We start from the raw sequence: 55722 nt of genomic DNA, 5'->3' as shown, positions 1-55722 counted from the left end.
CGCGCAGGTCCCGCGCAAGAAGCCCATCTACACGCAGGCCCAGATCGACCAGCTCGCGGCGTACGTCGCCTCGCTGGGCGCCGGTCCCGACGTGCCGACCAAGGAGCAGTACGGCCCCAACGGCGCCGACATGGCGCGGGGCGGCGAGCTGTTCCGCACCAACTGCGCGCAGTGCCACAACTTCACCGGCAAGGGCGGTGCCCTGACCAAGGGCAAGTTCGCGCCGACCCTCGAGGACGTGGCCCCGAAGCACATCTACGAGGCCATGCAGACCGGCCCGCAGAACATGCCGTCCTTCCCCGACACGACGATGCCGCAGAAGGACAAGCAGGACATCATCGCGTACCTGAACGCGGTCAACAGCAGCAACACCGTGAACCCCGGTGGTCTCGAGCTGGGCGGCCTCGGGCCGGTCAGTGAGGGCCTGTTCGGATGGATCTTCGGACTGGGCGCCCTGATCGCGGTCGCCGTCTGGGTCGCCGCTCGGACCGCAAAGGCCAAGAAGTCATGAGTAGCCAAGACATTCCAGAAGAGAACCTGCCGGCCCAGCCGTCCGCGGGTAACAGTGAGCACGAGCATGGCGCCGTAAGCGTCGCGGACGAGAAGAACCCGTTCGCCGACCCGGGTCTGCCGCCGCACGAGCACCGGATCCAGGACATCGACGAGCGGGCCGCCCGGCGGTCCGAGCGCGCGGTCGCCCTGCTGTTCACGGTGTCGATGCTGGCCACCCTCGGCTTCATCACCTCGTATGTGACGATCTCGCCCGACAAGGCGATCTTCGTCTTCCCGATCGGTCACGTCAGCGCGCTCAACTTCGCGCTGGGCCTGACGCTCGGTACGGCGCTGTTCTGCATCGGCGCGGGCGCGGTCCACTGGGCCCGCACCCTGATGTCCGACGTGGAGATCGCCGACGAGCGCCACGAGATCGCGGCGACCCCCGAGGTCCGCGCGAAGGTCTTCGAGGACTTCCGCCAGGGTGCCGCGGAGTCGGGTCTCGGCCGCCGCAAGCTGCTTCGCAACACGATGTTCGGCGCGCTGGCCCTGGTGCCGCTGTCCGGCGTCATGCTGCTGCGCGACCTCGGCCCGCTGCCGGGCACGTCGCTGCGCCACACGCTGTGGTCGAAGGGCAAGCTGCTCGTCAACGTCAACACGAACCTGCCGCTGCGTCCCGAGGACGTCGCCGTCGGTTCGCTGACCTTCGCCAAGCCCGAGGGCCTGGAGGAGACCGACGAGGACTTCCAGACCGAGATCGCCAAGGCGGCCCTGATGATCGTCCGGCTCCAGCCGGAGAACATCAAGGACAAGCAGGAACTCGCTTGGTCCCACGAGGGCATCGTGGCGTACTCGAAGATCTGCACCCACGTCGGTTGCCCGATCTCCCTGTACGAGCAGCAGACGCACCACGTGCTGTGCCCGTGCCACCAGTCCACCTTCGACCTCTCCGACGGTGCCCGAGTGATCTTCGGCCCCGCCGGTCACGCCCTGCCGCAGCTCCGGATCGGCGTGAACGACGAGGGGTACCTCGAGGCGCTCGGCGACTTCGCGGAGCCCGTCGGTCCTGCATTCTGGGAGCGCGGATGAGTACTGCAGCGAACACGAATCCGTCTGCCGCCGGCGCGGCGGGCCGCTCGGGCGGGAAGGCACCGGCCGGCGAGCGCGTCGCCGACTGGGCCGACGGCCGGCTCGGGATCTACTCCCTGGCCAAGTCCAACATGCGCAAGATCTTCCCCGACCACTGGTCGTTCATGCTGGGCGAAGTCTGCATGTACAGCTTCATGATCATCATCCTCACGGGTGTGTATCTGACGCTGTTCTTCCACCCGTCGATGAACGAGGTGGAATACCACGGCTCCTACGTCCCGCTCCAGGGGCAGATGATGTCGGAGGCGTTCAGCTCGACGCTGCACATCTCCTTCGACGTGCGCGGTGGTCTGCTCATCCGGCAGATCCACCACTGGGCCGCGCTGATCTTCCTGGCCGGCATGTTCGTGCACATGATGCGCGTGTTCTTCACCGGCGCGTTCCGCAAGCCGCGTGAGATCAACTGGCTGTTCGGCTTCCTGCTGTTCGTCCTGGGCATGTTCACCGGCTTCACCGGTTACTCGCTCCCGGACGACCTGCTCTCCGGCACCGGTGTCCGCTTCATGGAGGGCGCGATCCTGTCCGTGCCGATCGTCGGCACGTACCTGTCGTTCTTCCTCTTCGGCGGGCAGTTCCCCGGCCACGACTTCGTGGCCCGGTTCTACGCGATCCACATCCTGCTGCTGCCGGGCATCATGCTCGGGCTGATGGTGGCCCACCTGATCCTGGTCTTCTACCACAAGCACACGCAGTTCGCGGGTCCCGGCAAGAAGGAAACGAACGTCGTCGGCATGCCGCTGCTGCCGGTGTACATGGCCAAGGCCGGAGGCTTCTTCTTCCTGGTCTTCGGTGTCATCGCGGCCATCGCGGCGATCGCGCAGATCAACCCGATCTGGGCCATGGGCCCCTACCGTCCGGACCAGGTGTCCACCGGCGCCCAGCCCGACTGGTACATGGGCTTCGCCGAGGGTCTGATCCGCTTCATGCCGGGCTGGGAGATCAACTTCGCGGGCCACACGCTCGTCCTGGGCGTGTTCATCCCGCTGGTGATCTTCCCGCTGGTCCTGGCGGGTCTCGCGGTCTACCCGTTCATCGAGTCGTGGATCACCGGCGACAAGAGCGAGCACCACATCCTGGACCGCCCGCGCAACGCCCCGACGCGTAGCGCGTTCGGTGTCGCGTGGATCGTGGCCTACATGGTCATGCTGGTCGGTGGTGGCAACGACCTGTGGGCCACCCACTTCCACCTGTCGATCAACGCCGTCACCTGGTTCGTCCGGATCTTCTTCTTCGTCGGACCGGTCCTCTCGTTCATCGCCACCAAGCGGATCTGCCTCGGCCTGCAGCGCCGGGACAAGGACAAGGTGCTGCACGGTCGCGAGACCGGCATCATCAAGCGCCTGCCGCACGGTGAGTTCATCGAGGTCCACGAGCCGCTCAGCCAGGAGCAGCTGCACACCCTCACGGCCCACCACCAGTACGAGCCGGCCGCGATCGGCCCGGCGGTCGACGAGAACGGTGTCGAGCGCAAGGTGAAGGGCTCGACGAAGCTGCGGGCCAAGCTGAGCAACGCCTACTACGGCGAGGACTCCCAGATCCCGAAGCCGAGCGTCGAGGAGTACAAGGAGATCACGAGCGGCCACGGCCACCACTGATCGCTGCGCGCGCCACGCGACAGCCGAAGGGCCCCGTCCGGTTCCGGACGGGGCCCTTCGCACACCCGGCGACTGGATAGGGTGGACCTGTCTGAATTCTTCGTCCCGTGATGACCCGGGACACCTGACCCAGGAGCGGCTTATGAGCGCTGTGATCCCCGCCGGAGGCGACACCGCGGCGGCGCGTTCGTGGCCCGCCCTGCTGAACGGCCTGCTGGAGGGCCGGAACCTGAGCGCCGACGACACCGCCTGGGCGATGGACCTGATCATGCGGGGCGAGGCGACCGACGCCCAGATCGCCGGCTTCGCCGTGGCCCTGCGCGCCAAGGGCGAGACGGTCGAGGAGATCAGCGGTCTCGTCCGCACGATGTACGAGCACGCCAACGTGATCGAGGTGCCGGGGGCCGCCGTCGACATCGTCGGCACGGGCGGCGACGGCGCGAAGACGGTGAACATCTCCACGATGTCGTCGATCGTCGTCGCCGGCACGGGCGTCAAGGTCGTCAAGCACGGCAACCGGGCCGCGTCCTCGGCGTCGGGTTCCTCGGACGTCCTGGAGAAGCTCGGCATCAACCTCGATCTGACCCCGAGGCGTACGGCCGAGGTCGCCGAGGAAGCGGGCATCACGATCTGCTTCGCGGTGAAGTTCCACCCGGCGCTGCGCCATGTGGCCGCCGCGCGCGGCCAGTTGGGCATCCGTACGACGTTCAACATACTCGGCCCGCTGACCAACCCGGCGAAGGTCAGGGCCCAGGCGGTCGGCGTCGCCGACCCCCGTATGGCGCCGATCGTCGCCGGTGTCTTCGCCGAGCGCGGCAACTCGTCCCTGGTCTTCCGGGGCGACGACGGCCTCGACGAGCTCACCACCACGTCCACCTCCCGGGTGTGGCTGGTGCGGGACGGCAAGGCCACCGAGGAGGCCTTCGACCCGCGCGACGTCGGCATCGAGCTGGTGCCGGTGGAGGCGCTGCGGGGCGGCGACCCGGCGTACAACGCGGAGGTCGCCCGGCGGGTGCTGGACGGCGAGACGGGCCCGGTGCGGGACGCCGTCCTGCTGAACTCGGCGGCGGCCCTGGTGGCGCTGGAGCCCGGCTCCGGCAGCCTGACCGAGCAGATCCGCGCGGGCATGGACCGCGCGGCGGAGTCGATCGACTCGGGGGCGGCGAAGCGGGCCCTGGAGCGGTGGGTGGCCGCGAGCAACGCCTGAACTCGCTCGTACGACGCGCAAGGCGCGGTCCGGATGCCGGACCGCGCCTTGCGCGTCGAAGAGCGTGTGGCAGGATGACGACCAGGTCATGAGCGACAGCCACAAGGCCCCGGCCGGCTGTCCGGCAACCCTCCGTCCGTGGCGGGGTGCCCCGGGTGAGGACCAGGCCGCAGGCAGCGAGGTCTGCGGCAAGCGCGGACCCCTTGCGACACCAGGGGTCCTGGTCGTTCGAGGGAGCCTCCCCGTGAGCAAGCGAATGCGCTAGGGCCTCTCTTCCGGATCCTGCCGGGGGTCGCGGGCCCTGGCACGCGCATCTGCGGCGTTGTCTCCACTCGCCTTGCAGCTGCACGCACCAGACCCCGCTCGGGTCGGCCAGGAAGCGCAGTCGGCAGGAGCCGGCTTGATCCGGAAGAAAGGCCCTAGGGCCGCCGAGCCCCGCCTCCGCATACCACTCTTACCTTCACCCGCGCCGGCACGCGCCGCTCGCGCAGTGAAGTGCCCCTGCTTTCACGGGAGTTCCGCCATGCCCTGCTCCACCCTTGCCACCGCCCCGCTGCCCGTCCTCGGCCGGGACGTCACCGTGCCGCTCGTCACCGGCGGCGAGGTGCCCTACGCCGCGCTCGACTACGCGGCCAGCGCCCCGGCGCTCCAGCGGGTCTGGGACGACGTGGCCGCGTACGCCCCCTACTACGGCAGCGTCCACCGCGGTGCCGGACACCTCTCCCAGCTCTCGACCGACCTGTTCGAGAAGGCCCGCAGGACCGTCGCCGGCTTCCTCGACTGCCGCGCCGACGACCAGGTGGTGTTCACCCGGTCCACCACCGACTCCCTCAACCTCCTCGCCGGCGCGCTCCCCGAGGGCTGCCAGGTCTTCGTCTTCGAGACCGAGCACCATGCCGCGCTCCTGCCGTGGAAGGGGGCCCGCGTCACCTGGCTCGACGCCCCGCGCAGCCCGCTGCAGGCCGTCCGCGCCCTGGAGCGGGCCCTGGCCGACCGCGACCCGGGCACCCCGGCCCTCGTCTGCGTCACCGGGGCGTCCAACGTCACCGGTGAGCTCTGGCCGGTACGGGAACTGGCCGCCGCCGCCCATGCGCACGGCGCCCGGATCGTCCTGGACGCCGCCCAGCTGGCCCCGCACCACCCGGTGTCGGTGCGGGACCTCGACGTCGACTGGGTCGCCTTCTCCGGCCACAAGCTGTACGCCCCCTTCGGCTCCGGCGTCCTGGCGGGCCGCGCCGACTGGCTGCGCGCGGCCGAGCCGTACCTCGCGGGCGGCGGCGCCAGCCGCACGGTCACCCGGCGCAGGGACGGGGGAGTGGACGTGGAGTGGCACGAGGGCGCGGCCCGGCACGAGGCGGGCTCGCCGAACGTCATCGGCGCCTACGCCATCGCCTCCGCCTGCGCGGCCCTCACCGAGGCCGGTTTCGACACGCTCGTCGCGCGCGAGCGGCACCTCGTCGACGTGGTGCGCGCGGGGCTCGCCGGGATTCCCGAGGTGCGGGTGCTGTCCCTCTTCGGCGACGACGCGCCCCGCGTGGGCGTGCTCTCCTTCGTCGTCGAGGGCTTCAGCAGCTCTCACTTCGCCGCCGCCCTCTCCGCCGAGTACGGCATCGGCGTCCGCGACGGCCTGTTCTGCGCCCACCCGCTCGTGCGCACCCTGCTGGGCGGCGAACCGGGGACCCGGGGCGAGTGCGGCGCCCCCGCGGGGGCGCTCCACGCCGTCCGCGTCAGCTTCGGCGCGGGCACGCCGGACGAGCATGTCGAGCGGTTCGTGAACGCCGTACGGGAGCTGGTCCGGGACGGGGCCAGGTGGCGCTACCGCACGGTGGACGGCCGCTGCGTCCCGGAGGTGTGAGCGGAACGCCCGGGCCCTACGAGTCCAGCCCGATCGCGAAGGCCGCCTCCAGGTCGTGCTGCGAGTACGTACGGAACGCCACGTGCGTGTCCGTTCCCTCCACGCCGGGGATCTTGCTGATCCGGCCGGGGATGACCTCCGCGAGGTCCTCGTGCTCCCTCACCCGGACCATGGCGATCAGGTCGTAGGTACCGGTGACGGAGAAGACCTCGCTGACCGACTCCAGCGAGGCGATCTGTTCCGCGATCTCCGGAATCCGGTCCACGCTGGTCTTGATGAGCACGATCGCGGTGATCACGGCTGGTTCTCTCCCTCGGAGGCCGGAGCTGGGCTGGCCCTCACTTTAGTCCCACGCCCGAACCGCACCCACGCGAAGAGGAACCCCAGCCCGAAGCCCACCACGTGGGCCAGATACGCGACCCCCGGCCCCTGGGAGGCGCGGCCCGCCGCCACCCACTGCAGCGCCGCCCAGAAGGGCAGCACGACCCAGGCGGGGAAGCGCATCGGGAGGAAGAACAGGAAGGGCAGGAGACTGGTGACACGGGCGCTCGGGAACAGGTACAGGAACGCGCCGAGCACCGCCGAGATCGCCCCGGAGGCGCCGACCAGCGACTGCTGGGAGGTCACGTGGGCCGCCGCGTAGCCGAGCAGTGCCAGATAGCCGCAGCCGACGTAGAACAGGGTGAACTGCACGCGGCCCATCCGCTCCTCGGTCATCGCGCCGAAGACGTACAGGAAGAGCATGTTGCCGAGCAGGTGCACCCAGCTGCCGTGCACGAACAGGGCCGTGGCGGGGGTGAGCGCCTGTCCGGCGGGGCCGTCGAACAGGTCCACGGGGACGACGCCCCAGTGCCGGAAGTACGCCCGCTGGGCCGCGTACAGGGTGTCGCCGGAGCCGTACGCCGCGTTGAGACCCGACGCCGGACCGATCACGAAGATCAGGCAACACAGGGCGATCAGGATGTGCGTCATAGGTGCCGACGAGCCTCGAAGGGTTCTGAAGGTCCTGCCGCGCCCCGCAGTCCAGTTGCTGATCATGAATACAGAGCATGACGTAACGGGACGCAAGTGCGCAGACCGCCTCGCCGCCGTGGGCGGACGGGCGGCGGGGTCCCGCCAGGCCGTAGGGTTACGAGCCACAGGCGCCGGGCAGACGGCGCGTCACGGACACTGGAAGCACGAGAAGAGAGCGAGCGGCCACGATGCCGGTTCCCCTGCCGACCGCCACGACGCGGTGGCGTTGCACCCTCTGCGGCAATCTCACCCGCTTCGACGTGACGCGGGAGTCGAAGGTCGTCGAGTACGTGCACCTCGATCTCGCCGGTGAGCCGAGGGTCGAGGAGCGCGAGGTGCTCAGTGAGAGCATCGAGTCGGTGCGCTGCCGCTGGTGCAACGCGCTGGACCAGGTGGAACTCGTGGACAGGCCGGGCGCCGACTCCTGAGGTCAGGAGGCGGCCCCGCACAGGTATTGGGGTGTGACGGATGGAGACCACAGGCGGAGGGCCGGGCGACGGCACCGCCGAGGTGCTTGACCGTCCGCTGCCCGACGGCGTGCGACGCCGCGTCGTGCAGATCGTGTCGGACGGCTTCGGCGGGCTGACGATCGGCGAACTGCCCGCCCAGCTGCGGCAGTATGCCCGTTTCACCCCGACCCGCCGGGCCAAGTTCGCGGGCAACGCCATGGCCGCCGCCCTGGAGACCGACACCCTGTTCCGCCAGCGCATCGGCGAGAAGCTGAGAGAGGCCCAGCCGGAACTCGCCGGCGCCCTCGACTCCGGCTCGCCGCCCCCGGCCGCGGACCCGCTCGACGTGGCGGCCGCGGCCTATGTACTGCGCCCCGCGGGCTGGGTGAAGCTGGTCGCCTCGGCCGGCGAGGAGGTCCAGCGGGCGGACGCCGAGCGCGCCGACGAGGAGAGCCGGGCCGAACTGGAGCGGTTGCGCGAGGAGCTGGAGAGGGCGCGCGAGCAGACCCGCGCCGAGACCGAACGGCTGCGCGGCGAGCTGGAGTCGGTGAAGCGGGACGCGGAATCGCTTCACCGCAAGCTCCGTGCGGCCCTCAGTGACGTCAAACGCGGCGAGGCGGCGTTGCGCAAGGCGCAGGGCGAGATCGAGGCCGCGCGTGCCGAGGGGCAGGCGCAGGTGTCCGCCGCGGAGAGCGAGACCCGGCGGCTCAAGGCCCGCCTGGGCGAGGCAGAGGCGGCCCTGGAGGCCACCCGAAGAGCGGCCCGCGAGGGGCGAAGCGTCGAGGACATGCGGGTACGGCTGCTGCTGGACACCGTGCTGGACGCGGCCCAGGGGCTGCGCAGGGAACTGGCGTTGCCGCCCGTCTCGGTGCGCCCGGCCGAGACCGTCGACGCCGTCGAACCGGGACGGATGACCCCGAAGGACATCGCCGCGCGGGCCCTGTCCGACAGCGACCCGGCGATCCTGGATCAGCTTCTCGCCCTGCCGCAGGCCCACTTGGTGGTCGACGGCTACAACGTGACCAAGACCGGCTATCCGCAGATGCCGCTGGAGAAGCAGCGCCTCAGGCTGCTCGGCCAGCTCTCGCAGCTCGCGGCGCAGACCGGCGCCGAGGTGACGTGCGTCTTCGACGGCGCCGAACTCGCCGCGCCCGTCCTGCTGGCCCCGCCGCGCGGGGTGCGGGTGCTGTTCTCCAAGCCGGGCGTCACGGCCGACGAGCTGATCCGCCAACTGGTGCGCGCCGAACCGCCGGGCCGTCCGGTCATCGTCGCCTCGACCGACCGCGAGGTGGCCGACGGGGTTGCCAAGGCGGGGGCCCGGCCCGTCGCCTCTGCGGTGCTTCTGAAGCGACTGTCGTGAAGGTCGACGTACGGGCCTGATGCCCGAATTGGTGGTTCCCGTGCGCAACGGAGCGTCAAGCGGGCCTCACGGCATGTGAGTTGTGTGCAAAGAATGCATCGTGTGACGCGATTTTTCACCTGAGGATTTGAACTGATCACAGCAAGGTCACTAAGGTCTGGCCTCGAACCTCCGCACGGGTGATCACTCAAAAGAATGGAGCCCGTCTCCGTGGCGTCCCACCGTCGACCGAAGCAGCCGAGTCGCGCGCGCGTGACCGTCCTGACCACCGCAGCCGCCGCTGCCGTCGTGCTGAGCGCGCAGGGCGCCAACGCGGCTCCCAGCGAGAAGCCGAGCAAGGACGAGGTCAAGGCCAAGGTCGACAAGCTCTACGAGCAGGCCGAGCAGGCCACCGAGCACTACAACGGCGCCAAGGAGAAGCAGGAGAAGCTCCAGAAGGAGATCTCCACCATCCAGGACGACGTCGCCCGCGGCCAGGAGGAGCTCAACAAGCTGCGCGACGGCATGGGTTCGATGGCCACGGCCCAGTACCGCTCCGGCGGCATCGACCCGTCCGTCCAGCTCTTCCTCTCCTCCAACCCGGACGACTACCTCGACAAGGCGTCCACGCTCGACCAGCTGAGCAGCCAGCAGGTCGAGGCCCTGAAGAAGATCCAGGACAAGCAGCGCGAACTCGCCCAGGAGCGCGCCGAGGCGGCCGACAAGCTCAAGGACCTCGCCTCCACCCGGACCGAACTGGGCAAGAAGAAGAAGGAAGTCCAGAGCAAGCTCGCCGAGGCGCAGAAGCTGCTCAACTCCATGACCGCCAAGGAGAAGGCGGCGATGGCCGCCCAGCAGGAGCGCGCCAGCCGCGCCTCCGCCGCGCGCGTGTCGCTGGGCCTGCACCTCGGCGGCGGCCGCGCCTCCGCGGCCTTCTCGGCCGCCCAGAGCCAGATAGGCAAGCCCTACGTCTACGGCGCCACCGGCCCCTCCTCCTTCGACTGCTCGGGCCTGACCTCCTGGGCGTACGCCCAGGCCGGCGTCTCCATCCCGCGCACCTCGGAGCAGCAGGCCAACATCGGCACGCGCATCACGTCGGTGAACGACCTCCAGGTCGGCGACCTGGTCTTCTTCTTCAACGACATCCACCACGTCGCCCTCTACGCGGGCAACGGCCAGGTGCTGCACGCCCCGCGCACCGGCACGGTCGTCCGGTACGAGTCCATGAGCACCATCGGCGGCCCGTTCATGTTCGGCGTCCGCGTCTGAGACACCGGCCGCACCCGCCCGAACGGGCGAATTACGGCACCCCCCGCTGACCCCACGCCCCGCCGCTGACCTGCGTTCAGCGGCGGGGCGTCACGGTGTGTGGCCGCGGACGGCTTTGGCCGGTGCGTGTCCGCGCGGCTACTGTCTGGCGAGTTTTCGAGCGGTCACCCGTCTCGGAAGCAGTCAGATGTCCGCCAGTGCAAGGAGTCCCGTGGGGTCCCATCGCCGTTCCGTACCGTCCGGGTTCGACCGGGGCGCCGGCGCCGCACTGTGCGCGCTGACCACCGCGACCGCCGTTCTCGGCGCCGTACCGGCGGGCGCCGCGCCGCACGGCGACACCCGCACCGAGGTGGACCGCCTCTACGAGGAGGCGGAGCAGGCGACCGAGGCCTACAACCAGGCCCACGAGCGCGCCGGAACCCTGCGCAGGCAGGTCGACGACGCCCAGGACCACATCGCGCGGCTGCAGCAGCGCGTCAACACCATGCGGGAGGGGCTCGGTTCCCTGGCCGGAGCCGAGTACCGCTCCGGCGGCATCGCCCCCGTCGTCGCCCTGCTGCTGTCCTCCGATCCGGACGACTACCTCGACAAGGCCACCACGCTCGGCCGGATCGACGCCCGCCAGGCCGCCCGGCTCACCGAACTCCAGCGGACCCTGCGCGCACTCGCACAGGAGCGCGCCGAGACCGTCCGCAAGCTCGCCGACCTGGAGCGGACCCGCAAGGACGTCGCCTCCCACAAGCGCACCGTGGAGAAGAAGCTCGGCCGGGCCCGGACGCTGCTCGACTCCCTGCCGTACGCCGAGCGCCTCGCCTATGGGCGGGCCTCCCGCGACGGTCGCATCGACCTGTCCGGCCTCATCGGCTTCGGCGCACCGAACGCCCGCGCGGCCGCGGCCGTCGCCGCCGCCCGTTCCGCCCTCGGCCGTCCCTACGTCTGGGGCGCGAGCGGTCCCTCCGGCTTCGACTGCTCGGGCCTGATGCAGTGGTCGTACGCCCGCGCCGGGATCCAGCTGCCGCGCACCTCGCAGGAGCAGCGCTACGCCGGCCGGCAGATCCCGCTCGCCGAGGTCCGGCCCGGTGACCTGGTCGTCTACCGCTCCGACGCCGGTCACGTGGGGATGTACGTCGGCAACGGCCAGGTGATCCACGCGCCCCATCCCGGTGCGCCGGTGCGCTACGACCCGGTCGGGATGATGCCGATCGCCTCGGTCACCAGGGTCTGACGTCGCGGTCTTGGGCCGTACGATCGGGAAATGGCCGGTCGTAGGCGGGCGTGGCGCTCGGGAGTCCTGGGGTTGTGTCTGCTGGTCGGTTCCCTGGCGGGGTGCGGCGGGCAGGCCGGGAACGCCTCCGCGAAGGCCGCGGTGCAGCACGTGCTCGACCGGCGGGCGGCGGCGCTGCTCGGCCATGACGAGCGGGCGTACGCCGCCACCGGGACGCGCGCCGGGTACACGAACCTGCGGGCGGTGCCGCTGGCGTCCTGGACGTACCGGCTGACCGGCCTGCACCCCGGCGGCTCCACCACCACGGCCGACGCCGAGGTCCGCTACCGCGTCCGGGGCTTCGACCGGGTCCCCGTCACCGCCGAGCGCACGCTCACCCTCCGGCGCACGGCCGACGGGCACTGGTACGTCGGCGCCGACCGGCCCGCGAAGGACTCCGGACAGCAGCTGTGGGACGAGGGCCCGGTGGCGGCGGTCCGGGGCGAGCACAGCCTGGTGCTGGGCGTCGGGCAGTCCGGCGACCGGCTGCACGCGTACGCGCGGCTCGCCGACCACGCGGTCCCGGCCGTGACCCAGACCTGGGGCACCGCCTGGACCCGGCACGTCCTCGTGCTCGTCCCCCGGTCCCTGGACGGCATGGCGGGACTGCTCGGCTCGCCCGCCTCCTCCTACCGCGGGATCGCCGCGGTCACCACGGGGGAGACGGGCGCGGCGAAGCGCGGGGCCACCCGGCCTAAGACGGCCGGGGCGGGAACGGTCCGAACCCCCGCCGACCGCGTCATCGTCAACCCGGACGCGTACGCGCTGCTCGGCGACGTCGGCAAGCAGGTCGTGCTCACCCACGAGACGACCCATGTCGCCACCCGCGCCGTCACGACCCCGGCGACCCCGCTGTGGCTCTCCGAGGGCTACGCCGACTGGATCGGCTACCTGGGCACGGGCCGCACCTCGACGCAGGTGGCGCCGGAACTGTGGCGCGCCGTGCAGGACGGGCACGCCCCGGCGGCGCTGCCCACCGACAAGGACTTCGCCTTCAGCGGCGACGCCACGAAGCTCGCCATGGCCTACGAGGGTGGCTGGCTCGCCTGCCGGATGATCGCCGACCACTGGGGCGAGGTGCGGCTCGGCGAGTTCTACCGCGCGGTCGGCACGCGCGGGAAACGGGCGGGCGCGGTCGAGGACGCGCTGAGAAAGGTGCTCGGGACGACGCCGGAGGGATTCACCGGGCGGTGGCGGGACTATCTGCGGTCCCAGCTCGGCTGACCCGGGCCGAGAGCCCCCTCACGAGGAGACCGGGGTCTCCTTCGTACGGGTCGCCTGGCCGGGGACGGGGGCCACGGCCGGCGCGGTCGTCGTGGAGCGCCACAGCCGCCGGGCCGCGACGAGCGTGGTGGCGACCAGCAGGCCGTTGCGCAGCAGGAGCAGGCCGATGCCGTACCGGTCGCCGGCCACCACGTGGGCGAAGCCGAGCGGGAACTCCAGGACCGTCGCGAAGGCCGCCCCGAGGAGCAGCACGACCGGCAGCCCCATCCGGCTCGCGCAGAAGCACAGGCAGACGGCGCCCAGGCCGAGCAGCCACACCAGGTACTGGGGGCTGATCACCCGGCTCGTGGTCGTGAACATCAGCACCGCGGTGAAGGCCGCGTCCGCGAGCGTGTGCGGCAGGAAGCGGGTCGCCTTCAGCCGCCACAGCAGCAGCCAGCCGAAGGCGGCGCCCGTGAGCGTCAGAGCGGCCGTGCTGACCGCGCCGACGTACGGGCCGAGGAACTCCACCGAGCCGTAGTTGAGCAGCACCTGCCCCTGCCAGCCGAAGTGGCGCGCCACTTGGAAGACCAGGGCGCCCAGCGACTCCACCTCGGTGCCCCGGTCGCGCTGGAAGGCGAGGAAGGCGAAGGCGCCGGGCATGGCCACCGCGGACACCACCGCCACCGCGGACGCGGTCACCGCCGCCGCGACCCACGGCCGCCGTCGCGCGACACCCACGAGCAGCAGCACCGGCCACACCTTGAGCATCGCCCCGAAGCCCGCCAGCGCCCCCAGCACCCGGGGATGCCGCCCCCCGGCGAGCAGCGCGGCCACCGCCACCGCGGTCACCATCATGTCGTAGCGGGCGTAGGCCGTCGGGCCGAGCAGCGGCAGGCCCGCCACCCACACCCAGGCGCCGCGCGGCGACCTGCCGGCGCGCAGACCCGCGTACAGCAGCAGCGCCAGCACGGCCAGGTCGGCCAGGCAGGCCAGCACGAAGAAGGCGTGCGTGTAGTCGAGGAAGGGCAGGGCGCCGGGGGAGAGGATCGCGAGCGCGGCGGCGGGCGGGTACTGCCAGGTCACGTCGTCCAGCGGGAAGGTGCCGTGGCGCAGCACGTCGTACCAGCCCCGGTAGATCACCGACACGTCGGACGTGACGTCCGAGCCCGGGAAGACGAGCACCCGGAAGACGAAGAGCAGCAGCACCAGCCGGGTGGCACCCCAGACACCGAGCAGCCGCACCAGCGCCCGACGTCCGCCCGTCCCGTTCACCTGAGCCCCTGTCCGTCACTTCGCTTCGTTCGTCCGCCGGGTAGGGTCGGCGGCGATGCACAAGACCCTGATCGTGACCAATGACTTCCCGCCCCGGCCGGGCGGCATCCAGGCCTTCCTGCACAACATGGCGCTGCGACTCGACCCCGGCCGGCTCGTCGTCTACGCCTCCACCTGGAGGCGGGGCCGGGAGGGCGCGCAGGCCACGGCCGCGTTCGACGCCGAGCAGCCCTTCACGGTCGTACGCGATCGTACGACGATGCTGCTGCCGACGCCCGGGGCGACCCGGCGCGCGGCCGGGCTGCTGCGGGAGCACGGGTGCACCTCGGTGTGGTTCGGGGCGGCGGCGCCGCTCGGGCTGATGGCGCCGGCGCTGAGGAACGCGGGCGCCGAGCGGCTGGTGGCCACCGCCCACGGCCACGAAGCGGGGTGGGCCCAACTGCCCGCCGCGCGCGGGCTGCTGCGCCGCATCGGCGAGAGCACGGACACGATCACCTACCTCGGCGAGTACACGCGTTCGCGGATCGCCGGCGCGCTGAGCCCGGCCGCGGCCGCGCGGATGGCGCATCTGCCGCCCGGGGTGGACGAGAAGACCTTCCATCCCGGCTCCGGCGGGGACGAGGTGCGGGCGCGGCTCGGGCTGACCGAGCGGCCGGTCGTCGTGTGCGTCTCGCGGCTGGTGCCGCGCAAGGGCCAGGACACGCTGATCCGGGCGATGCCCCGCATCCTCGCGAAGGAACCCGACGCGGTGCTGCTGATCGTCGGCGGCGGACCGTACGAGAAGGAGCTGCACCGGCTCGCCCGCGAGACCGGGGTCGCCGGTTCCGTCCGCTTCACCGGGGCCGTGCCCTGGTCTCAGTTGCCCGCGCACTACGGCGCCGGGGACGTCTTCGCCATGCCCTGCCGCACCCGGCGGGGCGGCCTCGACGTCGAGGGGCTCGGCATCGTCTACCTGGAGGCCTCGGCCACCGGGCTGCCGGTCGTCGCCGGGGACTCGGGCGGCGCGCCCGACGCGGTGCTCGACGGGGAGACCGGGTGGGTCGTCCGCGGCGGTTCCCCGGAGGAGGCCGCCGACCGGATCGCGACGCTGCTCGGCGACGCCGGCCTGCGCCGCAGGATGGGGGAGCGGGGCCGCGCCTGGGTCGAGGAGAAGTGGCGCTGGGACCTGCTGGCCGAGCGGCTGAAGACGCTGCTCTGAACCGGGCCCTCGACGCGCCGTGGCGCGGTGCCCCTCGCCGGGGTCACCGCGCCACAGCACGTCGTACGTACGGCTACTTCTGGTAGAGCGCCTCGATCTCGTCCGCGAAGTCCTTCGCGACCACGGCCCGCTTGAGCTTCAGCGACGGCGTCAGGTGGCCCGAGTCCTCCGTGAACTGGCCGGGCAGGATACGGAACTTGCGCACCGACTCCGCCTTCGACACCGCGGCGTTGCCGTCGTCGACCGCCGACTGGATCGCGGCCACGAAGTCCGGGTCGTCGCGCAGCGACGCCGCCGTGGAGCCCTCGGGCTTGCCGTGGTCGGCGGCCCAGCGGCCCACGAACTCCTCGTCGATGGTGACCAGCGCGCCCACGAACGGCCGCCCGTCGCCCACCACCATGCACTCCGCGACCAGCGCGTGCGCGCGGATGCGGTCCTCGATCACGGCCGGGGCGACGTTCTTGCCGCCCGCGGTGACGATGATCTCCTTCTTACGGCCGGTGATCTTGAGGTAGCCGTCCTCGTCGAGGGTGCCGATGTCACCGGTGTGGAACCAGCCGTCGGCCAGCGCCTCGGCCGTCGCGCCCTCGTTGTTCCAGTACCCCTTGAACAGGTGCTCGCCGTGCAGCAGCACCTCGCCGTCGTCCGCGATACGGATCACGGAGCCCGGCAGCGGCTGACCGACCGTGCCGATCTTCTGCCGGTCCCACGGGTTGAACGCCGTCGCCGCGCAGGACTCGGTCAGGCCGTAGCCCTCCAGGACCGCGAAGCCGATGCCGCGGAAGAAGTGGCCGAGGCGCTCGCCGAGGGGGGCGCCGCCGGAGATGGCGTACTCGCCCCGGCCGCCGAGCACCGCGCGCAGCTTGCTGTAGACCAGCTTGTCGAACGCCTTGTGCTTGAGGCGCAGGCGCAGCGACGGGCCCGACGGGTCGTCCAGCGCCTTGCTGTAGGCGATCGCGGTGTCCGCGGCCTTGTCGAAGATCTTGCCCTTGCCGTCCGCCTGCGCCTTGGCGCGCGCCGAGTTGTAGACCTTCTCGAAGACGCGCGGGACGCCGAGGACCATCGTCGGGCGGAACGAGGCCAGTTCGTCGGTGAGCTGCTTGATGTCCGGGACCAGGCCGAGCTTGATCGGCGCCATCATCGGCGCGATCTGCACGAGCCGCCCGAAGACGTGCGCGAGCGGCAGGAACAGCAGGACGGAGCACTCGCCCGTGCGGAACAGCGGGCGCAGCCGCTCGACGATGTTGCCGCACTCGGCGAAGAAGCTGCGGTGGGTCAGCACACAGCCCTTGGGGCGGCCGGTCGTGCCGGACGTGTAGACGATGGTCGCCGGGTCGTCGGCCTTGGCGCGCGAGCTGCGCTCGTCCACCGTCTCGTCGGTGATGTCCTTGCCGAGCCGGCCCAGCTCCTCGACGCCCCCGGCCTCTATCTGCCAGACGTGCCGCAGGGCGGGCAGCCGGTCGCGGACCGCGTCGACGGCGGCGGCGTGGTTGTCCAGCTCCACGATGCAGGCGGTCGCGCCCGAGTCGGAGAGGATCCACTGCACCTGCTCCGGCGAGCTGGTCTCGTACACCGGCACGGTGACCGCGCCCACGCTCCAGATCGCGAAGTCGAGGAGCGTCCACTCGTAGCGGGTGCGGGACATCAGGCCGACCCGGTCGCCCGGCTGGATGCCGGAGGCGATGAGTCCCTTGGCGGCGGTGTGCACCTCGGTCAGGAAGTCCCTGGCCGTGACGTCCTGCCAGGTGCCGCCGACCTTGCGGGCGATGACGGCGACGTCGGGGTGCTGCGCGGCGTTTCTGCGGACGATGTCGGTCAGATTGCCGTCCGCAGGGACCTCGTACAAAGCCGGAAGGCTGAACTCGCGCAAGACTGCTGCTCCTCATAGGGCGCCGGCGCCACAACGGTGTGTGATGCGACGGTGCGGTCCAAGGCTCGACCAGGTGCTCCGGGGTCACCAGGAGCCAGGGGCCGGGTGGTTGAAATCCAGAGCACGACTGGACTGCCCGGACGTTACCCGCCGGTATGGCTTCTCCGACAGGGGGTCCCGGCGAGTTGTTCGCTGCGTCACACGGACTGGTGTTTCTTCGCGCACAGTAATGCACGTTTTTCCTGACTGGCCAGTAATCAAGGGCCCGGTCGCCACTGTTCACGCATGCCACACACATTTACGCTTGATCACCATGGCACCCACACCTGCCGGCAACCGCGGCACCCGCGTTCACGTGGTCAGCGACGTGCACGGCAACGCGCGTGACCTGGCCCGCGCCGGAGAGGGCGCCGACGCCCTGATCTGCCTCGGTGACCTCGTGCTCTTCCTCGACTACGCCGACCACTCGCGCGGCATCTTCCCCGACCTGTTCGGCGTGGAGAACGCCCACCGGATCGTGGAGCTGCGCACCGCCCGCCGGTTCGAGGAGGCGCGGGCGTTCGGCGCCCGGCTGTGGGCGGGCATCGGCACCGACCGGCGCACCGCGATCGAGCGGGCGGTGCGGGGGCAGTACGCCGAGATGTTCGCGGCGTTCCCGACGCCGACGTACGCGACGTACGGAAACGTCGACATCCCGCCCCTGTGGCCCGAGTACGCCGGTCCCGGCACGACGGTCCTCGACGGCCAGCGGATGGAGATCGGCGGCCGGGTCTTCGGCTTCGTCGGCGGCGGCCTGCGCACGCCCATGCGGACGCCGTACGAGATCAGCGACGAGGAGTACGCCGCGAAGGTCGAGGCGGTCGGCGAGGTCGACGTGCTGTGCACGCACATCCCGCCGGAGGTCCCCGAGCTCGTGTACGACACGGTGGCGCGCCGCTTCGAGCGCGGCAGCCGCGCCCTGCTGGACGCCATCCGCCGCACCCGGCCCCGCTACCACCTCTTCGGCCACGTCCACCAGCCGCTGGTGCGGCGGATGCGGATCGGGGCGACCGAGTGCGTGAACGTGGGCCACTTCGCCGGGAGCGGCCGGCCGTGGGTGCTGGAATGGTGAGCGGCCGTCCGCAGGGGGCGGAGCCCGGTTGCCGGCGGCGTGTGCGGACGGCGGTGAACCCGGCCCGCGGGCCGCGCGGTAGCCTTCACGCTGCACACGCGTGCGCACGCACGCGTGCCAGCGATCTCACTACCGGCCCGCATCTGGAGGAGCCACCGCGATGGCGGAACACACCAGCTCGAGCATCACGATCGAGGCGGCACCGGCCGACGTCATGGGGGTGATCGCCGACTTCGCCCGCTACCCCGCCTGGACCGGCGAGGTGAAGGAGGCCGAGGTCCTCGAGACCGACGCACAGGGCCGCGCCGAACAGGTCCGCCTCGTGATGGACGCCGGCGCCATCAAGGACGACCAGACCCTGGCCTACACCTGGACCGGCGACCACGAGGTCTCCTGGACCCTGGTCAAGTCCCAGATGCTGCGCTCCCTCGACGGAACGTACCTGCTCAAGCCGGCCGGCGCGGGCGCCACCGAGGTGACGTACCGGCTGACGGTGGACGTCAAGATCCCCATGCTCGGCATGATCAAGCGCAAGGCCGAGAAGGTCATCATCGACCGCGCGCTGGCCGGGCTGAAGAAGCGCGTGGAGTCCGGAGAGCTGTAGAGCGGCATCCGCGGACGGTGCGCGCAGGTAGCGTTCACCCTTATGCGCACCATCCTGATCACGGGCCCGGGCGGCAGCGGCCGGACGACCGTCGCCGCGGCCACCGCCCTGCGCGCCGTCGGCGAGGGCACCAGCACCCTGGTCCTGAGCGCCGACCGCACCGATACCCTCGGCGCCGCACTCGGCACGCGGACCGGACCGGTCCCCGTCGACGTCTCACCCGGCCTCACGGCCTGGCGCCCCGACGCGGCCGAGGGCTTCCGCGAGGACCTCACCGCGTTCCAGACCCGAGCCGCCGGCGTCCTCGACCTCCTCGGCGCCTCCCGCCTGGACGCCGAGGAGGTGACCCCCCTGCCCGGCGCGGAGGAGCTGTCCTTCCTGCGCGCACTCCGGGACGCCGCCCTGTCGGAGCGCTACGACCTCCTCGTCGTCGACCTCCCGCCCACCCCTCAGGCTCTCGCCCTGCTCGCGCTGCCGGAGGAACTGCGTCGCTACCTGCGCCGGCTGCTCCCGCCCGAGCGGCAGGCGGCCCGCGCCCTGCGCCCGGTCCTCGGCCGGCTCGCCGGCGTTCCCATGCCCGCCGAGTGGCTGTACGACACGGCGGCTCGCTGGGACGTCGAACTGGCCGCCGTGGAGGCCGTGTTGGCCGACCGCGCCACCACCGTACGGCTGGTCGCCGAGCCCGGTCCGGCCGGCGCCGACGCCGTACGCGCGGCCACCCTCGGCATCGCCCTGCGCGGACTGCGCACCGAGGCCCTCGTCGCCAACCGGGTCCTGCCCGAGACCGCGTCGGACGCCTGGCTGGCCTCGCTCCTGGCCCAGCAGCGCAAGGCCCTGGCCGACTGGCGGGAGCCGCAGGAGCCGTACCGGGAGCGGCAGCCGGCGTACGACGTCCACGAGGTCGCCCACCTCGGCCGCGACCCGCACGGCGCCGACGACCTCGCCGCGCTCACCGTGCCCGGCGTCAACCCGGCGCCCACCCCGGTCGAGTGGCGCGTCAGCGACCGCATCTCCGACGACGGCGTGCTCGTGTGGCACATCCCGCTGCCCGGCGCGATACGCGATGACCTCGACCTGATCCGGCGCGGCGACGAACTCGTCGTCACCGCGGGCCGGTTCCGCCGGATCGTTCCGCTGCCGTCCGCCCTGCGCCGCTGCACCGTCGCCGGGGCCGCGCTGCGCGAGGGCGAGCTGCGCATCCGGTTCGCGCCGGATCCGGATCTGTGGCCGCGGGGGAAGTGACGGCGGCTCTCGCCCGGCGTCGGAGCGCCGGCCGCACGCGGTGAACCACGTACGCCCATTCGGGTAACGTCGGAGAGACGAACCGTAGTCAGGAGTCCGCCATGAGCGAAGAGCGCCCCGCACCCGACGCCTCGGAGCCGGAGCCGGCGCCGGAGGCGGTCGACGAGGTGCGGGCGACCGACGCCGATGCCTGGGCCACGGCCTGCGCCGAGGACCTCGCGGCGGAGAAGGCCCGCCGCCGGGCCGAGCAGGGCCCGCCCCCGGGCTCGGCCGCCGAGGAACTGCGCAGGCTCGTCGACGCCGTCGCCGACAAGCTGTCCGACATCCAGTCCCCGCTCCTCGGGGCGGTCGCCGGGCCCGCCGCCCAGCAGGCCGTACGACAGGCCGTGCAGCAGGCCAAGGCCGCCGTCGAGCCCGTCATAGAGCGCAACCCGGACGTCTTCGACCACCTGGCCGCGGCCGGTACCGAGCTCCTGGCCGCCTACCGCTCCGCGGTCCAGTCCCAGGAGCGCCGGTGGACGTCCCGCACGAGCGATCCGAAGGGCGACCGGACCGGCCCGGGCGACGAGAGCGACCGGGGCGACGGGCCCGACCGGGGCGAGGGCACCGGCCCCGGGGAACGCATCGACCTGGACTGAGAGCCCTCCGAGGCCCTGCCGTTGCTTCCCGCCCGCCCTCCGGACGGACGTCGGGAAGCCCACGGCAGGGCCTCGGGTACGGTTGGCCCTAGCGGGGCTCGACCGAAACTGAGGGATTCATGGGACTCACCATCGGCGTCGACATCGGCGGCACGAAGATCGCGGCCGGGGTGGTCGATGAGGAAGGCAACATCCTCTCGACCTTCAAGGTGCCGACCCCCACCACGCCCGAGGCCATCGTGGACGCCATCGCCTCGGCGGTGGAGGGTGCGCGCGGCGGACACGACATCGTCGGCGTGGGCATCGGTGCGGCCGGCTACGTGAACCGGCAGCGCTCCACCGTCTACTTCGCGCCCAACATCGACTGGCGCCAGGAGCCGCTGAAGGAGAAGGTCGAGGCCCGTGTGGCGCTGCCGGTCGTCGTGGAGAACGACGCCAACGCGGCCGCGTGGGGCGAGTACAAGTTCGGCGCGGGCAAGGGCCACCGCAACGTCATCTGCATCACGCTCGGCACCGGCCTGGGCGGCGGCATCATCATCGGCAACAAGCTGCGCCGCGGCCACTTCGGCGTGGCCGCCGAGTTCGGCCACATCCGGATGGTCCCGGACGGCCTGATGTGCGGCTGTGGTTCGCAGGGCTGCTGGGAGCAGTACGCCTCCGGCCGCGCCCTGGTCCGCTACGCCAAGCAGCGCGCCAACGCCACCCCCGAGAACGCCGAGGTCCTGCTCGGCCTCGGCGACGGCACCCCCGAGGGCATCGAGGGCAAGCACATCTCCATGGCCGCCCGCCAGGGCGACCCGGTCGCCGTCGACTCCTACCGCGAGCTGGCCCGCTGGGCCGGCGCCGGCCTCGCCGACCTGGCCTCCCTCTTCGACCCGTCCGCCTTCATCGTCGGCGGCGGCCTCTCCGACGAGGGCGAGCTGGTGCTCGACCCGATCCGCAAGTCGTACAAGCGCTGGTTGGTCGGCGGCAACTGGCGCCCGGTCGCCGAGGTGATCGCGGCCCAGCTGGGCAACAAGGCCGGCCTGGTGGGCGCGGCGGACCTGGCCCGGGAGCCCGACCCGATCATGTGACGCGCCTCGTCCATCCGACGCCCGCCGATTCCCGTACGGGGACGGTGGGCGCCGCCGTATCCGGGCCTCGTACAGGACGTGGCCGCGTACATTGACCCACATGCCGTCCACGCTCCCGCCGCTGCCCAACTCCCGCACGGACCCCGACGGTTCCGCCGTCGTCCGCGTCCTCAGCTACAACATCCGCTCGATGCGCGACGACACGGCCGCCCTCGCCCGCGTGATCTCCGCCTGCGCCCCCGACCTGGTCCTCGTCCAGGAGGCCCCCCGCTTCTTCCGCTGGCGCAAGAAGCTGGCCCGGCTCGCGGGGGCGTCCGGTCAGGTGGTCCTCTCCGGGGGCGCCACCGCCGCGGGACCGGCGATCCTCTGCAGCCTCCGGGCGACCGTCGAGCGCACCGAGGACGTGCTTCTCCCCTTCACCCCGGGCCTGCACCGGCGCGGCTTCGCCACGGCCGTCGTACGGTTCGGCGGCACCCGGCTCGGTGTGCTCAGCTGCCACTTGAGCCTGCAGAAGGACGAGCGGTACGAGCAGGGCGGCATGCTGCTGGACCGGCTGGCCGGGATGGGCGTGGAGCACGCGGTCGCGGGCGGCGACCTCAACGAGCGCCCCGGCGGCCGCACCTTCCGGCGGCTGGCCGACGGACTGCGGGACTGCCGGGCCGCCGCACCCTGGGGGGGCGAGTACACCTCGACGCCCACCGACCCCCATCAGCGCATCGACGCGATCTTCGCGACGAAGGGCATCGAGGTGCTGGGCTGCGGGGTACCGGCCGGTCTTCCGGGCGTCACGGACGCAGACCTGAGGGCGGCCACGGACCACCTCCCGGTCCTGGCCGCCCTCAGAATCCCGGTTGCCTAACCGCTCACACCACGGCCCCGCGTCCCGGATCGTCGTCCTCGTCGTCGTCCGTGCGCATCCGCGTCACCAGCGTGACGAAGCCGCCCAGGAAACCGCCGATGCCGAGCGTCGCCAGCCACCAGGTCATGTCCCAGTCGAGCAGCACCGCGAGCAGCAGCAGGACCGGGCCGCCGACCACACCGAGCCAGGCGAACTTGGCCGTCGTGTCGGCCGTGGGCAGCGGCGGCGGCTCGGGCGGCACGAAGTGCCCCTCGTCGTCCTCGTCGAAGTCGTCGTCCGACGACTCGGGCGACGTGTAGTCGCGCGGGCCTATCCCGGGCGCGAAGGACACGGAGCTGCCCGGCGGCCCCGCGGACCGGGGCCGCTCCTTGCCGTTCTCGTCCCTGTCGCCGTCGCTGCTGCCGTCGGCGTTCCCGGCGTCGGTGTTGCCGTCCGTGTCCATGTCCATGTCCGTGTCGGGCAGCGCGAGATCCTGGACCGGCCGGAACGGCTGGGCGCCCGGCGGGTCCGGCGGCTCGTCGCCGTACCCCGCGACGATCGCCGCCCAGGCGGCCTCCTCGTCGAAGGGCACGCCCCTCTCGTCCGGCTCGCGGCCCTCGCGGTCGGAGTCGTGCTCAGCCAACTGCGGCCGTCCCTTCCTTGCCGTGCTTGCCGACACTGGGTGCGAGCCGGCCGATGAAGGCGAGGCTCTCCTCGAAGATCCGGTCCGCGTCGTGGTCCAACGTCGCCACGTGGTAACTCTGTTCCAGCACGACCTCCGTCACGTCCGTCGAGGACACCCGGCCCAGGACGCGGGCCGAGTCGGCCGCCGGCACCACGTGGTCCTGTGCGCTGCGCAGGAGCAGCAGCGGCTGGGTGACCTGCGGAAGCTCCCGGTCCAGCAGGCGGAAGTACGTGCGCAGGGAGTGGGCCGCGTGCAGCGGCACCCGGTCGTAGCCGAGCTCCGCGGCGCCCTCCAGCGCGATGTCGCTGGCGATGCCCTTCGTCGTCCGCACCAGGTGCCGGGCCACCGGAAGGGCGTACGCGGACAGGCCGTGCACCTTGTTCGCCGGGTTGACGACCACGGCTCCGGCGACCGCGTCCCCGTGCCGGGCCGCCAGCCGCAGGGCCAGCGCACCGCCCATCGACAGGCCCGCCACGAACACCCGCGTGCAGCGCTCGCGCAGGGCGTGCAGCGCGCGGTCCACCTCCGCGTACCAGTCCTGCCAGCCCGTGAGCTGCATGTCCTCCCAGCGCGTGCCGTGTCCGGGCAGCAGCGGAAGCGACACGGTCAGGCCGTGCGCGGCGTGGTGCTCCGCCCACGGGCGCAGCGACTGGGGCGAGCCGGTGAAGCCGTGGCAGAGGAGGACCCCGACCTCTGTGCCGCCGTCGCGGCGGTACGGCTCGGCTCCGGGCAGAACCGGCACCTCGGTTCTCCTGTTCGTGAGAAGGACGTGATCGACGGGCACGACGTGAGCGGCGTGCACGATGTGTACGACTCCAGGTGCCCTTCACCGTACGCGACCGCACTGACACCGACCAGGGTCGTCGGGTCCTTTCACGGCGCTCCGGGTTAAGGTCTGAGCGACGGACACGGGAGGCAGTGGGTTGTTGTACGGCGCGATGAAGGTCGCCATCGGGGTGCCGCTGAAGGTCGCTTTCAGACCCTGGGTGGAAGGCGCGGAGAACATTCCTGCCGAGGGCCCCGCCATTCTGGCGAGCAATCACCTGTCCTTCTCGGACTCGTTCTTCCTGCCCGTGATGCTCGACCGCAAGGTCACCTTCATCGCGAAGGCCGAGTACTTCACCACGCCCGGCGTGAAGGGCCGGCTGACGGCGGCGTTCTTCAAGGGCGTCGGCCAGCTCCCGGTGGACCGCTCGGGCGCGCGCGGTGCGGGCGAGGCCGCCATCAGGAGCGGCATCGAGGTGATCGAGCGCGGCGAGCTGTTCGGCATCTACCCGGAGGGCACGCGCTCGCCCGACGGCCGCCTCTACCGGGGCAAGCCCGGCGGTCTCGCACGCGTGGCGCTCGCCACGGGCGCGCCGGTCATCCCGGTCGCGATGATCGACACCGAGAAGATCCAGCCGCCCGGCCAGGTCGTCCCGAAGCTGATGCGGCCGGGTATCCGGATCGGCCGGCCGCTGGACTTCAGCCGCTACCGGGGCATGGAGCACGACCGCTTCGTGCTGCGCGCGGTGACCGACGAGGTCATGTACGAGATCATGAAGCTCTCCGGCCAGGAGTACGTCGACATGTACGCGACCGCCGCCAAGCGGCAGATCGCGGAGGCGGCGAAGGCGCAGAAGGCCGAGAGGGCGGGAAAGAAGAAGTCGGAGGCCTAAAGGCGGAGTTCGGGCCGGGGGCCGGGGGCGGACAAGCAAAAAGGTGGGGGAACATGCCCAAGCGCGAGCGGGTCATGACGATGTCGGTCGAGCAGCCGCTGTGGCGCGCGCTCGCCGCCTACCGCGTCCTCACGGTGCTGTACGCCATCGGCCTGGCCGTCAGCGGGCACGACCACTTCGTCCGCCCCTGGCTGGCCGTCGCCTACTTCTCGTTCCTGCTCCTGTGGACGCTGGCCACCCTGCCCAAGGTGGCGGGCGCCGTGAGCTGCACCAAGCGGTTCCTCGCCGCCGACCTGACGATCGCGCTCGCCGGCATACTCCTCACCCCCTTCGCCGACACCCACGACCACATCCTCGACGGCGGCCCGACCCTGCCGTCGATATGGACCGCCGGCTCCGTGCTGGCCTTCGCCCTCAAGGGCGGCTGGCGCTGGGCGGCGTTCGCCTCGACGGCCGTGGCCTGCGCCAACCTGATCGAGCGGGGCGCCCCGGCCCGCGACACCGTGCACAACGTCATCCTCGTCTGCATCGCCTCCATCGCCCTCGGGTACGTCGTCGAGGTCGCCCGCGCCTCCGAGCGCACCCTCGCCCGCGCCCTGGAGATCGAGGCCGCGACGCGGGAGCGGGAGCGGCTCGCCCGGGACATCCACGACGGCGTGCTCCAGGTGCTGGCGATGGTGCAGCGCCGGGGAGCGGTGATCGGTGGGGAGGCGGCCGAGCTGGGACAGATGGCCGGCGAGCAGGAAGTGGCGCTGCGCACGCTGGTCTCCGGCGGACTGGTGCCGGTCTCCCGGGTCTCACGTGACGCGGCCGAAGGGGCGGTCGTAGAGGCCGTGGAGGAGCCGGCCGACCCCACCGCGCCCGTCGACCTGCGCACGCTGCTCGCCCCGTACGCCGGAGCCCGCGTCGCCCTCGCCGAGCCCGGCGCCCCGGTGCCGCTGCCGCCCCGCGCCGCGAAGGAGCTGGCCGCGGCCGTGGGCGCCGCCCTGGACAACGTCCGCCGGCACGCGGGGGAGGGCGCCCGCGCCTGGATCCTGATCGAGGACGAGCCCGGGAAGGTCGTCGTGACCGTGCGGGACGACGGCCCCGGCATCCCGGAGGGCCGGCTCGCGCAGGCCGAGGGCGAGGGGCGGCTCGGGGTGGCCCTGTCGATCCGGGGGCGGCTGCGCGAACTGGGCGGCAGCGCCGAGCTGTTGTCGGTGCCCGGCCAGGGCACGGAAGTCGAACTGAAGATACCGAAGAACGCCGGCACGGCACGGGGGAAGGCGGAGAGGCGATGACGCGGCAGCAGGGACAGGCCACGATCAGGGTCATGGTGGTCGACGACCACCCCATGTGGCGCGACGCGGTCGCCCGGGATCTGGCCGAGTCCGGCTTGGAGGTGGTCGCCACCGCCGGTGACGGCGAGCAGGCGGTGCGCCGCGCCCTGGCCGCCGCGCCGGACGTCCTGGTGCTCGACCTGAACCTGCCCGCCAAGCCCGGCGTCCAGGTCTGCAAGGAGCTGGTCGGAGCCCTCCCGGCGCTGCGCGTCCTGGTGCTGTCGGCGAGCGGCGAGCACGCCGACGTACTGGAGGCCGTGAAGTCGGGCGCCACGGGCTATCTGCTCAAGTCGGCTTCCACCGAAGAGCTGTTGGACGCGGTGCGCCGTACCGCGGTGGGCGACCCGGTGTTCACGCCCGGCCTCGCCGGTCTGGTCCTCGGCGAGTACCGGCGGCTGGCCGCCGAGCCCGCGGCCGTCCCGGACGCCGACGAACCGAAGGCGCCGCGGCTGACCGACCGCGAGACCGAGGTGCTGCGCCTGGTCGCCAAGGGCCTGAGCTACAAGCAGATAGCCGAACGCCTCGTCATCTCCCACCGGACGGTCCAGAACCACGTCCAGAACACCCTCGGCAAGCTCCAGTTGCACAACCGGGTGGAGCTGGTGCGCTACGCCATAGAGCGCGGGCTCGACGAGGGGTGAGAGGACGTCAACCAACCGCTCGACAATTCACCGGAATTGCCCTCCCCGGTCATCCCTGAGTGACCTGTGTCACCATTAGCGTGGCCGTCGGCAGGCAACCGCGGTGAAGGGACATATCCATGCGGGTCGGAGTACTGACCGGAGGCGGCGACTGCCCCGGGCTCAACGCCGTCATCCGGGGCGTCGTCCGCAAGGGCGTGCAGGAGTACGGCTACGACTTCGTCGGCTACCGGGACGGCTGGCGCGGCCCCCTCGAAGGCGACACCGTCCGCCTCGACATCCCCGCCGTGCGCGGCATCCTCCCCCGCGGCGGCACCATCCTCGGCTCCTCGCGCACCAATCCGCTGAAGCTGGAGGGCGGCATCCGCCGCATCAAGGACAACCTCGCCAAGCAGGAGGTCGACGCGCTCATCGCGATCGGCGGCGAGGACACCCTGGGCGTGGCCGCGCGGCTGTCCGACGAGTACGGCATGCCCGTCGTCGGCGTGCCCAAGACCATCGACAACGACCTCTCGGCCACCGACTACACCTTCGGTTTCGATACCGCGGTCGGCATCGCCACGGAGGCCATCGACCGACTGCACACCACCGCCGAGTCCCACATGCGGGTCCTGGTCGTCGAGGTGATGGGCCGGCACGCCGGCTGGATCGCCCTCCACTCCGGACTCGCCGGCGGCGCCAACGTCATCCTCATCCCCGAGCACCGCTTCGACATCGAGCAGGTGTGCGCCTGGGTGACCTCCCGCTTCAAGGCGTCGTACGCCCCGATCGTGGTCGTCGCCGAGGGCGCCATGCCGAAGGACGGCGACATGGTGCTGAAGGACGCGTCACGGGACTCCTTCGGGCATGTGCGCCTGTCGGGTGTCGGCGACTGGCTGGCCGCGGAGATCGAGCGGCGGACCGGCAAGGAGGCCCGCACCACGGTCCTCGGACATGTCCAGCGCGGCGGCACCCCGAGCGCCTTCGACCGCTGGCTCGCCACCCGCTTCGGCCTGCACGCCATCGACGCGGTCCGCGACGGCGACTTCGGCAAGATGGTCGCCCTGCGCAGCACCGACATCGTCCGCGTCCCGATCTCCGAGGCCACGGCCAGGCTGAAGACGGTGGACCCGAAGCTGTACGACGAGGTCGGCGTCTTCTTCGGCTGATCCTCTCAACCCCCGTACGTCACGGCCGAGTTGCGCGGCACCGCACCGGTGTCGCGCAGCGCGCCCGTCAACTCCCGGACGATCGCGGCCCCGTTCAGCGTCAGGATCGACTCCGGGTGGAACTGGATGCCGGCGAAGCCGGGTCCCTTCAGGGCGTGGACCTCGCCGTTGTCCGCACGGCTCACCTCGACCCCGTGCGCCGCCAGTTCGGCGAGGGCCTCGTCGTCGCACCGGGCCGTGAAGCTGTTGTAGAAGCCGACGGTCTCGGTCCGCCCGAACAGGTCGAGCGTGGTCTGCGCTCCCTGGTACGGCACTTCCTTCCGTACGATCTCCAGCCCCAGCTCGGCCGCGATCAGCTCGTGCCCGAGGCACACGCCGAGCACACCGTGCCGGTGCGTCCCGATCACCTCCGCCGTCAGGTCCCGCAGGAACCGCATCTTGGGGTCGGCCAGGTCGGAGGGGTCACCCGGGCCGGGGCCCAGGACGACCGGTCCCTCATGGGCGAGGACCGCGTCCCGCAGGCCGGGCTCGTCGTAGCGCCGGACGGTGACGTCGAGGCCGCCCGAGCGCAGCATGTGCGCGAGCATCGCCGTGAAGGTGTCCTCCGCGTCCACGACCAGCGCATGGCCGTCGAGGCCGTCCGCGGGCTCCTGCATCCGCAGCCAGAACGGCGCCAGCGAGGCCCGCCGCCCGTCCAGCGCCGCCCGCACCCGCGGGTCGTCGGCGAGCCGGGGCCGCGCCCGCTCCTCGCGCGGCCGGGACGGCCGTACGCCGAGCGCCGCCAGCACGCCCGCCGCCTTGGCGTGGGTCTCCGCCACCTCGCTCGCCGGGTCCGAGCCCCGTACGAGCGTCGCGCCCACGGAGACCCGCAGCCGTCCCGCCGCGTCGATGTCGGCGGTGCGGATGAGGATGGGGGAGTCCAGGGTCTGGGCGCCGCCGGAATCGCGGCCGAGGAGGGCCAGCGCGCCGGCGTAGTAGCCGCGGCCGCCGGCCTCGTGCCGCTCGATCACCCGGCAGGCGTTCTGCACCGGCGAGCCGGTGACGGTGGCGGCGAACATGGTCTCCTTCAGGACCTCCCGCACGTCCAGGGAGGACTTGCCGCGCAGCTCGTACTCGGTGTGCGCGAGGTGCGCCATCTCCTTCAGGCGCGGGCCGACGACCACCCCGCCGCGGTCGCCGACGGTGCACATCATCTTGAGCTCCTCGTCGACGACCATCGACAGCTCCTCGATCTCCTTGCCGTCGGCGAGGAACTCCAGCAGATGCTCGGGCGTCGGGCCGCCGACCGGGTAGCGGTACGTCCCGCTGATCGGGTTCATGACGACCGTCCCGCCCGACATCCGCACATGCACCTCGGGGCTGGCCCCGACCAGGGTCCGGTCCCCGGTGTGCACGACGAAGGTCCAGTACGCCCCACGCTCGCCCTCCAGCAGCCGCCGGAAGAGGCTCAGGGCGTCGGCGCGCCCGAACCCGGGGACCTCGCCCTCGTACGTCCGCCGGATCACGAAGTTCGCGCCCTCGCCCCGCCCGATCTCCTCGCGCAGCACCCGCCCGACGATCCCGGCGTACTCCTCGTCGCCCACGTCGAAGCCCCCGCCGTCGACCCGCACGGCGTGCTCCGGGAGCTGCGCCAGCGCCTCGGCGAGCGGGATCTCATGCGACTCCTCGGGCGTCAGCACCGCCAGCGGGGTCCCGTCGTCGCGGACGTCGAAGCCGCGCTCCCGGATCTGCCGGAACGGGACGAGCGCCAGGCCCTCGTCGGGCAGCTCGGCGAGGCGGTCGTACGTGCTCACCGGCCCGACGAGCACCTCCACCGTGTTCTCGTCGCGCCCGGGCGTGCGGCGGCGCAGCAGGGCGAAGGGGCGGGGGTCGTGCAGCAGGTCCAGGAGGTTCATGGGGGTCCGTGTTCTTTCCTGACGGAGTGGACGGACGGCCCCGGAAACACCGAAGGCCGCCCTCGGGCGGCCTTCGCGAAGTCTTGGGTACGCGCAGTCAGTGGGCCGCGGAAGGAGCGGTCCACCACCAGTTCTGGGTCGAAAGCGCGAACATATGAAGCACCCTATCGCATGTCCGCAGTGCGAATCCGGTGTCTCATTTGCTGGGCGTGGTCGGGAAGCACCGACATCACCCCGTAATCTTGACGTCGTGACCGTGAACGCTAAGACCAGCGCCACCGCTGGCAACACCTGGCGAGACCTGCCCGCGGCGCAGCAGCCCGAGTACCCCGACCCCGAGGCTCTGCGCGCAGTGATCGCGGACCTCGAGTCGTATCCGCCGCTCGTCTTCGCCGGCGAGTGCGACCAGCTGCGTGCTCGTATGGCGGCCGTCGCCAAGGGAGAGGCGTTCCTCCTCCAGGGCGGCGACTGCGCGGAGTCCTTCGATGCCGTCGGCGCCGACCAGATCCGCGCCAAGCTCAAGACCCTCCTCCAGATGGGCGCCGTGCTGACGTACGCCGCGTCCGTGCCCGTCGTGAAGGTGGGGCGGATCGCGGGGCAGTACTCCAAGCCGCGCTCCAAGCCGACCGAGACCCGTGACGGCGTGACGCTCCCGACCTACCGGGGCGACTCCGTCAACGGCTTCGACTTCACCGAAGCGGCCCGCATCCCGGACCCCGAGCGGCTGAAGCGGATGTACCACGCCTCCGCCTCCACGCTGAACCTGGTGCGCGCCTTCACCACCGGCGGCTACGCCGACCTGCGCCAGGTGCACGCCTGGAACCAGGACTTCGTGAAGTCGTCCCCGTCGGGCCAGCGCTACGAGCAGCTCGCCCGCGAGATCGACAACGCGCTGAACTTCATGCGGGCCTGCGGCGCGGAGCCGGAGGAGTTCAAGACGGTCGAGTTCTACGCCTCGCACGAGGCGCTGCTGATGGACTACGAGACCGCCCTGACCCGGGTCGACTCCCGCACCGGCAAGCTGTACGACGTCTCCGGCCACATGGTGTGGATCGGTGAGCGCACCCGGCAGCTGGACGGCGCGCACATCGAGTTCGCGTCGAAGATCAGCAACCCGATCGGCATCAAGCTCGGCCCGACGACCACGGCCGAGGAGGCGCTGCAGTACATCGAGCGCCTCGACCCCGAGCGGCAGCCGGGCCGGCTGACCTTCATCGTCCGCATGGGCGCCGACAAGATCCGCGACAAGCTCCCCGAGCTGGTCGAGAAGGTCACGTCGTCCGGCGCGACGGTGGCCTGGGTGACGGACCCGATGCACGGCAACACCTTCGAGGCGGCCTCCGGCCACAAGACCCGCCGCTTCGACGACGTGCTCGACGAGGTCAAGGGCTTCTTCGAGGTCCACAAGGCGCTGGGTACCCACCCGGGCGGCATCCACGTGGAGCTCACCGGCGACGACGTCACCGAGTGCGTGGGCGGCGGCGACGAGATCTTCGTCGACGACCTGCACCAGCGCTACGAGACGGCCTGCGACCCGCGGCTGAACCGCAGCCAGTCGCTGGACCTGGCGTTCCTCGTCGCGGAGATGTACCGGGACCAGTGACGGTCCTGTGAGGACCCGGACGTGAGGTGGGGCGCGGATCACACGATCCGCGCCCCACCTCGCTTTTACGGGGCCCTGCCCGGCGGGTAAGGTTAGGTTTGCCTCACCGATCAGTCGGGGTGGCGTGACCTTTCCATCCCGGCGGGAGGTGAATCCGCGTGTACGTCTGCAGCTGCTTCGGCATCACCGAGCAGCAGGTCAAGAGGCATGCGGAGGACGGCGCCTGCACCCCTCGGCAGATAGCTTCCGCCTGCAAGGCCGGCACGGACTGCGGTTCGTGCGTACGCCGTATCCAGGCGCTCCTCGGTCGCGGCGCATGCCCCCGCCGTGAGCTCGCCGACCAGGGCGGGCCGGTGCTCTCGGAGCTCTCGCGGGCCCAGGCCCTGGACGAGGCCGCCTAGCTCCCGGTTCCCCGGTTCCCGACTGCCGACGTCAGCTGTCCGGCTGCTCGATGACCTGCGCGATGTAGAGCGCCTCGCCGAGCTTGTCCACCAGTTCCAGCTGGGTGTCCAGGTAGTCGATGTGCTGCTCCTCGTCCGCGAGGATGTCCTCGAAGATGTTCGCGGACGTGAGGTCGCCCTTCTCGCGCATCACCTTGGCGCCGCGCGTGAGCCGGTCGATCGCCTCCACCTCGATCTGCCGGTCCGCCTCGAACATCTCCTTGACGGTCTGCCCCACCCGCACATGGAACAGCCGCTGGTAGTTCGGCAGGCCGTCCAGGAACAGGATCCGGTCGGTGAGCGTCTCGGCGTGCTTCATCTCGTCGAACGACTCGTGCCGCGTGTACTTCGCGAGCTTCGTCCAGCCGAAGTTCTCCTGCATCTTCGCGTGCAGGAAGTACTGGTTGATCGCGGTGAGCTCGCCGGTGAGCTGCTCGTTGAGGAATTCGAGGACCTCGGGGTCGCCCTGCATCGCAGAGGCTCCTTCCGCATGAGGGGATGGGGGAGGTTGCCGCCGCATGATTGCACCGGCGCCGAAGATCGTCCAGTAAGTGCGTACTTAGTAAGTAAGTCCACACTTCACGCGTGTTGTCCGATTAGGGGGATGCCTGGTCAAGTGCACTGCTCCGGGTCTGTCAGGATGGAGTCATGGGGCATCCGGCGGAGCGCGAATCTGGAGAATTCGGAGAGGGCGTACGGTCCGAGCTCCCCCCGGGGCAGCGACTTCAGCGCGGCTGGCCGGTCATGCACTACGGCCCGGTGCCCAAGTTCCGGCCCGAACGCTGGGAGTTCAGGGTCTTCGGTGCCACCGCCGACGGCGACAAGCGCTGCTGGAACCACGACGAGTTCACGACCCTGCCGTACAGCAGCGTCGTGGCCGATCTGCACTGCGTGACGAAGTTCAGCATGCTGGGGGCCGAATGGGGTGGCGTCCCGGCGAGCGAGATCCTGGAAGCCGCGCCGCCCGCCGCCGACGTCACCCATGTGATGGTCTGGGCGGAGTACGGCTTCAGCGCGAACCTCCGGCTGTCGGACTTCTCCTCCGACCGCGCGATCTTCGCGACCCACAAGGACGGTGAACTCCTCACCGCCGAGCACGGCTTCCCGGTCCGCCTGATCGTGCCTCACCTGTACGCCTGGAAGGGCCCCAAGTGGGTCCGCGGCATCGAGTACATGACCGCCGACCGCCGCGGCTTCTGGGAGGAGCGCGGCTACCACAACATCGGCGACCCCTGGAAGCAGCAGCGCTACTCCTACCAGGAGGAGCCCGGGGACGGCCCCGAGCTCTGACGCCTCCCGCCTGGTCCTCTTGCCGGCGGTCAGCGGTGGTACCGGTGCACCACCGCGTGGCCCTTGCCGCGGCCGATCGTCCACTTGTTGACGGGGGTCGTGACGACGAAGGCGGCCGCGAGGGAGATCGCCAGCGTGGCCCAGAAGAGCAGGTCGACCAGTTGCGCCTCCATCGCGCCCGGCCAGAGCGCGATCACGCCGTTGTCGATCAGCTCCATCACGGCGATGGACAGTGTGTCGGCGGCCAGCGCCACGCGGACGGCGGTGCGGAAGTCCACGCCCGCCCGCAGCACCCCGCGCAGGGTGAGCGCGTAACCGAAGAAGAACGCCAGCGCGATCGCCGCGATCGTCGTCGGCAGGTTGCCCCAGCCGAGCGCCGTACCGATGACCATGCCAAGCACCTCACCGATGGCACAGCCGGTGAGGCAGTGCAGGGTGGCCCGGGCCGCCATGGACCAGGTGGCCGCCGGTGCGTGGTCGTGGACGTGTGCCCGGACGTGCGCCTCGTGCGTCATGGATGCCCCCAAAGCCGAGTGACGGTTCCTGTGGGGAGTAGGAGCCGTATACCCCTCAGGGGTATTCCAGGCTCGGCCTGCGGATCATCCGTCCCGCAGCTTCTTCAGCCGCTCCACGTCCGCCGCGTGCCCCTGCTTGCCACCCGGCGTCTCGATGATCAGCGGTACGCCCTCGGTGGCGGGGTGGGTCAGCAGCGCGCGGAACGGGTCCTCGCCGATGTGGCCTGCGCCGATGTTCTCGTGGCGGTCCTTGTGCGCGCCCACCACGTCCTTGGAGTCGTTGGCGTGGATCAGCTTCAGCCGGCCCTCGCCGACCGTCTCCACCAGCAGGTCGAGCGTCCGGTGCATGCCGCTCGGCCCGGTCAGGTCGTGCCCGGCCGCGAAGATGTGGCAGGTGTCCAGGCACACGCCCAGATTGGGGTGGGCGTCGAGCGCCTCGAAGTACGGCCCGAAGTCCCAGGTGCGCGAGCACAGAGAGGCGCCCTGTCCGGCCGTGGACTCCAGCAGCAGATACGGGTCGTCGTCATGGGTGAGCTCGTCCAGCAGCGGCAGCAGGTGCTCCCGTACCTGCTTCAGGGCCACCGCCCGCTCCCGCCCGCCGGTCGCGCTGCCCGTGTGCACGACGACGCCGAGCGCCCCGATCTCCCGCCCGCGCCGCAGCGAGTGCCGCAGCGACTCCACCGACTTCTCCACGGTCGCCTCGGTGTGCGAGCCGAAGTTGATCAGATAGGGGGCGTGCACGTACGCCGGGATCGACTCCCGCGCGCAGGTCTCCCGGAACGCCTCGTCCTGCCGGGGGTTCCCGGCCGGGGTGGCCCAGCCGCGCGGATTGGCGACGAAGACCTGCACGGTCTCGGCCCTCAGCTCACGGGCGTACGACAGCCCCACGCAGTGCAGTCCGCCGGCCACGGGGACGTGACCGCCGACGGGGTTGCGCAAGGGGCGGGGCGGGACGGCGGTGCCGGGCTGCTGAGGTATCACCCGTTCAGGGTGTCATGCCGGGCGGGACCCGAGGAACGCCGTGATCCCGCCGCTCACCGGATGGTGATCGTGATCGTCGCCCCCTTGGGCGCCTTCTCGCCGCCGTCCACCGACTGCCTCTTCACGGTGTCGCCGAACAGGCCCAACAGCCCGCGGCTCTCGCCGACCTTGAAGCCGGCGCGCTCCAGCTTGCTCTTCGCGTCGTCGACGCTCCCCCCGACCACGTCCGGCACGTCGACCATCTCGGGGCCCTTGGACAGCGTCAGCGTCACGGTGTCGCCCTCGGCCGCCTGGCCGTCGCCGACCGGGGTCTGCTCGGCGACCTCGCCCTTGTCGTACTCGGAGGAGACCTCCCGCGGGGCGATCCTCACCCGGAGACCGGCGTCCGCCAGGTCCCCCTTCGCGCTGTCCAGGTCCTCACCGGTGACGTCGGGCACGTCGACCGGGCTGCCCTTGCTGACGGTGAGCGCGATCGCGGAGCCCGCGTGCCGCTCGGTGCCCGCCTCCGGGCCGGTGCCGATCACCATCCCCTTGTCGACGTCGTCGCTGAACTGCCGGGTGACCATGCCCGGCTCCAGCCCGGCGTCCTTGAGCTTCGTCCTCGCCCTGTCCAGCCGGTAGCCCTGCAGGTCGGGCACCCGCACGGTCTCCGGGCCGTCGGAGACGGTCAGCGTCACCGAGGCGTTGCCGCGGACCCGGCTGCCGGCCCGGGGGTCGGTGCTGATGACCGTGCCGCGCCTGACCGTGTCGCTGTAGGCGTGCCGGACCCGCTTGACGCCGAGCCCGTCATCCCGCAGCTCCGCCCGCGCCTGCGCCTCGGTCTTCGCCAGCAGCGGCGGGACCTTGGTGAACTGCCCCGAGTTGACGTACCAGACGCCGGTGCCGACACCGAAGACGAGCAGCACGGCGGCGATGGCCGTGACCAGCCCGCGCCTCGGCCGGGACGGCCCCTGCCGCCGCGCGGGCGGGCCGGGCGGGACCTCGAGCCGGCTGGTCCGGTCGACGGCCGCCGTCGGATCGTCGTCCTCGTTGACGGGCAGGAGCCGCGGGATGGTCAGCGCGCGCGGTAGCACGCTCGTACGGTCCCGGGCGTTGTCGTGCTCCGCGGTGATCGCTTGCGGAGGCACGGCGTCCAGCTGCTCGTCGCTCAGGTCCGCCCGCGCCTGACGCGCATCGGCGAGCAGCGCCACGGCGTCGTGCGGCCGCAGGTCCGCGGTGCGCGCGGTGGCCGCGGCGACCAGCGCGTCCAGGCCGTACGGCATGCCCGGTACGGCGGCCGAGGGCGGTGGGACGTCCTCGTGGAGGTGTTTGTAGAGCACCGCGGCGGCGGAGTCACCGGTGTGCGGCTTGGCGCCGGTCAGCATCTCGTAGAGGACGACACCGCACGCGTACACGTCGACGCGCGCGTCGGCGGTGCCCTGCTCGATCTGCTCGGGCGCGAGGTAGGAGACGGTGCCGAGGACGGCCCCCGTGGTGCTCGTCACCGTGTCCACGGACCGCACGAGCCCGAAGTCGGCGACCTTGACGCGCCCGTCGTCCCCTATGAGGACGTTCTCGGGCTTCATGTCCCGGTGCACGAAACCGGCCCGGTGCGCGGCGCCGAGCGCGGCCAGCACCGGCTCCAGGATGTCCAGGGCGGCGCGGGGCCGCAGCGCTCCCCGCTCGCGCAGCACGTCACGCAGGGTGCACCCGGCGACGTACTCCATGGCGAGATAGACGTACGACCCGTCGGTGCCCTGGTCGAAGACCTGCACGACGTTGGGGTGCGCGAGCCGGGCCACCGACTTCGCCTCGCGGATGAACCGCTCGACGAAGGAGCCGTCGGCGGCCAGCGCCGGATGCATCACCTTGAGCGCGAGTATGCGGTCCAGACGGGTGTCCAGGGCCCGATAGACCGTGGCCATCCCGCCGACGGCGATCCGCGCGTCGACGCGATAGCGGCCGTCGAGCATCTGGCCGACGAGGGGGTCCTGAAGGGTCGTATCCACGCAGCGAGTCTACGAGGGGCGACTGACACGACGCCCGGCCAGACCGGGATCAGGGTGTTCCTGCAGCGCACTTGTGACGCGTCACTCGCACAGGCCCGCAGCCGCCGACGGCGATGAATCCCCACGGGAAAGGTCCCCGTCCCGATCGGCGGTGAACGGGTGGTGCGCAGGTGGGAGGCCGGGGCGGCTTTGCAACCCCGCTCAGAACGCAGGCCGCTCGGGATCGAGCACCGCCAGGCCCTCCGCAGGAGAAGACGCCTCGGCGAAGTGCCTGCGGGGGATGCGCCCCGCACGCCGGGCCAGCCGTCCCGCCTCCACCGCGTGCCTCATCGCCCCGGCCATCAGCTCGGGCTCCTGCGCCCGCGTCACGGCCGAGGCGAGCATCACACCGGCACACCCGAGCTCCATCGCCAGCGCCACGTCCGACGCCGTGCCCGCTCCGGCGTCCAGGATCACGGGCACGCGCGCGTGCTCGACGATCAGCTGGAAGTTGTGCGGGTTGCGGATGCCGAGCCCGGAGCCGATCGGTGACCCGAGCGGCATGACGGCCGCGCAGCCCACGTCCTGAAGTTTCCGCGCCAGCACGGGGTCGTCGTTCGTGTACGGCAGGACCGTGAACCCGTCGTCGACCAGCGTCTCCGCCGCGTCCAGCAGCTCGATCGGGTCGGGCAGCAGGGTCCGCTCGTCGGCGATGACCTCCAGTTTGACCAGGTCGGTCCCCAGCGCCTCCCGGGCCAGCCGGGCCGTCAGCACGGCCTCGCCCGCCGTGAAGCACCCCGCCGTGTTCGGCAGCACGCGGATGCCGAGCCGCTGGAGCACCGACAGCACGGACCCGTGCACCCCGGGATCGACCCGGCGCATCGCCACGGTCGTCAGCTCGGTGCCGGAGGCGACCAGCGCCCGCTCCAGCACATCGAGGCTGGGCGCACCTCCGGTCCCCATGATCAGGCGGGACGTGAAGGACGTACCGCCGAGGACGAAGGGGTCGTCGGCCATGGGTCAGCCTCCTTGGACGGCGGTGAGGACTTCGACGCGGTCTCCCTCGGCGAGGGGAGTGGACGGCCACTGCGCGCGCGGGACCACGGTTTCGTTGAGTGCGGCGGCCACTCCCGAGGGGGCCGTGGTGAGGGTCTGCACCAGGGCGTCGAGCGCCGTGCCGGACTCGACCTCCCGGCGCCGGCCGTTGACGGAGATGTTCATGCGGGCTGCTCCGAGAGTGCGGTGGGTGCGGTGAGTGCGGTGGGTGCGGTCGGTACGGCGCCGAAGCGCAGCGGCGTGAACGGGCGCGCCTCCTCCGGGAGGTCGCCCGTGGCCAGGGCGTGCGCCATGACGTCCCCGGTGACCGGCGTGAGCAGCACGCCGTTGCGGAAGTGCCCGGTGGCCAGCAGCAGCCCGTCGAGGGCGGTCGGGCCGAGCAGCGGCGCGTTGTCGGGGGAGCCGGGGCGCAGGCCCGCGCGGGTCTCGGCCAGGGGCAGCTCGGTGATCCCCGGCACCAGCTCATGGGCGTCCCGCAGCAGCTCGTACACGCCCCCCGCGGTCACCGTCGTGTCCCAGCCGAGCTCCTCGCTCGTCGCGCCGACGACGAGCTCGCCGTTCTCCCGCGGCACCAGGTAGACCTGGCTGCCGCGCACCACGGCCCGCACGGTGCGGCTCAGGAACGGCGCGTACCGCCGCGGCACGGACAGCCGCAGCACCTGCCCCTTCACCGGCCGCACGGGCGGTCGTACGTCCTCCGGCACGCCCGTGAGCCGACCGCTCAGGCTCCCGGCCGCCAGCACCACCCGGCCCGCGCCCAGCCCGGTGCCGTCCGCCGTGGTGACGCCGGCCGCCCGGCCTCCCACGACGTCGAGACGCTCGGCCCACGCGCGGTGGAACACCACCCCGGCCCGCTCGCACGCGGCCACCAGCGCGGCCGCCAGCCGCCGCGGGTCGATCTGGTGGTCGCCGTCGACCCGCAGCCCGCCGCGCACGCCCGGCGCGAGCATCGGCTCCAGGCGCCGGCAGTCCCGGCCGGACAGCCACGTGGAGTCCAGCCCCGACCGCTGCTGCAGCGCGTGCAGTTCGCGCAGGTGGGCGCGGTCGTCGGCGTCCAGCGCGACCGCGAGCGTGCCGCAGCGGCGGTAGCCGAGGTCGTGGCCGGTCAGCTCGGTCAGCTCGGCCGCGAAGTCCGGGTAGCGGCGGGCCGACTCCAGGTTCAGGCCGAGCAAGGTCTGCTCGCCGTGGTGGAGTTCCGTGACCGCGGCCAGCATCCCGGCCGCGACCTGCGCGGCCCCGCCACCGGGCTCGGGGTCCACCACGGCCGTGGCGAACCCGCGCTGCGCGGCCCGCCAGGCCGTGACCAGGCCGATGATTCCGCCCCCGACGACGAGGACGTCCGAGGTACGAGACGGCATGGGCGTCCAGCCCCTCCCTTCGCCGGCATGACCCGGATCAGGTTCGTACGGTCGGAGGCCGCCAGCCTCCCTCTCAGCCCGGTGCGTCCGGGCTCCCGCGAGTGCTTGTACTGGTGGTCACCCTAGCCCGCGGCGTGCCGCGCCCGTAAGCCCGCGAGAGAGCCTCGGCCCGCCGGGACCCCGCCCGCCCAGCACACCCCCTGACCGACGGTATTGCGATTGTCTATGGTGATCGGGTGAGCGAGCAGACGGAGCGACAGGGCATGTCACCGGGGCGGCGCGTGGTCGTCGTCGGCGCCGGGATGGCCGGGGTGCAGACCGCGGTCGCCCTGCGGGAACAGGGCTTCAGCGGCCCCTTGACACTGATCGGCGCGGAGCCGCACCAGCCGTACGACCGGCCGCCGCTGTCCAAGGCGATCCTGCTCGGCAAGGCCGAGGGCTCGGCCCTCGACATCGACTTCGAGACGCTCGGCATCGAACTCCTGCTGGGACGCGAGGCGTTGGGCGTGCGCCCCGACGACCACGAACTGGACACCGAGGCGGGCCCGGTCCCGTACGACGTCCTCGTCCTCGCGACCGGCGCCGAGCCCGTCCGCCTTCCCGGTGCGGAGGGCGTCCCCGGTGTGCATCTGCTGCGCACCCTCGACGACGCCGAACGGCTGCGGCCCGTGCTCGCCCGGCAGCACGCCATCGTGGTCGTCGGCGCGGGCTGGATCGGCGCCGAGTTCGCGACGGCCGCGCGCGAGGCGGGCTGCTCGGTGACGGTCGTCGAGGCCGCCGACCGCCCGCTCGCGGAGGCGCTTCCCGCCGAGGTGACCGCGCCGATGACCGCCTGGTACGCCGACAGTGGCGCCGCCCTGCGCACCCACGCGCGCGTGGAGCGCGTCGAGCCGGGCGCGGTCGTCCTCGACGACGGTGCGCGGCTGCCCGCGGACGCCGTCGTGGTCGGTGTCGGCGCGCGCCCCGCCACGGGCTGGCTCGCCGGCTGCGGCATCGAGCTCGGCGCGCACGGCGAGATCGTGGCCGACGCGCACCTGCGCACCTCCGCCCCGGACGTGTACGCGGTCGGCGACTGCGCCTCGTTCCCCTCGGGGCGCTACGGCGAGCGGCTGCTCGTGCACCACTGGGACAACGCCCTCCAGGGCCCGCGCGCGGTCGCGGCGACCATCCTCGGCGAGGCGGACGTGGTCTACGACCCGGTGCCGTACTTCTGGTCCGAGCAGTTCGGACGCTTCGTCCAGTACGCGGGACACCACGCGTCGGCCGACACGCTGCTGTGGCGCGGCGAGCCCGCCGCCGCGGCCTGGACCGTCTGCTGGCTGCGCGAGGACCGGCTGGTCGCGCTGCTGGCGGTGGGCAGGCCGCGGGACCTGGCCCAGGGGCGACGGCTGATCGAGAGCGGCGCACGGGTGGACCCGGGGGTGCTGGCCGACCCCGCGCGCCCGCTGAAGGAAGCAGTTGTTTGAGCCGAAAAGTCCCAGGTTGGACCGGCCCGACTTCCGACTGTCAGTCCGGGATGGCACGCTGTTTCCGTGACCGAGATTGACGCAAAGACCGATGCTCTCGTCCCCGCCTGGCTCAACCTCCCCGAGATCGCCGAGATGCTCGGTGTCGAGGTGACACGGGTGCGGCAGCTGGTCAAGGAGGGCCAGCTCATCGCCGTACGCCGTGGCGAGAACCGCGCGCTGCACGTCCCCGCCGCCTTCATCGACGGGGACAAGGTGGTCAAGGGCCTCTCCGGGACCCTGACGCTGCTGCGGGACGACGGCTTCAGCGACGAAGAGATGCTGGAGTGGCTCTTCACCCCCGACCCGTCCCTGCCCGGGACGCCCGCCCAGGCGCTGAGTGAGAACCGCGGCACCGAGGTGAAGCGCCGCGCCCAGGCGCTCGCCGTCTGACCCGAACACCATCCGGCGTACGGGCCGTGGCCTCGCGTGTCCCTCGCGGGGCGGCGCGGCCGCGGCCCGTACGTCTGCGGTGCCGGGCCGCCACGCTCACCGTGGCGTCCCCGGCAACCGCCGACCACGCACACCGTGGCCCGCAGGCCACCGATCACTGACACCCCGGGGGATGCACCGCCATGTCCGACACCGCCGCCACCGCCCGTGCCCGGCTCGCCGACGCCCGTCTCTACCTCTGCACGGACGCCCGGAGGCGCCAGGGCGACCTGGCCGAGTTCCTGGACGCGGTGCTGGCCGGCGGTGTCGACATCGTGCAGCTGCGCGACAAGGGCATGGAGGCGGGCGAGGAGCTGGAGCACCTGGAGGTCTTCGCCGACGCCTGCGCCCGCCACGGCAAGCTGCTCGCGGTCAACGACCGCGCGGACGTCGCCCACGCGGCCTCCGCCGACGTACTGCATCTCGGGCAGGGCGACCTGCCGGTCCCCGCGGCCCGCGCCATCCTCGGCCCCGACGTCCTCATAGGCCGCTCCACGCACGCCGAGTCCGAGGCCACCGCGGCCGCCGTCCAGGACGGCGTGGACTACTTCTGCACCGGTCCCTGCTGGCCCACCCCCACCAAGCCCGGCCGCCACGCCCCCGGCCTCGATCTGGTCCGCCACACGGCCTCCCTGGGGACCGACCGCCCCTGGTTCGCGATCGGCGGCATCGACCTCGGCACCCTCGACCAGGTGCTCGACGCGGGCGCCCGCCGGGTGGTCGTCGTCCGCGCGCTCACCGAGGCGGACGATCCGGGAGCCGCCGCGGCCCGGTTGGCGAAGCGACTGCGTCAGGCGTAGGGCCATGTAGGCCCACGGGGCCCATACGGCCACGAAAGGACGCGCTTTCCCGAGGTGTGGCGCCCCGTTGTCCAAAAGGTGGACAGCAGGCGGACAAATCATGCAATTTTGCCGCGTCCGGTTGGGGGACCGCCGCCCCCTGACTAACCTGCGGGTATGGCCCTCGGAACCGCATCCACCAGGACCGACCGCGCACGCACCGTGCGCGACATCCTCGGCTCCGGCAAGACGACGTATTCGTTCGAGTTCTACGCACCGAAGACCCCCAAGGGCGAGAAGAACCTGTGGGCCGCCCTGCGCAGGGTCGAGGCGGTGGCTCCCGACTTCGTCTCGGTGACGTACGGCGCCGGCGGTTCCACGCGCGCGACCACGGTCAAGGAGACCCAGCAGATCGTCGTCGACACGACGCTGACGCCGGTCGCCCACCTCACCGCGGTCAACCACTCCGTGGCCGAACTGCGCAACATCATCGGCCAGTACGCCGACGCCGGGATCCGCAACATGCTCGCCGTGCGCGGCGATCCGCCCGGCGACCCGATGGGCGAGTGGGTGCCGCACCCCCAGGGCCTGACCTATGCCGGCGAACTCGTCCAACTCATCAAGGAGTCGGGCGACTTCTGCGTGGGCGTCGCCGCCTTCCCGGAGATGCACCCGCGCTCCACCGACTGGGAGACAGATGTCGCGCACTTCGTCGACAAGTGCCGTGCGGGGGCCGACTACGCCATCACGCAGATGTTCTTCCAGCCGGAGTCGTATCTTCGGCTGCGCGACCGGGTCGCGGCCGCGGGCTGCGAGACGCCCGTGATCCCCGAGATCCTGCCGGTGACGAGCGTGAAGATGCTGGAGCGGCTGCCTCAGCTCAGCAACGCGGTGTTCCCGGCGGAGTTGAAGGACCGGATCCTCGCGGCGAAGGACGATCCGGCTTCGGTACGCTCGATCGGGATCGAGTTCGCCACGGAGTTCTGTGCGCGGCTGCTGGCCGAGGGAGTGCCCGGACTGCACTTCATCACGCTCAACAACTCCACGGCACCACTGGAAATCTACGAGAACCTGGGCCTGCACCACCCCCCGCAGGCCTAGACCGGCCATACCCGGATACGACACACTGCGTAACGGTCACTGGGAGAGGGGCGTACATGGGCTGGACGGTCCTCTATATCGCGTTCGGCATCGTCGCACTGTGGTTGCTCGGCGAGGTGCTGCTGCAGTACAAGGCGCGCCTGCGCTGGCGGTTGCTGGCCTTCGCCGGCTTCCTCGGTGTCGTGCTCGGCGTGCTGATTCCGTCCGTCGTCGTCATCGCACTGGGCGCGGCCGCCTTCGCGGTCGGCCAGACCTACGTCACGCTGTCGTTCCGCCGCGGCTTCGCCGAGGGCTGGGCGGTCAACCGCCCCGACGGCAAGGGCGGTTTCAGGCGCGGACGCGGCGAGCCGGACGACGAGGACGCCGCGTACGACGACGCCGGACCGGTGGCGGTGCACGACGGCTACGGCGACCAGGACGGCCCCCAGGGCCACGAGAACGCCCCGTACGGCACCGCGGGCGGCCACACCGACGACTACGACCACGAGCACGACGACGTGTTCACGCCGGCCCGCGCGGCCGAGCCCGCTGCCGCGATGACCACTGTCTACGAGCCGCAGCCCATGCCCGACGACACCGGTTCGTACGGGGTCTACGCCGACACCGGGGCGTACGCGGCCACCGGCGACCCGGCCTACGCGACGGCCGCCCACGGCGCCGACCAGACGTACGGCTACGACTACTCCGGCTACGGCCAGCAGCAGTACGGCTACGACACCGGCGGCCAGCAGCAGTACGCCAACTACTCCGACCCGTACATCGGCACCCAGGCCTACGGCGGGGACGGCGGGTACGACGCGTCGTACGGCGGCCAGCAGTACGACCAGCAGGGCTACGCCCAGGACCAGTACGCGGCCGGTGGGACCTGGGTCCCGCAGCAGCGCACCGACGAGGCCTACGGCGGCCAACTCCCGCAGGAGCAGGCGTATCCGTACCAGGGCGACGGCCATCAGCAGCAGCCGGGGCACGGGTACGACGAGCAGTACCGCTACTGAGAGCGGTTCATGAGAGTGCGGTGGCCTTGAGGGGCCGCCGCACTGTCGTACGCCTTACTGGGAGCCCTTGAACTCCGGGCCCTCCACGATCAGCCCCGCGACCAGGGCGCCCGACATGCCCGCGTGCGGGAGACCGCCGCCGGGGTGCGACCAGCCTCCAGCGGTGAACAGCCCGGCGAGAGCCGTGGTGTTGGCCGGATGCAGCAGGCGCCCACCACCGGCCGCGAGCGCCGGAGCCGGAACCGCGCCGCCCACCGCACCCGTCGTCTCCGCGACGTCGGCAGGCGTGCGCACCTCCTGCCACAGGACGCGGTCCCGCAGACCGGGTACGGCACGCTCGGCGACGCCGATCATGTCGTCGACGTGGCGGTCGAGCGCGCCGCCCTCGGCTCGGTCCCCCCGGCCGAGCCGGGCGGGGACCGTCGAGACGAGCGCGATCGCCTCGTGCTCGGAGTCGGGGACCAGCGCAGGGTCGTCGGGGCGCAGCACGGTGACGGTCGGGCGCGCGGCCGGCCCGGCCGGCGTGCCGAACAGCGCGTCCAACTCCGCGTCGCGGTCCGACGCGTGCACCACGGTCCGGTGGGCGGTCCCCTCCGGACGCCCGCCGCGCAGCGCCAGCAGCACCGTCAGCCGGCTCGGGAGCCCGCGCTGCGGTACGACCTCGCCGTCACCCCGGACAGCCGTGTCCGTGACGAACCGGCCGAGCGCCTCGGGGGCGACACCGGCGACCACGAAGTCGGCCTCGGCCTCCCCGCGGTCCGCCAGCCTCACCCCGGCCGCCCGGCCGTCCCGCTCCAGGACCCCGGTGACCTCCGCGCCGAAGACGAACTCGACCTTCCGCTCAAGGCACCGCTCGTACACCGCGCGCGCCAACTCCCGTATGCCACCGCGGACATACCAGGTGCCGAAGGCGTGCTCCATGTACGGCAGCACGGCAGCGCTCGCCGGAGTGGCCCGGGGATCGAGGCCGTACGCCAGCGCGTGGCTCTCCAGGAGCGCGGTGAGACGCGGGTCGCGCAGCTCCCAGGCGCCGACCTCGGCGAGGGTGCCGGCCCGGCGGGTGCGCAGCAGCCGCTTGTGCGGGACGGACGGATAGGGCTCGCGGTCGGCCAGCACCTGCCAGTCGGTCCACAGCGGCTCCTCAAGGAGTGGCCGGCGCGTGCGGTCCCAGGCCTCGCGGGCCCGCACCAGGAAGTCGCCCCAGCGCTGCCCGGCGGCCGACCCGAGGGTCTCGTCCAGGGCCGCGACGACGCCCGCGCGCGAGGCGTTGGGCAGGGACACCTCGGTGCCGTCGGCGAAGACGTGCCGCGACGACGGGTCGACCTGCACGAGCCCGACGCAGTCCTCCAGCGGCTTCTTGCCGGTCTTGACGAACAGGTCGCGGTAGACGGCGGGCAGCGGCAGCAGCCCCGGACCGGTGTCGAAGCGGAACCCGTCGCGCTCGTACCGGCCCACCGCTCCGCCGTACGTCTCCGTCCGTTCGTACACCACCACCCGGTGGCCCGCGACGGCCAGCCGGGCGGCGGCCGCCATCGCGCCCATCCCGGCGCCGATCACCGCAATTCGTGCCATGCCCGCGACTTTATCGACCGCCACTGACAGTCACCGGTCCGGGGGAGTACGGACGCGGACGTGATCGTCACCATGCGGCGGCGCCGCGGCGTGGGCCTGAGTGCGCAGGACTGAGTATCCGTACCTAGGACGCGAGTTGAGTACGCGCGCGGATGGGGGGCGACCTGCGAGAACGAGAGAGTGGAGGCACGGAAAGGGGCGCGACTCCGGCACCGCCGACACGGGGCGGCGGAACGGCGCTCGCGCCCTTGCCCGCTCCTTCCGCCGATTCCATCGGCGGAAGCGAGGCACGGGGGGCACGGGGGAACGGGGAACGACCGAAGGGCTCCACCGGGGGACCGTACGGGGACACCAGACGTACGGGGAGTGGAGCGCGGGGAGGTACGGGGGGACAGGGAAGGCGCCGGTTCGACGGTGGCCCGCGGGGGACGCGGCCACGGCGGGCCGGCGCTTTCCCGCGTCGCGGGCACGCGCGCGTGCCGGCCCGGCCCGTCTCCTGCCGGCGTCAGCCCTTTCCGCCGACCCGGCCCTGAAGCAGCCGGGACAGCGCCGCGTGGACGTCGTCCAGAGGCCGCTCGGGCTGGAACGCCTGCCAGTCCAGCGCGGCCACCAGCACCATGCCGACCAGCGCGGCGGCCGTCAGCGGAACGTCGATCTCCTCGCTCGTCCCGCCGTTCGCCACCCCTTCGAGGAGCACGCCCTCGATGACGGCGACGGTCTCCTGCCGGACCACCGCCAACGTGGACCGCCAGGTGCGGTTGGTGCGCCACAGCTCGGCCACGTACAGCTGGGTGAAGGCCGGGTAGCGGGCGATGAAGACGAGCCCGGCGCGGATCATCGCGTCGAGGGCGTCCACCGTGCTCCCGCCCTCGCGCGCCGTGCGCTCGGCCGCCTCCCGCAGGGAGGCGGTGAGGAGTCCCACCCCGTGCCGCAGCAGCTCCTCGAAGAGGACCGACTTGCTCGCGAAGTTGTAGTAGACCGTGCCCTTCGCGACCCCGGCCCGCTCGGCTATCTCGTCCACCGTGGTCGCGGAGAAGCCCTGTTCGGCGATGAGCGTGACCGCCGCTTCGTAGAGCCTCTGCCGGGTGGCCTCGCGGCGCGTGCTCGCGCCGACCCTGGCGCTGCTGCTTTCCATGGCCCCGATTGTCACAGGAGGGCCATCCGCGAGGAGGGTGAACCGACCGGTCAGTGCACAGCCGGCACGAACCTTCGATCGAAGAGAAAGTCCAGGTCAGAACGGATTGTCAGTGGCATACCTCACGATGGGCACATACGGCACCACCGGACAGGGCGTGCCGTCACCCAGACGACAGGAGGTTCGTCATGGCCAACTCGTCCGCAGCCGCCGCCCGTCGGCGCCGTGCCACCGGCCCTGCCCCCTCACTGAACGGTCCGGCGAGCGACGTACACCCCGTCCAGCGCCGGGCCGCGGCCCCGCCCGCCGCCCTCGACCTGCTGGCCCAGGCCCGCGCCGGACTCGACGAGGCCGCCGTCCTCGAAACCCCGAACGAGCGCTATGCGACGGCCCACTTGGCCGCCCTGCGCACCGCCGCCGCCGTCCTCGCCGCGCGCGGCCGCCCCGAGCCCTCGCCCCGGCGCCGCACACGGATCAGGAGCGCCTGGGAAGTGCTCCCCGAGATCGCGCCCGAACTCACCGAGTGGAGCGCCCTGTTCGCCTCCGGTGCCCGGCGCCGGGCCCGGGCCGAGGCGGGCATCCAGGGGGCGGCAAGCCGCCGCGACGCCGACGACCTCATACGCGACGTGGCGATGTTCGTCCGCCTCGTCGAGCGCATGCTGGTGCTCCAGCCCCTCCTGCCCCAGTCCCGCCAGGACGCGGACTCGCCAGAGCGTCCACCCGCCGACCGGGACATGCCGGACGCGGGCTGAGCCGGAGCCGGCAGCGCGCCCCCACGGTGACCAGGCGCGGCGCCGTAGGCAATAGGGTGGAGAACGCCTGAAGCCTTCCCTTCGCACCGCCGGCAACAGGCGGTGCCGCGCCGAGGAGTCAACTGTCGTGTCGGACCCGAGCCGCCCGCCCGTCTCCCGCCACCACCCTCAAACGGCGTCGCTGCGCTCCGACCCCTCCGGTCCCCGCGCCTCTCTCCGTACCGCCGTGGTCTGGGACGTTCTCCAGGACGCCCTCGACCGCCGGGTCAAGGCCACGGGGCGGGAGTCGCTGGACGTCCTCGACACCGGAGGCGGCAGCGGCAGGTTCGCGGTGCCCCTCGCCCGCCTCGGCCACCGCGTCACCGTCGTCGACCCCAGCCCCAACGCGCTGTTCGCGCTGGAGCGCCGGGCCGCCGAGGCCGGCGTCGCCGACCGCGTGCGGGGCGTGCAGGGCGACGTCCACGGCCTCTTCGACGTGGTCGAGCGCGCGGGTTACGACGTGGTGCTGTGCCACGGCGTCCTGGAGTACGTCGACGATCCGGCCGAGGGCGTCCGCAACGCGGTGGCCGCCCTGCGCTCCGAGGGCGTCCTCAGCCTGCTCGCGGCCGGTCTCGGCGGCGCCGTGCTCGCCCGCGCGCTGGCCGGTCACTTCCGGGAGGCCCGGCAGGCCCTCGACGACCCCCACGGCCGCTGGGGCGCAGGCGACCCCATGCCGCGCCGCTTCACCACCGAGCAGCTCACCGCGCTGGTCGAGGGGGCGGGCCTCGGGGTGGGTGCCGTGCACGGCGTGCGGGTCTTCGCGGACCTGGTGCCCGGCGTCCTCGTCGACACCGAGCCCGCAGCCCTCGAAGCCCTGCTGGAGCTGGAGGCGGCGGCGGCCGAGCTGCCGGCGTTCCACTCGGTCGCCACACAGCTGCACGTGCTCGGCGAGACGCGGGCGGCTGCAGAGGCCTGAGAGGCCTCCCCCGCCACTTGAGTCACGAGGCCCATTACGGCGCTGATCAGGGGATCGGCGGCACATGGAGTAGGCCACACGCCCCCCGAACGAGGGGTTTGCGCCGTATGATCGAGGAAGACCGCCCGGCATGACGGGTCGGCCGCCGGGGAATGGAAGCCTCAGCGAGCCGGTACGGCCATGGTGGGTTCCGGTTGGCCAATTGGCGTAGAGGGGCGGGTTTCACGGGGGCGGTTCCCTGCCTATCCTGAAGGGACCCCCGGGTCGCCCCGGCGACTGCACGATGAGGAGGACTCCGTGCCGCTCTCGGAGCACGAGCAGCGCATGCTCGAGCAGATGGAGCGAGCGCTGTACGCCGAAGATCCCAAGTTCGCGACAGCGCTTGAGGGAAGTGGGCTGCGCACGTTCACCCGGCGACGGGTCTACCAGGCGGTCGCGGGCTTCCTCGTCGGTATCGCGCTCCTCATGGCCGGAATGGTCGTCACGCAGATCTGGCTCAGCGTGATCGGTTTTCTCGTCATGCTGGGATGTGCGGTGCTCGCCGTGACGGGGTGGCGCAAGGCCCCCAAGCCGGGCGAGCAACCCGCAGGCGCCTCGCACACACGCCGTCAGGCACGGCAGCGGCGCTCCATGATGGACCGCATCGAGCAGCGCTGGCAGCGCCGTCGCGACGAGCAGGGCCACTAGCGCCACCGGCCAGGTCACATACCTGTACGTGCTCGAGCCCCCGGCCGTGTGCCGGGGGCTCAGCCGTTTCCGCTTTCTCTCTGGGAGCTTTCCCCTGAGCTCTCCCCCCAAGGGCTCATCATCCTCCCTTGGGAGCTCTTCCCCCGGGCTTTTCCTCCTCAGCCCGAGCCCTGCCGGCCGGACGCCTTGCGCGGGGTCGGGAGGGCCGCCACCGCGCGCGCCCTGAGAGACGCCCGCCAAGCCGACACCGCCCAGAGCACCCGTACGCAGGAGCGCGGGGCGAATCGCGCGCGCAGCCGCGTGCGGCGGCCGACCGAGGCCCTCAGCCCGCCGATCGCCCGGCGCACCTCCTCCGCGAGGCCGGCGGCCGGGCGCGGCCGGGGCGCGTAGAGGACCTGCTCCACGGCATCCGCCACCCGGTGCACGGCGGCACCGGCCGCCGGGTCGAGCCGCCCGAGCCGGACGATCCGCTCGGCGGTCCTCCGCGGGGTCTGCGAGCCGTCGGGCGGGATGCCGAAGTCCCAGGCAGTGTCGTTCAGCTCCTGCCAGGCCGCCAGCGTGTGGGCCGCCGCCCCCGCCTCGGTGCGGGCGTGCGCGCCGAGCCGTGCGGCCCGCAGACGCGTCCGCCACAGCATCGGCGACAGCGGGATGGCCGACGCGGCCAGGCCGCCGAGCGCCCACAGCGCCATCTCCCACCCCGCCGGGCCGTTGCCGCCGGGGTGTGCGACGGCCTGCGCCGACGGACCCCCGCACATGTCCAGCCTCCGCTGCCGCGCCGGGCAGCTCTCGCTCGGCGACACCGGAGCCTCGGGCGCCGCGGACGCGGCCCGCGACGGGCGGGCCTCGTCCGGCACCGAGCTGCCGGGCGTGCCCGACTGGGTGTACGAGGGGGTGGTGCCCCGCGTCGGGGTCGGCTCGAAGCGGGTCCAGCCCACGCCCTCGAAGTACAGCTCGGGCCAGGCGTGCGCGTCCTTCAGGCCGACCGACACCGTGCCGTTCGCCTGCGGGGAGCCGGGCGCGAAGCCGACCGCGACCCGGGCCGGGATGCCCAGCGTGCGGGCCATCGCCGCCATCGTGAAGGAGAAGTGGACGCAGAAGCCATGCTTCTTGCGCAGGAAGGCCGCTATCGCATCGGAGCCGCGTCCGACCTCGACCTGGGTGTCGTACTGGAAGCCGCCGTTCTCGGTGAAGTAGTCCTGGAGCTTGACCGCTTCCTCGTAGTGGTTCGTCGCCCCCTTGGTGACCTGCCGGGCGGTCCTGGCCACCACCGGTGGCAGCGACGCCGGTACCTTGGTGTACTCGCGCTCCAGCTCCGTCGGCGGCTGCGGCGCCGCGGCCAGCTGATCCGCGGTCGGCCGCACCGCGAGGCTGCTGACCTGGTACGTCGTCCCGCGTGTGGTCTGGCGGTGGTCGCCGACGACCGTCATCCCCACGGGCTCGAAGCGCCACCGGCCGCCGATCTTCACGCCGCTCGGCGGGTACGGCATCGGCAGCCAGTTCTGGGCGTACCAGTCCGCCGCCGAGATCACGGTCGTGACCTGGGTGCGCTTGATGTCGGGGCCCAGTCCGGCCGGGAGGGGGAAGGGGTCGGGGACGCCGACGACGTGCCGCTGGGACGGCTTCCAGGTGGTGCCGTCGAAGTCGTCGAGAGAGACGATGCGCAAGTACAGGTCGGAGAGGTCGTTCGTGCTCGTCGTCAGCGACAGGACCTGGCGGTCCTCGTTCACGTTCAGGCTGTCGCGCAGGGACACCAGTGGGTTGACCGCGGAGATCGTGCCGCCGTCCCCGTTGCCCGCGCCCACTCCGGTCCCGGTGCCGGCCAGCAGGCCGCCCTGCAGGGTCGGCAGGGCGAGCGGCACGAACAGGGCGACGCCCAGGGCGACCGCGCCGATGCGCCGCCCGGTGCGCGCCGGGGCCACCGCGCCGGTCGCCGGGTCGCCGGGAGCGCGGGCCGCGCCGGTGAAGACCCGGCCCCACTGCGAGAGCCGGTCCCGGCCCTCGGCGAGCAGGAGCATCAGATAACCGGCCGCCGCCACCACGAACCACAGCCACTCGGCGCCGCCCCCCGACAGGCCCGCCGCGACGGAGTACAGCGCGAGCAGTGGCAGACCGGCGGGCGCCGCGCTGCGGAAGGTCACGGCGAGGGTGTCCACGATCAGCCCGATGACCAGGACGCCACCGATGAGCATCAGCCGGATCCCGTCGGACAGCGGTGCCGGTATCGCGTACCGTCCGACGTCGTTCGCTCCCTGCTGCAGCAGGGCGGCGAAGTGGCCCATGGCGTCCGGCCCGGGAAGCAGCCCGACGACCGCGTACTCCCGGGCGAAGACCAGGGTCAACAGCAGCAGCGTGACCAGGGCCTGCGAGGCCACCGTCAGCGACCGGGCCAGCGGCACCCGGCGGGTCATCGCGCCCACGGCCGTCTGCGCCGTCAGCAGGAAGGCCGCCTGGATGATCCAGGTCGCCGGGGAGACCAGCGGCAACAGGGCGCACGCCGTCATCATCGTGGCCGCCGCGGCACACAGTGCCAGCCGCACCCGCCCGCTCATGTCCGTGCCTCCCCGCCGCTCACCGCGGCCATCCCCGCGCGTTCGCGGTCCGCCTGGCGCCACAGTTCGTTCAGCGAGGCCCCGCGGGGCACGCTCACGGCCGTCCAGCCCGCGTCGCGCAGTATGCGCAGCCGGTCCGCGTGCTCGTCCCCCGGCCCGGGCACGTCGGTCGGCAGCCGTACCCAGGCGTCGCTGTCCAGCAGGAAGGCGACGGCGCCGCCGCTGCGCCGGCGCATGCCGGCGACCACCGCCACCTGTTCCTCGTCGAGTCGGCCGAGGAAGGCCACCAGCAGTCCTTCGTTGCCGCCGCGCAGCACGTCGTACGCCCGGGACAGGCCGATGCCGTCCGAGTGGTCGACCACGGCGAGGGTGTCCATCATCAGCCCGGCCGCGTCCGCCGTCCCCGAGCCTGCTGCCGCGAAACCGTCAGCGCCCTCGCCGGGGACCGAGCTGCCCGTGTCGGTCAACAGCCGTACGGAGAAGCCTCGTTCGAGCATGTGGACCAGGACCGAGGCCGTGCCCGACACCGCCCACTCGAAGGCCGAGTCCGGGCCCGCGCCCTCGAAGGCGATGTCCCGGGTGTCGAGCAGCACGGTGCAGCGGGCACGCTGCGGCTGCTCCTCGCGGCGCACCATCAGCTCGCCGTAGCGCGCGGTGGAGCGCCAGTGCACCCGGCGCAGATCGTCGCCGTAGCGGTACCCGCGCGGGATCACGTCGTCGTCGCCGGCCAGGGCCAGCGAGCGTTGCCGTCCGTCGCCGTACCCCTTCGCCTCCCCGTCGAGCCGCACCGGCGGCAGCGGCTCCACGCGCGGGATCACGGTCAGGGTGTCGTACGCCGAGAAGGAGCGCGTCAGTTCGCACATCCCGAACGGGTCGGCCAGGCGCAGTTGGAGCGGGCCCAGCGGATAGCGGCCGCGCAGGTCCGAACGGACCCGGTAGGACACCTCGCGGCGGCCCCCGGGCTCCACCCGGTCCAGGACGAACCGGGGGCGCGGACCGAGCGCGTAGGGCACCCGGTCCTGGAGCATCAGCAGACCGGTGGGCAGCCGCGAGACGTTGTCCATCCGCAGATGGACGCGGGCCTCGCTGGCCGCGGGCACGCGCGAGGGGGCGAGCCGGCGGCTGCCGGCCACCCGGTAGCGGGTTCGGTAGAGCACGGTCGCGCAGATCAGCGGCAGCGCGGCCAGCAGGAGCCCGACCCGCAGCAGCTCGCTCTGGCCCAGGACGTACGCGCAGATCGAGGCCGCGATCCCGGCCGCGAAGAACGAACGGCCGCGGGTGGTCAGCCCGTTCAGGGCCGTACGGATGCCGCCGTCCTCCCCGCGGTCGGCGTCCGCCCGCCCCATCCCCCCGGTGCTCATCACAGCCTCCGGGGCGGCTGCTGGTCGTAGGCGGTCGCACCCCGGCCGTCCGGTCCGAAGCCGCTCTGCTGCGGCGCGGGCACCGGCGTGCTCTGCAGGATCTCCTGGACGACCTGCTCCGACGTCCGCCGGTTGAGCTGGGCCTGGGCGGTGGGCAGCAGCCGGTGCGCCAGGACCGCGACGGCGAGCGCCTGGACGTCGTCCGGCAGCGCGTACTCCCGGCCGCCGAGGGCCGCGGCCGCCTTCGCCGCGCGCAGCAGGTGCAGCGTCGCGCGCGGGGAGGCGCCGAGTCTCAGGTCCGGGTGGGCGCGCGTGGCGGCGACCAGGTCCACGGCGTACCGACGGACGGGTTCGGCCACGTGCACGCCGCGCACGGCCTCGACCAGCTTCACGATCTCGTGCGCGTGCGCCACGGGTTGGAGGTCGTCCAGCGGGCTCACCCCGCCGTGGACGTCGAGCATCTGCAACTCGGCGTCCACGCTGGGGTAACCGATGGAGACGCGGGCCATGAAGCGGTCGCGCTGCGCCTCGGGCAGCGGGTACGTGCCCTCCATCTCGACCGGGTTCTGCGTGGCCACCACCATGAAGGGGCTGGGCAGTTCATAGGTCTGCCCGTCGATGGTGACCTGGCGCTCCTCCATCGACTCCAGCAGCGCGGACTGGGTCTTGGGCGAGGCGCGGTTGATCTCGTCGCCGATCACGATCTGCGCGAAGATCGCACCCCGTTTGAACTCGAAGTCCCGGCGCTGCTGGTCCCAGATGGACACACCGGTGATGTCCGACGGCAGCAGGTCGGGGGTGAACTGGATGCGCCGCACCGAGCAGTCGATGGACCGCGCCAGCGCCTTGGCCAGCATCGTCTTGCCCACGCCGGGCACATCCTCGATCAGCAGGTGTCCCTCGGCGAGCAGCACGGTCAGCGAAAGCCGTACGACCTCGGGCTTGCCCTCGATCACTCCTTCCACCGAACCGCGAACCCGCTCAGCGGTGGCAGTCAGATCTGTAAGGCTCGCTCGATCGTCATAGGTCGTCACCCGGCCCTCCTCGGCCCGTTTTCACGCCGATCCGTCGCGCTGTGGCGCGGACCGGCCCACCCCGAACACGGACACCACGCGTGAAAGGTTCCGCGTGATGCCACATCCCGCATTCTTGCCGCCGTGACCGATTCGTGTCACTCGCCTGTGGATAACTGCCCGCGACGATGTCGGCCTTACGGCCTTTTCGACCATCTATTCGATGCCGGGAGGCTCGATGTCGAGGCAGGGTGGTTCGTCGCGGGCCCGCGGGACGTCGGAACGTCTGGAGGGGGGTGGGTGCCGACCGGGCCCGTCAGTTCGGGTCGATCTCGCGCAGCAGTCCCGTCCTGACGTCGAACACGAAGCCGCGCACGTCGTCGGTGTGCAGCAGGAACGGCGAGGTGCGCACCCGCTGCATGGACTGCCGTACGTCCTGGTCGGCGTCCCGGAAGGACTCCACGGCCCAGGACGGGCGCTGGCCGACCTCCATCTCCAGTTCGTGCCGGAAGTCCTCGGTGAGCGACTCCAGGCCGCAGTTGGTGTGGTGGATGAGGACGACACTGCGGGTGCCGAGCGCCCGCTGGCTGATGGTCAGGGAGCGGATCACGTCGTCGGTGACCACGCCGCCCGCGTTGCGGATGGTGTGGCAGTCGCCGAGCTTCAGGCCGAGCGCGGCGTGCAGGTCGAGACGGGCGTCCATGCAGGCCACGACGGCCACCTGCAGGACGGGGTGGGCGTCCATTCCGGGATCGGCGAAGGCGGCCGCGTACCGCTGGTTCGCCTCGATGAGGCTGTCCGTCACGGCGCCGCCGACCGTTATGGCGCCTTCGGATCCGGTGGGGGCTGCTGCAGAAGTCGTCATACCCACGACGGTACTGGTCACGTCGTCTCCGGTCCCGTCATGAGCCGCGACAAAGAACATCATTGCGGCTTGTTGTGAGCTAACCCACACGGAGGATAAAACTGCTCTGTATAGGTGTTTCTTTTCGAGCTGCGGCGCCGTCCTGGCGCGGTGCGCGACGCGCAGGCCTGTTGATTGACCGCGAGACAGGGTGGACTAAAGTGACGCGAAGCGGGAGGCGAGGATCTCCCTGCTGGACTGAATTTCCCGGAGACCCCGGCACCTGCGCGGGGCGTCTCCCCGCGTGCGCGGCGCGTACGTACGGCTCGGCCTCCTCCCGCTCCCGGTCGGCTGACGCTTCCGGCGCCGGCAGGCCTCCCCTTCACGAGCGGGTGGGGACCCGGCGGTGCGTACGGCCGCGCCGGACCTGAGAGGCCCCCTTGACCGAGAGTCGACACGTCCCCGTGATGCTCCAGCGGTGCCTGGACCTGCTGGCACCTGCCCTGGAGCAGCCGGGAGCGGTGGTCGTCGACTGCACCCTGGGCCTAGGCGGCCACAGCGAGGCACTGCTGACCCGTTTCCCCGAGGCCCGGCTCGTCGCCCTGGACCGCGACAAGGAGGCCCTGCGCCTGTCCGGGGAGCGGCTCGCCCGTTTCGGTGACCGGGCCACCCTCGTGCACGCCGTCTACGACGAGCTCCCGGACGTGCTGGAGCGGCTCGGCATCGCGCGCGTTCAGGGCGTCCTGTTCGACCTCGGGGTGTCGTCCATGCAGCTCGACGAGGCCGACCGGGGCTTCGCCT

General features: G+C 72.1%; 54 protein-coding genes and 2 riboswitches (2 of these 56 cut by a window edge). Of the genes, 33 read left to right on the top strand and 21 right to left on the bottom strand.

What is annotated here, in order from left to right:
• The 5 genes from ABZ910_RS04335 to ABZ910_RS04315 all read left to right on the top strand — a co-directional run.
• Positions 1-511, top strand: the 3' portion of a protein-coding gene (locus ABZ910_RS04335) for a c-type cytochrome (protein WP_361358965.1). 302 nt of this gene lie to the left of the window's left edge; the window shows 511 of its 813 coding nt (coding positions 303-813); its start codon lies beyond the left edge, outside the window; it ends in the stop codon at positions 509-511.
• Complete coding sequence (locus ABZ910_RS04330) at positions 508-1581, top strand: Rieske 2Fe-2S domain-containing protein (RefSeq protein ID WP_361358962.1); 1074 nt, start codon at positions 508-510, stop codon at positions 1579-1581. Before ABZ910_RS04335 ends, ABZ910_RS04330 begins: the two co-directional genes overlap by 4 nt.
• On the top strand, positions 1578-3236 hold the full coding sequence (locus ABZ910_RS04325) for a cytochrome bc complex cytochrome b subunit (protein ID WP_361358959.1): 1659 nt from the start codon (positions 1578-1580) through the stop codon (positions 3234-3236). The genes ABZ910_RS04330 and ABZ910_RS04325 overlap by 4 nt, the downstream gene beginning before the upstream one ends.
• Before the next feature lie 142 nt (positions 3237-3378).
• The gene (trpD, locus tag ABZ910_RS04320) at positions 3379-4443 is read left to right on the top strand and encodes an anthranilate phosphoribosyltransferase (protein WP_361358957.1); all 1065 of its coding nucleotides are present in this window, start codon (positions 3379-3381) and stop codon (positions 4441-4443) included.
• Between the two features lie 84 nt (positions 4444-4527).
• Positions 4528-4644, top strand: a riboswitch (SAM riboswitch).
• A gap of 322 nt (positions 4645-4966) precedes the next feature.
• Positions 4967-6298: an aminotransferase class V-fold PLP-dependent enzyme gene (locus ABZ910_RS04315; RefSeq protein ID WP_361358954.1), complete on the top strand. Its 1332-nt coding sequence runs from the start codon at positions 4967-4969 to the stop codon at positions 6296-6298.
• Positions 6299-6314: 16 nt separating this feature from the next.
• On the opposite strand, the gene ABZ910_RS04310 is transcribed toward ABZ910_RS04315, so the two are convergent.
• Positions 6315-6596 (bottom strand): Lrp/AsnC ligand binding domain-containing protein, encoded by a 282-nt coding sequence (locus ABZ910_RS04310; protein ID WP_360223763.1) that lies wholly within the window; start codon positions 6594-6596, stop codon positions 6315-6317.
• Positions 6593-7336 (bottom strand): rhomboid family intramembrane serine protease, encoded by a 744-nt coding sequence (locus ABZ910_RS04305; RefSeq protein WP_361358951.1) that lies wholly within the window; start codon positions 7334-7336, stop codon positions 6593-6595. Before ABZ910_RS04305 ends, ABZ910_RS04310 begins: the two co-directional genes overlap by 4 nt.
• Positions 7337-7500: 164 nt before the next feature.
• Between ABZ910_RS04305 and ABZ910_RS04300 the strand changes: the two genes are divergently transcribed.
• From ABZ910_RS04300 to ABZ910_RS04280, 5 genes are all read left to right on the top strand, one after another.
• On the top strand, positions 7501-7740 hold the full coding sequence (locus ABZ910_RS04300; RefSeq protein WP_361358948.1) for a hypothetical protein: 240 nt from the start codon (positions 7501-7503) through the stop codon (positions 7738-7740).
• A 40-nt stretch (positions 7741-7780) separates the two neighbouring features.
• Positions 7781-9121: an NYN domain-containing protein gene (locus ABZ910_RS04295; protein ID WP_361358945.1), complete on the top strand. Its 1341-nt coding sequence runs from the start codon at positions 7781-7783 to the stop codon at positions 9119-9121.
• Between the two features lie 210 nt (positions 9122-9331).
• Positions 9332-10369, top strand: a complete 1038-nt coding sequence (locus ABZ910_RS04290; protein ID WP_361358942.1) for an NlpC/P60 family protein — start codon at positions 9332-9334, stop codon at positions 10367-10369.
• 211 nt (positions 10370-10580) lie between these two features.
• Entirely contained in the window at positions 10581-11594 is a 1014-nt protein-coding gene (locus tag ABZ910_RS04285; protein WP_361358939.1) for an NlpC/P60 family protein, read from the top strand.
• Positions 11595-11624: 30 nt separating this feature from the next.
• Positions 11625-12857, top strand: a complete 1233-nt coding sequence (locus ABZ910_RS04280) for a hypothetical protein (RefSeq protein ID WP_361358936.1) — start codon at positions 11625-11627, stop codon at positions 12855-12857.
• 18 nt (positions 12858-12875) lie between these two features.
• Here the strand turns inward: ABZ910_RS04280 and ABZ910_RS04275 are convergent, their stop codons facing one another.
• Positions 12876-14111 (bottom strand): glycosyltransferase 87 family protein, encoded by a 1236-nt coding sequence (locus ABZ910_RS04275; RefSeq protein WP_361358933.1) that lies wholly within the window; start codon positions 14109-14111, stop codon positions 12876-12878.
• Positions 14112-14166: 55 nt separating this feature from the next.
• On the opposite strand from ABZ910_RS04275, the gene ABZ910_RS04270 reads away from it, so the two are divergent.
• The gene (locus ABZ910_RS04270; RefSeq protein WP_361358930.1) at positions 14167-15309 is read left to right on the top strand and encodes a glycosyltransferase family 4 protein; all 1143 of its coding nucleotides are present in this window, start codon (positions 14167-14169) and stop codon (positions 15307-15309) included.
• Between the two features lie 73 nt (positions 15310-15382).
• Here the strand turns inward: ABZ910_RS04270 and ABZ910_RS04265 are convergent, their stop codons facing one another.
• Positions 15383-17179: an AMP-dependent synthetase/ligase gene (locus tag ABZ910_RS04265; RefSeq protein WP_361358927.1), complete on the bottom strand. Its 1797-nt coding sequence runs from the start codon at positions 17177-17179 to the stop codon at positions 15383-15385.
• A gap of 313 nt (positions 17180-17492) precedes the next feature.
• On the opposite strand from ABZ910_RS04265, the gene ABZ910_RS04260 reads away from it, so the two are divergent.
• The 6 genes from ABZ910_RS04260 to ABZ910_RS04235 all read left to right on the top strand — a co-directional run bounded on the left by ABZ910_RS04260 (position 17493) and on the right by ABZ910_RS04235 (position 22706).
• Positions 17493-18290 carry a metallophosphoesterase gene (locus ABZ910_RS04260; protein WP_361358924.1) on the top strand — a complete coding sequence of 266 codons (798 nt, stop codon included), beginning with the start codon at positions 17493-17495 and terminating at the stop codon, positions 18288-18290.
• Between the two features lie 160 nt (positions 18291-18450).
• Positions 18451-18894, top strand: a complete 444-nt coding sequence (locus tag ABZ910_RS04255; RefSeq protein WP_361358921.1) for an SRPBCC family protein — start codon at positions 18451-18453, stop codon at positions 18892-18894.
• A gap of 42 nt (positions 18895-18936) precedes the next feature.
• Complete coding sequence (locus ABZ910_RS04250) at positions 18937-20136, top strand: ArsA family ATPase (RefSeq protein WP_361358919.1); 1200 nt, start codon at positions 18937-18939, stop codon at positions 20134-20136.
• Positions 20137-20237: 101 nt separating this feature from the next.
• Complete coding sequence (locus tag ABZ910_RS04245; protein WP_361358916.1) at positions 20238-20774, top strand: DUF5304 domain-containing protein; 537 nt, start codon at positions 20238-20240, stop codon at positions 20772-20774.
• Between the two features lie 119 nt (positions 20775-20893).
• Positions 20894-21847: an ROK family glucokinase gene (locus ABZ910_RS04240; RefSeq protein ID WP_361358913.1), complete on the top strand. Its 954-nt coding sequence runs from the start codon at positions 20894-20896 to the stop codon at positions 21845-21847.
• Between the two features lie 100 nt (positions 21848-21947).
• A complete protein-coding gene (locus ABZ910_RS04235; protein WP_361358910.1) occupies positions 21948-22706 on the top strand; it encodes an endonuclease/exonuclease/phosphatase family protein in 759 nt (252 codons plus the stop codon).
• A gap of 4 nt (positions 22707-22710) precedes the next feature.
• Here ABZ910_RS04235 and ABZ910_RS04230 read toward each other — a convergent pair whose 3' ends face one another.
• Together ABZ910_RS04230 and ABZ910_RS04225 are read right to left on the bottom strand one after the other, a co-directional pair.
• Positions 22711-23328: a hypothetical protein gene (locus ABZ910_RS04230; RefSeq protein WP_361358907.1), complete on the bottom strand. Its 618-nt coding sequence runs from the start codon at positions 23326-23328 to the stop codon at positions 22711-22713.
• On the bottom strand, positions 23321-24112 hold the full coding sequence (locus tag ABZ910_RS04225; RefSeq protein WP_361358904.1) for an alpha/beta fold hydrolase: 792 nt from the start codon (positions 24110-24112) through the stop codon (positions 23321-23323). Before ABZ910_RS04225 ends, ABZ910_RS04230 begins: the two co-directional genes overlap by 8 nt.
• A gap of 196 nt (positions 24113-24308) precedes the next feature.
• Between ABZ910_RS04225 and ABZ910_RS04220 the strand changes: the two genes are divergently transcribed.
• From ABZ910_RS04220 to ABZ910_RS04205, 4 genes are all read left to right on the top strand, one after another.
• Positions 24309-25028 carry a lysophospholipid acyltransferase family protein gene (locus tag ABZ910_RS04220; protein ID WP_361358901.1) on the top strand — a complete coding sequence of 240 codons (720 nt, stop codon included), beginning with the start codon at positions 24309-24311 and terminating at the stop codon, positions 25026-25028.
• 53 nt (positions 25029-25081) lie between these two features.
• Positions 25082-26308: a DUF5931 domain-containing protein gene (locus tag ABZ910_RS04215; RefSeq protein ID WP_361358898.1), complete on the top strand. Its 1227-nt coding sequence runs from the start codon at positions 25082-25084 to the stop codon at positions 26306-26308.
• Positions 26305-26988 (top strand): response regulator transcription factor, encoded by a 684-nt coding sequence (locus tag ABZ910_RS04210; RefSeq protein WP_361358895.1) that lies wholly within the window; start codon positions 26305-26307, stop codon positions 26986-26988. The genes ABZ910_RS04215 and ABZ910_RS04210 overlap by 4 nt, the downstream gene beginning before the upstream one ends.
• A 119-nt stretch (positions 26989-27107) precedes the next feature.
• Positions 27108-28136, top strand: a complete 1029-nt coding sequence (locus ABZ910_RS04205) for a 6-phosphofructokinase (protein ID WP_361358892.1) — start codon at positions 27108-27110, stop codon at positions 28134-28136.
• Between the two features lie 5 nt (positions 28137-28141).
• Here the strand turns inward: ABZ910_RS04205 and ABZ910_RS04200 are convergent, their stop codons facing one another.
• Both ABZ910_RS04200 and ABZ910_RS04195 read right to left on the bottom strand, forming a co-directional pair.
• Positions 28142-30031 carry an anthranilate synthase family protein gene (locus tag ABZ910_RS04200; RefSeq protein WP_361358889.1) on the bottom strand — a complete coding sequence of 630 codons (1890 nt, stop codon included), beginning with the start codon at positions 30029-30031 and terminating at the stop codon, positions 28142-28144.
• Between the two features lie 97 nt (positions 30032-30128).
• A complete protein-coding gene (locus tag ABZ910_RS04195; RefSeq protein ID WP_361359103.1) occupies positions 30129-30185 on the bottom strand; it encodes a trp operon leader peptide in 57 nt (18 codons plus the stop codon).
• A 96-nt stretch (positions 30186-30281) separates the two neighbouring features.
• Here ABZ910_RS04195 and ABZ910_RS04190 point away from each other — a divergent pair, with 96 nt between their 5' ends.
• Both ABZ910_RS04190 and ABZ910_RS04185 read left to right on the top strand, forming a co-directional pair.
• Positions 30282-31634 (top strand): class II 3-deoxy-7-phosphoheptulonate synthase, encoded by a 1353-nt coding sequence (locus ABZ910_RS04190; RefSeq protein ID WP_361358886.1) that lies wholly within the window; start codon positions 30282-30284, stop codon positions 31632-31634.
• A 158-nt stretch (positions 31635-31792) separates the two neighbouring features.
• Positions 31793-32035: a (2Fe-2S)-binding protein gene (locus ABZ910_RS04185; RefSeq protein WP_361358883.1), complete on the top strand. Its 243-nt coding sequence runs from the start codon at positions 31793-31795 to the stop codon at positions 32033-32035.
• A gap of 31 nt (positions 32036-32066) precedes the next feature.
• Here ABZ910_RS04185 and bfr read toward each other — a convergent pair whose 3' ends face one another.
• On the bottom strand, positions 32067-32546 hold the full coding sequence (gene bfr / locus ABZ910_RS04180; RefSeq protein ID WP_361358881.1) for a bacterioferritin: 480 nt from the start codon (positions 32544-32546) through the stop codon (positions 32067-32069).
• Between the two features lie 176 nt (positions 32547-32722).
• On the opposite strand from bfr, the gene ABZ910_RS04175 reads away from it, so the two are divergent.
• A complete protein-coding gene (locus ABZ910_RS04175) occupies positions 32723-33364 on the top strand; it encodes a sulfite oxidase-like oxidoreductase (RefSeq protein ID WP_361358878.1) in 642 nt (213 codons plus the stop codon).
• Between the two features lie 29 nt (positions 33365-33393).
• Here the strand turns inward: ABZ910_RS04175 and ABZ910_RS04170 are convergent, their stop codons facing one another.
• The 6 genes from ABZ910_RS04170 to thiO form a co-directional block, all read right to left on the bottom strand.
• Positions 33394-33879 (bottom strand): DUF4396 domain-containing protein, encoded by a 486-nt coding sequence (locus tag ABZ910_RS04170; protein ID WP_361358875.1) that lies wholly within the window; start codon positions 33877-33879, stop codon positions 33394-33396.
• An 84-nt stretch (positions 33880-33963) separates the two neighbouring features.
• Positions 33964-34860, bottom strand: a complete 897-nt coding sequence (locus ABZ910_RS04165) for a deoxyribonuclease IV (RefSeq protein ID WP_361358872.1) — start codon at positions 34858-34860, stop codon at positions 33964-33966.
• Between the two features lie 53 nt (positions 34861-34913).
• Positions 34914-36848: a Stk1 family PASTA domain-containing Ser/Thr kinase gene (gene pknB, locus ABZ910_RS04160; RefSeq protein ID WP_361358869.1), complete on the bottom strand. Its 1935-nt coding sequence runs from the start codon at positions 36846-36848 to the stop codon at positions 34914-34916.
• 201 nt (positions 36849-37049) lie between these two features.
• Positions 37050-37844: a thiazole synthase gene (locus ABZ910_RS04155; protein WP_361358866.1), complete on the bottom strand. Its 795-nt coding sequence runs from the start codon at positions 37842-37844 to the stop codon at positions 37050-37052.
• Between the two features lie 3 nt (positions 37845-37847).
• Positions 37848-38048, bottom strand: coding sequence for a sulfur carrier protein ThiS (thiS, locus tag ABZ910_RS04150; protein ID WP_361358863.1), 201 nt, complete (start codon positions 38046-38048; stop codon positions 37848-37850).
• The gene (gene thiO / locus ABZ910_RS04145) at positions 38045-39241 is read right to left on the bottom strand and encodes a glycine oxidase ThiO (RefSeq protein ID WP_361358860.1); all 1197 of its coding nucleotides are present in this window, start codon (positions 39239-39241) and stop codon (positions 38045-38047) included. Before thiO ends, thiS begins: the two co-directional genes overlap by 4 nt.
• Positions 39239-39350, bottom strand: a riboswitch (TPP riboswitch). Its footprint overlaps the gene before it by 3 nt.
• Positions 39351-39477: 127 nt before the next feature.
• Here thiO and ABZ910_RS04140 point away from each other — a divergent pair.
• The 5 genes from ABZ910_RS04140 to ABZ910_RS04120 all read left to right on the top strand — a co-directional run bounded on the left by ABZ910_RS04140 (position 39478) and on the right by ABZ910_RS04120 (position 44053).
• The gene (locus tag ABZ910_RS04140; protein WP_361358857.1) at positions 39478-40707 is read left to right on the top strand and encodes an FAD-dependent oxidoreductase; all 1230 of its coding nucleotides are present in this window, start codon (positions 39478-39480) and stop codon (positions 40705-40707) included.
• Between the two features lie 66 nt (positions 40708-40773).
• Positions 40774-41139, top strand: a complete 366-nt coding sequence (locus ABZ910_RS04135; protein ID WP_361358855.1) for an Rv2175c family DNA-binding protein — start codon at positions 40774-40776, stop codon at positions 41137-41139.
• Positions 41140-41321: 182 nt separating this feature from the next.
• Positions 41322-41978: a thiamine phosphate synthase gene (gene thiE, locus ABZ910_RS04130; protein ID WP_361358853.1), complete on the top strand. Its 657-nt coding sequence runs from the start codon at positions 41322-41324 to the stop codon at positions 41976-41978.
• Between the two features lie 156 nt (positions 41979-42134).
• Entirely contained in the window at positions 42135-43058 is a 924-nt protein-coding gene (metF, locus tag ABZ910_RS04125) for a methylenetetrahydrofolate reductase [NAD(P)H] (RefSeq protein ID WP_361358850.1), read from the top strand.
• 56 nt (positions 43059-43114) lie between these two features.
• Complete coding sequence (locus tag ABZ910_RS04120; RefSeq protein WP_361358848.1) at positions 43115-44053, top strand: hypothetical protein; 939 nt, start codon at positions 43115-43117, stop codon at positions 44051-44053.
• Positions 44054-44107: 54 nt separating this feature from the next.
• On the opposite strand, the gene ABZ910_RS04115 is transcribed toward ABZ910_RS04120, so the two are convergent.
• Both ABZ910_RS04115 and ABZ910_RS04110 read right to left on the bottom strand, forming a co-directional pair.
• Complete coding sequence (locus ABZ910_RS04115) at positions 44108-45625, bottom strand: NAD(P)/FAD-dependent oxidoreductase (RefSeq protein ID WP_361358845.1); 1518 nt, start codon at positions 45623-45625, stop codon at positions 44108-44110.
• A 505-nt stretch (positions 45626-46130) separates the two neighbouring features.
• Complete coding sequence (locus tag ABZ910_RS04110; protein ID WP_361358842.1) at positions 46131-46760, bottom strand: TetR/AcrR family transcriptional regulator; 630 nt, start codon at positions 46758-46760, stop codon at positions 46131-46133.
• 188 nt (positions 46761-46948) lie between these two features.
• Between ABZ910_RS04110 and ABZ910_RS04105 the strand changes: the two genes are divergently transcribed.
• The 3 genes from ABZ910_RS04105 (at position 46949) to ABZ910_RS04095 (ending at position 49154) form a co-directional block, all read left to right on the top strand.
• Positions 46949-47512, top strand: coding sequence for an SAV_6107 family HEPN domain-containing protein (locus ABZ910_RS04105; protein ID WP_361358839.1), 564 nt, complete (start codon positions 46949-46951; stop codon positions 47510-47512).
• Between the two features lie 127 nt (positions 47513-47639).
• Positions 47640-48467, top strand: coding sequence for a methyltransferase (locus ABZ910_RS04100; protein WP_361358836.1), 828 nt, complete (start codon positions 47640-47642; stop codon positions 48465-48467).
• Between the two features lie 297 nt (positions 48468-48764).
• Positions 48765-49154, top strand: a complete 390-nt coding sequence (locus ABZ910_RS04095; RefSeq protein WP_361358833.1) for a DUF3040 domain-containing protein — start codon at positions 48765-48767, stop codon at positions 49152-49154.
• Positions 49155-49312: 158 nt separating this feature from the next.
• On the opposite strand, the gene ABZ910_RS04090 is transcribed toward ABZ910_RS04095, so the two are convergent.
• From ABZ910_RS04090 to ABZ910_RS04075, 4 genes are all read right to left on the bottom strand, one after another.
• Positions 49313-51703, bottom strand: a complete 2391-nt coding sequence (locus ABZ910_RS04090) for a DUF3488 and transglutaminase-like domain-containing protein (RefSeq protein WP_361358830.1) — start codon at positions 51701-51703, stop codon at positions 49313-49315.
• Positions 51700-53064: a DUF58 domain-containing protein gene (locus tag ABZ910_RS04085; protein ID WP_361358827.1), complete on the bottom strand. Its 1365-nt coding sequence runs from the start codon at positions 53062-53064 to the stop codon at positions 51700-51702. Before ABZ910_RS04085 ends, ABZ910_RS04090 begins: the two co-directional genes overlap by 4 nt.
• Complete coding sequence (locus ABZ910_RS04080) at positions 53064-54098, bottom strand: MoxR family ATPase (RefSeq protein WP_361358824.1); 1035 nt, start codon at positions 54096-54098, stop codon at positions 53064-53066. Before ABZ910_RS04080 ends, ABZ910_RS04085 begins: the two co-directional genes overlap by 1 nt.
• A gap of 295 nt (positions 54099-54393) precedes the next feature.
• Positions 54394-54942, bottom strand: a complete 549-nt coding sequence (locus ABZ910_RS04075) for a carbonic anhydrase (RefSeq protein ID WP_361358821.1) — start codon at positions 54940-54942, stop codon at positions 54394-54396.
• 419 nt (positions 54943-55361) lie between these two features.
• Here ABZ910_RS04075 and rsmH point away from each other — a divergent pair, with 419 nt between their 5' ends.
• Positions 55362-55722, top strand: partial view of a 16S rRNA (cytosine(1402)-N(4))-methyltransferase RsmH gene (rsmH, locus tag ABZ910_RS04070; protein WP_361358818.1) — the 5' end (the start) only. 596 nt of this gene lie beyond the right edge of the window; 361 of the gene's 957 nt are visible here — the first part of the coding sequence; its start codon is at positions 55362-55364; its stop codon lies off the right edge, out of view.

It is taken from the genome of Streptomyces sp. NPDC046805 (genome assembly GCF_040645355.1).
Taxonomy (GTDB): Bacteria; Actinomycetota; Actinomycetes; order Streptomycetales; family Streptomycetaceae; genus Streptomyces.
Note: the sequence above shows the minus strand (reverse complement) of the source record. Positions and strands in the feature narration are given on the sequence as shown.

Excerpts from the sequence above, each read along its gene's own strand:
- ABZ910_RS04245 (WP_361358916.1), top strand. The coding sequence starts at position 20,238 with ATGAGCGAAGAGCGCCCCGCACCCGACGCCTCGGAGCCGGAGCCGGCG.
- ABZ910_RS04170 (WP_361358875.1), bottom strand. The coding sequence starts at position 33,879 with ATGACGCACGAGGCGCACGTCCGGGCACACGTCCACGACCACGCACCG.
- ABZ910_RS04215 (WP_361358898.1), top strand. The coding sequence starts at position 25,082 with ATGCCCAAGCGCGAGCGGGTCATGACGATGTCGGTCGAGCAGCCGCTG.
- ABZ910_RS04325 (WP_361358959.1), top strand. The coding sequence starts at position 1,578 with ATGAGTACTGCAGCGAACACGAATCCGTCTGCCGCCGGCGCGGCGGGC.
- ABZ910_RS04085 (WP_361358827.1), bottom strand. The coding sequence starts at position 53,064 with ATGAGCACCGGGGGGATGGGGCGGGCGGACGCCGACCGCGGGGAGGAC.
- ABZ910_RS04300 (WP_361358948.1), top strand. The coding sequence starts at position 7,501 with ATGCCGGTTCCCCTGCCGACCGCCACGACGCGGTGGCGTTGCACCCTC.
- ABZ910_RS04315 (WP_361358954.1), top strand. The coding sequence starts at position 4,967 with ATGCCCTGCTCCACCCTTGCCACCGCCCCGCTGCCCGTCCTCGGCCGG.
- ABZ910_RS04260 (WP_361358924.1), top strand. The coding sequence starts at position 17,493 with ATGGCACCCACACCTGCCGGCAACCGCGGCACCCGCGTTCACGTGGTC.
- trpD (WP_361358957.1), top strand. The coding sequence starts at position 3,379 with ATGAGCGCTGTGATCCCCGCCGGAGGCGACACCGCGGCGGCGCGTTCG.
- ABZ910_RS04120 (WP_361358848.1), top strand. The coding sequence starts at position 43,115 with ATGGGCTGGACGGTCCTCTATATCGCGTTCGGCATCGTCGCACTGTGG.
- ABZ910_RS04235 (WP_361358910.1), top strand. The coding sequence starts at position 21,948 with ATGCCGTCCACGCTCCCGCCGCTGCCCAACTCCCGCACGGACCCCGAC.
- ABZ910_RS04200 (WP_361358889.1), bottom strand. The coding sequence starts at position 30,031 with ATGAACCTCCTGGACCTGCTGCACGACCCCCGCCCCTTCGCCCTGCTG.
- ABZ910_RS04110 (WP_361358842.1), bottom strand. The coding sequence starts at position 46,760 with ATGGAAAGCAGCAGCGCCAGGGTCGGCGCGAGCACGCGCCGCGAGGCC.
- ABZ910_RS04210 (WP_361358895.1), top strand. The coding sequence starts at position 26,305 with ATGACGCGGCAGCAGGGACAGGCCACGATCAGGGTCATGGTGGTCGAC.
- thiS (WP_361358863.1), bottom strand. The coding sequence starts at position 38,048 with ATGAACATCTCCGTCAACGGCCGGCGCCGGGAGGTCGAGTCCGGCACG.
- ABZ910_RS04270 (WP_361358930.1), top strand. The coding sequence starts at position 14,167 with ATGCACAAGACCCTGATCGTGACCAATGACTTCCCGCCCCGGCCGGGC.
- ABZ910_RS04175 (WP_361358878.1), top strand. The coding sequence starts at position 32,723 with ATGGGGCATCCGGCGGAGCGCGAATCTGGAGAATTCGGAGAGGGCGTA.
- ABZ910_RS04205 (WP_361358892.1), top strand. The coding sequence starts at position 27,108 with ATGCGGGTCGGAGTACTGACCGGAGGCGGCGACTGCCCCGGGCTCAAC.
- ABZ910_RS04295 (WP_361358945.1), top strand. The coding sequence starts at position 7,781 with ATGGAGACCACAGGCGGAGGGCCGGGCGACGGCACCGCCGAGGTGCTT.
- ABZ910_RS04090 (WP_361358830.1), bottom strand. The coding sequence starts at position 51,703 with ATGAGCGGGCGGGTGCGGCTGGCACTGTGTGCCGCGGCGGCCACGATG.
- metF (WP_361358850.1), top strand. The coding sequence starts at position 42,135 with ATGGCCCTCGGAACCGCATCCACCAGGACCGACCGCGCACGCACCGTG.
- thiE (WP_361358853.1), top strand. The coding sequence starts at position 41,322 with ATGTCCGACACCGCCGCCACCGCCCGTGCCCGGCTCGCCGACGCCCGT.
- ABZ910_RS04155 (WP_361358866.1), bottom strand. The coding sequence starts at position 37,844 with ATGGCCGACGACCCCTTCGTCCTCGGCGGTACGTCCTTCACGTCCCGC.
- ABZ910_RS04220 (WP_361358901.1), top strand. The coding sequence starts at position 24,309 with ATGAAGGTCGCCATCGGGGTGCCGCTGAAGGTCGCTTTCAGACCCTGG.
- ABZ910_RS04115 (WP_361358845.1), bottom strand. The coding sequence starts at position 45,625 with ATGGCACGAATTGCGGTGATCGGCGCCGGGATGGGCGCGATGGCGGCC.
- ABZ910_RS04305 (WP_361358951.1), bottom strand. The coding sequence starts at position 7,336 with ATGATCAGCAACTGGACTGCGGGGCGCGGCAGGACCTTCAGAACCCTT.
- ABZ910_RS04255 (WP_361358921.1), top strand. The coding sequence starts at position 18,451 with ATGGCGGAACACACCAGCTCGAGCATCACGATCGAGGCGGCACCGGCC.
- ABZ910_RS04240 (WP_361358913.1), top strand. The coding sequence starts at position 20,894 with ATGGGACTCACCATCGGCGTCGACATCGGCGGCACGAAGATCGCGGCC.
- thiO (WP_361358860.1), bottom strand. The coding sequence starts at position 39,241 with ATGCCGTCTCGTACCTCGGACGTCCTCGTCGTCGGGGGCGGAATCATC.
- ABZ910_RS04075 (WP_361358821.1), bottom strand. The coding sequence starts at position 54,942 with ATGACGACTTCTGCAGCAGCCCCCACCGGATCCGAAGGCGCCATAACG.
- ABZ910_RS04105 (WP_361358839.1), top strand. The coding sequence starts at position 46,949 with ATGGCCAACTCGTCCGCAGCCGCCGCCCGTCGGCGCCGTGCCACCGGC.
- ABZ910_RS04280 (WP_361358936.1), top strand. The coding sequence starts at position 11,625 with ATGGCCGGTCGTAGGCGGGCGTGGCGCTCGGGAGTCCTGGGGTTGTGT.
- ABZ910_RS04250 (WP_361358919.1), top strand. The coding sequence starts at position 18,937 with ATGCGCACCATCCTGATCACGGGCCCGGGCGGCAGCGGCCGGACGACC.
- bfr (WP_361358881.1), bottom strand. The coding sequence starts at position 32,546 with ATGCAGGGCGACCCCGAGGTCCTCGAATTCCTCAACGAGCAGCTCACC.
- ABZ910_RS04330 (WP_361358962.1), top strand. The coding sequence starts at position 508 with ATGAGTAGCCAAGACATTCCAGAAGAGAACCTGCCGGCCCAGCCGTCC.